Origin of the sequence: Streptomyces sp. NRRL S-920, from assembly GCF_000717945.1 — a bacterium.
Classification (GTDB): domain Bacteria; phylum Actinomycetota; class Actinomycetes; order Streptomycetales; family Streptomycetaceae; genus Streptomyces; species Streptomyces alboniger.
Genome location: NZ_JODF01000015.1, coordinates 112,306 through 169,856, shown reverse-complemented (window position 1 = coordinate 169,856; position 57,551 = coordinate 112,306). Strand labels below are relative to the sequence as shown.

The following is a 57,551-nucleotide window of genomic DNA, read 5'->3' as shown; positions in this document are numbered from 1 at the left end:
CAGATCAGGTAGCGCTTGCCCGTTCCGTTCCCCTCGATGTCGGCGACGACCCGCTCGACGGCGCGCAACTGGTGGAAGCGCGGGAAGATCAGATGCCCGTCCTTCTTCCCGCGCTTGCCAGGCTCAAACAGCGCGAAGTCCTTGAGGATTCGCATAAACATGGGTCGGGCGAGGATCTCGCGCCACAGGTAGTTCGTCGAGGAGCCGGTACCCGACGGCGGGTTGCCCTCGTGACCCTCGTTGCCCTGGTTGAAGGGCAGGAACACCGTGTCCCCGCCCTCGAGCTTCGTGGTCATGTAGACGAGGTCGTTGGACACCGCGAAGTGCACGAGGGCTCGGCCGGGCGCGAGGAGCGGCCGGTTCTTCCCTGGCTTGCGGTCCTCCTTGTACTGCCGGATCGCGTGGTTAACCGTCTGTGTGTTGTCGGTCTTCAGCTCCAGCGTCACGATGGGGAGGCCGTTGGCGGTGAGCACGACGTCGATCGTCTCGTTGGTCGTGGTGTCGAAGCGGACCTGGCGAAGGATCCGCAGGCGCACGGCAGCAGCGGCTTCGATGACCTCGGTGAGGTTGGGGTTCGCCGGCGGGAACGCCATCATCGGTCCGAACTTCGCAGCGGGCCGGCCGACCTGGGCGTAGGTGAAGCCCTTGCGCAATACGCCGAGCAGCCCGCCGACCGGATGCCCCGTGGTCGGGTCCATCCTCGTGGCCTTGGCGAGCTCCTTGGTGATGTGCAGGAGCAGCTTGCGCTCGGCGTCGGCTTTCTGACCGTCGACCAGGTCGCCGGGAACTGCCTTCTCGTACTCGTCCGGGTACTGGGTGCTGAGCCAATGCAGCACGTCGCGGGGAATCATCGCGAGACCGACGTCCCATCCGGTCGGCTTGCCGTCGCTCTCGTACAGCCAGCCGCGCTCGGCGAGCTCCGCGCAGAGATTGCCCTCGAACTCCAGCTCCATCAGCTGCGCGTGGCTCATGCGACTTCCTTCCGGCCAGCGACCACGTCGGCGATGAACGCAGACGATCGCTCGATGAGTGACTCCCTGAGTTCGGCCACATTCGCCAGCATGGTGTCGATCTTGGCGGTGACCTCGTCGAGGTGGCTCGTTACACGAGACAGCTCGTCCGGTGATGGGAGGGGGACAGAGAGCGCGAACAGGTCGCGGACGTTCAGTCGGGGCGTGCGAACGTTCCCCTGCTTGGCAGCGCCGATCCCTCTGACCCACTGGGCCATGGCCTCGATGAACTCAGGGGATCGCATCACGTATTCGGCCCAGTCCGCAGTAAGCCCCGCTTCCGGACGTAGCACGGCGTAGTCCGGGCTCACGAGGCCGTCGATGCGCGCTTGGCCCAAGCCACCTTGGAAGGCACGCATTCGGTTGAGCACGATGTCCCCCGATCGGGCGACCTTGTACTTGGACAGGTCGGTGCCTGCTTGCTGTCCCGAGGACGACTCTTCGCGCCGCTGGACGCCATGGTGAATCGACACCGACAGCAGGGGAAGATCCAGGTTCTCAGCCCCTGCCCGCTCATCCACCTCGCGCATGAGCCACTGGAGTCTGACGAGCTCGAAACCCATGGTGTGAACTGTCGACCATGTTGCGGCTCGTCGAACTCTAAGGTTCTCCGCGAGGTCGTCAAGCCTGCTGATCATCACCTCGACCTCGTCGAGATGGTCCGCGATCGCTCGCTGTATGCCTGGCGGCGGCAGCGGGATGCGAATGCGCGACATCCGCGTGAAGTTCGTCGACCACAGGTCATCGACGATCCCGGTGCCCCAACGGAAGAACTCCTCCTGGAACGCGATGCTGCGCAGGAGGTGGTGCCCGTACTCGGCGACCAGCAGGTCTGACTTCGGAGTCATGACCGAGTAGACGAGCGAGACGCTCCCGTCCTGCCGCGCCAGGCCGGACGCCCCGCGGCGGTCTGAGCGGGAGTTGATGACCAAGTCTCCGGCCCGCACGAGCTTGCGGTCACCCTCGGTTTGTGTCTTGGCGACTCCGTCGAGCTGCGGGGTAACCCCGCGCTTCCCGACGGACAACGCCGGAAAATCGGTCTCGCCAACCTTCTCATTGCGCTCGACGACCACTGAGCCGATGGGAGCCATCGGGAACACTGGACTCTCGAGTGAGGACTCGTGCACGACGAGACTGGTCATTCGTCGCTGACCTCCTTGAACATGTCCGCGAGCTCTCCCATGATCTTCTGCACTTTGGCGTCGATCTCGGCTAGCGGTCGCGGCTCCTTGGGGACGAAGAAGATCCGGGTGAACGGGATCTCGTTGCCGTGCTTGGCCTTGCTCTCGTCCCACTGAGCGTCCGGAGCGAACCGCAGCACGTCACGCTCCATGTGCTCGGTCACGTCCTGGCTCATTGCCACTCGCTCTGTCATCTTCCAGCCGTCGGTGGCGACCGGCTTGCCCTTGCGGTCGACTGCCAGCGGCGCAGACTCATCAGCGACCGCCATCGTTCTCATTACGGCGTCCAGGAGTCCGAGTGGAGCCTTGAGGCCTGCAGCCTTCGCGGCCTGCGGGAACGATTTCGGCAACTCGTTCCACGGCGTGCCGTCGAGCGACTTCAACACGGCGACGTGCTCCTCGGTGAAGTCGCGGCGGCTGCGGAGCTCCTCGACGGCATCTTCGCTAAACCGAGTCGCCAGCCTTGCCTGCTTGCTAACCGGAATGTCCCGGAACATCAGATCTTGAGGCGTCATCACGCGCGAGATCTCGAGGTTGGCGTCTTCGAACGCCTTGTATGCCTCCAGCACCGTCTCTCGGTTGGCCCGGCTCATCTCGCGCCGCTTCTCGCCCATCGGCTTACGCAGCAACCGCGACTGGCCGGTGCCGTCAATGAGCTGGATCTTGCCCCGACGCTCGGGGTCCTTGTTGGTGTCGAGGAACCATACGTACGTCGGGATGCCTGTGCCGTAGAACATGTCGGTCGGAAGCGCGACGATTGCATCGACGAGGTCCTCTTCGAGCAGCCACTGGCGGATCGCACTGGGGCCCTTGTCGCCCGTGAAAAGCGGGGAGGCGTTGGAGACCACCGCCGCCCGCCCCCCCTGGCCGTTCTGCGCTGCAGGACTGAGCTTTGAAGCGCAGTGCGCCAGGAAGAGCATCTGGCCGTCGCTGATGCTCGGCAGGCCGTGGCTGAACCGCGATCCGTGCTTCTTGGCCTGCTCACGCACGGACTTCTCGTCGGCCGACCAGTCCTTGCCGAACGGTGGATTGGAGAGCACGTAGTCGAAGGTCTGGCCCTCGTAGAGGTCCTCGACGAGGGTGTTGCCCTGCTTGATCGCGTCCGGGCGGCCGCCCTGGATGAGCAGGTCGGCTTTGCCGAGCGCGAACGCCGACGGCATCAGCTCCTGACCGTAGAGCGTGACGTCGATCTTCTCATTCATCCGCCTCAGGGCGTCCTGGGCGACGAGCAGCATGCCGCCGGAACCGGCGGTCGGGTCGTAGATTGACCGCAGCGCGCTGTCGCTGGCGAGAGTGTCGTCGTCATTGGCGATCAGGATGTCGACCATGAGCTTGATCGCGTCGCGCGGGGTGTAGAAGGCGCCCGCGGCCTTCCCCTTCTTGTTGAAGGCCCGGTACATGACGTCCTCGAAGACGTCCCCCATCGCGGTGTTCTCGAGCTTGCCGGGGGCGAGGTCGATCGTCGAGAAGTGCTTGACGACCGAGTGCAGGCGGTTGGCGTCGGCAAGGATCTTCGCCCGTCGGGCGAACTCGAAGGAGACCCAGATGTCCTCGATGTTGTGGGAAAAGCCAGCAATGTAATTCTGGAGCGACTTCTCAACATTGTCATCGACTGACGCGATGGTGGCGAGGTCGAGCGGCGAGACGTTGTAGAAGCTCAGCCCGAACTTGTCCTTGACCGCGATGTCGATCAGATGCGGAGGCAGTGAGCCGAGCGAGGCGACGAACTGAGTCACCTGCCCCTTCGAGTCGGCCAGCATGCACTCCAAGCGGCGGAGCACGGTGAACGGCAGGATGAAATCCCCGTAGTCCTCGGGCTCCACGATGTCCCTGAGGAACTTGTCCGCTGTGTCCCAGACGATTCGTGCGGTTGTGGCGCTCGTGGATGACGTCTTGTGTTCTGCCATGCTCACTCGTCCCTGCTCGTTCCCCACCGTTCGATGTATCAGAAACATTACACGAGTCCTGTATCAGGAACGTGCCATTCTCGCTGGTTTCTGAGGCACGATGGTCCGCTCGACCGAGCGCGCCCTAGACGCCAATGACGCGGCTGACACTCCCGGGCCGGAGTCCTTCACACTGCACTGCACGGCGACGGTCAGCGCCTACGGCACCCCACAGATGCCCGACATGATCGACCAGAGCAAGGCGCGGCTGTACCTGCTCCGCGTCACCGCCACGGCGAAACTCCCGGACGCCGGCGTAGACCTCGACGCGGGGCCTGCTTTGCCCGGATCACCGCGATCCTTGACCACCGCCTCGCCGACCTCGAACAGCGCCTGTCCGACAGCATCTTCAAGACCGTCGCCCGGCGCGTCGCCACCACCCTGGACACCCTCACCACCGCACAGCCGCCCCGCACGTCCGCTGCGGCCCACTGCCCGGCATCCCCAGATCGCGCTCACGCATGAACAGATCGCCGCGCTGGCCGGGACCTCGCGCGAGACCTGCACCAAGACCCTGCGTGATTTCGCCGAGCGCGGCTTGCTTCGCCTCGCCCGTGGCCGCATCACCGTGCTCGACGCAGCGCGCCTTCGGGACGAGGCCGGTAACTCCGCGACCCGCTAGCCCCAGCCGTTGAGGGACACCTCTGGGCCATTGGTGAGGTAGCGGTGCAGGGCGCTGGCGGTGGTGTCCACGAACTCCTCGGGGATGGCATCGGCGTGGACCCAGCAGACCTGGGCGTGCTTGCGGGGTTCGCGGTTCTCGGGTTCGCCGGTCCATTGGTGGGCTGCGAAGACGACGGTGAGGAAGCCATTGGGGGCTTCGACGCCCCAAGCGCCGTGGATGATGTGCGCGACTTTGAGGGCTTCCGGCTTCACCGTCAGGCCGGTCTCCTCGTACAGCTCACGGACCGCGGTCTCGGTGATCGGCTCGCCGGGCTCGCTCTTGCCGACGGGCAGATCCCACATGCCCTGGGCGAACTTGGCTTTCTCGCTGCGCTGGAGGAGGAGGACGCGGTCGGTGGCCTTGTCGTGGACGATGACGGCGGCGACCAGCAGAGTCATGGATTCGAGGGCGGGCTTGAGGGCTTTGGGCTGGTCGTCGGTGGTCGGCTGAGCCACGGTTGCGTCCCTTCATCGGCCGGGAATGGGGTCTCCCCTGCTCGAGCGAAGCCGAGAGCTTGGGGAAGGGCAGCTTAGGCGAGTGCTTCGCGGGCGCGGCGGGCGAGTTCAGCGGCTCCGGGTACCTTGCGGCGCTGGTAGATCGCGAGAGTGGACCGAAGCGACGTGATCGCTTTGCGGGTGCGGTCGGAGGTCATACCCTCCATAAGCGTCAGAGCTTGCGACCATGCGGCGACGGCCTCGTCGGCGCGGGCCTGGGCGGCGAGGCTGTCACCCAGGTCGGCGTAGGTCAGGGCGTGGACTCGCTTGTACTTGATGGGGTCCCAGCGGACCAGGGCATCGCGATGCTGTTGCTCAGTACCGACGTGGTCGGCGAGGTCGGTCAAGGTACGGGCGGTGTGGCTGGCCACGGTGCCGACGGCCGGGCCGCTGACGCGGGAGTAGCTGGGCTGAGGGCCGTCGTCGCACAGGAGGGCGTCTTCAGCCGCGAGCAGGGCGCGTGCGGCAGCGGGCTTCTCGTCAGTAGCCGCGTAGGCGCGGGCGTGAGTGATGTGCAGCAGGGCCTCAGTCTGGCCGTCGACGTGGCCGATGCCCTGCGCGAGGGCGGCTTCGGCGAGGTCGACGCAGTGATGGGGCTGCTTGAGGCTGAGGGCCTGGTGGGCGAGGGCACGCATCATCCAGGCGGCGTGGCCGTGCGGGTCGGCCTCGCAGGCGAGCTGGTAGCCGACTCGGTAGTAGCGCTGGGCGGCGCCTTCCTGGCCGAGGTCGTGGTGTTTCCAACCCGCCAGATAGGCAAGTTCGGCGACCGCGCCGAAGGCCGCCCGGCGTAAGGGCTCGCTGGTGAAGCGTCCGCGGAGCATGGGGGCGGCGGTGTCTGCGAGGTAAGCAGTGACGGTGGTCAGGCCGTGGCCGCCGCCGAGACGTTCGTCGGCTGCGCTGAAGGCAGCGGTGATCTGGCGTACGACGTCCACGTCTTCCTCGCCGACCAGCATGGTGCCGGTACGGGCGCGGAGCATGCGAGCGGTGGCCTCGTGGTCGTAGCCCAGCGGCATGGCGACGGCGGAGGTGGTAAAGGCGGCGATCGCGAGGTAGTGGTGGTGCTCGACGTCGGCGCGGCCCAGATCGGTCACGGCCAGGACCGGGTCGGATTCGTCCGCGCCCTCGCTCTCACGCGCACGTAAGGCGATCTCGGCCAGCGTGATGATGCGGCCTGCTCGGCGAGAGAGCGCCTCAGCGAGGTACTGCGCGGTCCGGCCGCTGGGCTGGCGGGTGCCGTTCACCCAGTGCGAGATGGCCGACTTGTTGGTCTGGATGATCTCGCCGTTCTCAGCAGCGATGCGCCGTACGTCCTTGGCAAGCGCCTCGTACGTGCAGCCGATCGCGTCGATGACCTCGCGCAGACGGGAGTTGGGTGCTCTCTGCGCTGCCACGACCGCCTCCGATCCGGAGCTGTAAACCGCGTATACCGCTTCGCCCGCCCCTCACCGTACCCACGGTGCGTGACGAACGGTTCACTTAATCGCAGCCGCCCGGCACGGTTCCAGATTCCCACCGTGATCCAGGCTCCCTCTTGGTCCGGGCGGCACCCCGAAGTTCCGTACACCCGCAGGGGGTTCGGGCATTCCTATGCCCGTTGCCTGCCCATCAGAGACGGAGACACGGTGACCACCATCGACACCACGGCCATCATGGTCGAGCTGCCCGAGGCGTTCGACGCGCGCTGGAGCCGCCTGCCCGGCATCCAGGTCGACGGGCGACGCATCATCATCGACCCGGCCGAGTACTTCTTCCGCTTCGAGTCCCACACCTGGCTCGTCGCCGACTGGGAACTGGTCAAGTCCCAGCTCCTGGACGTGGACGAGACGACCGAGAGTGCGGTCGAGCAGCTCACGCTCGACTTCATCAAGCAACACGGCCAGTCCACCTCCGATGCGGCCCGGGTGCTGTCCATCGCGTACGAGGTGTACGCCTACCTGTTCCGCGACGAGCACCTCACGAGCCTCGGTCTGCCGCAGATCACCGCCGAGCACCTGCGGATGCTGCGTGAGGCGGCCACGCTGATGGCGCTGAACAAGGTGGAGCTGGACGGGCACATCTCCAACGTCGGCCCGTGCTGGTTCTTCCCCGCCGCCACCTCCGTCGTCTTCGACCTGGACGAGGAGATGGGCGGCATGATCGACGAGGTGTACCACGGCGGCTGGTTCAACGAGCACCGCCGCATCGAGTCCATCAGGGCCCATGCCGCCCTCGGCGGACGCCTCGTGCACGGCTGCCAGTCCGTGCCAGACCAGTCCGGCGGGGTCGTCGCGCCCTACGGTGCCTCGATGACCACCTTCCGCGAGGATCTCGCGGCCTTCAAGGCCGGATGGATCAAGCAGGTCTACGCCCATCGGGTGAGTCCCGCCGCATAGCCCGTACGCCCGGCTCCGGGGTGGGCTGGCACCTTCGCCCGCCCCGGACGCCACCCATCGCACTGGAGCCCCCTGATGGACGCAAACCTCAACACCGAACTCCTGGACAACGTGCTGACCGCCGCCGGCCAGACGGCCGCCGTAGCGCGCGAAGAGGTGCGCGTGTGGTCGATGTCCGGCGTCGAACGCCTGATGTTCCCCGATGGCTCCACCGCCATCTTCAAGTACGCCAAGGAGCCTTTCGACAGCGAGGACCAAGCCCTCCGCCTGGCTCACACCCTTGGCGCCCCGGTCCCGAAGGTCCACACCTCTGCGGTACTGGAGGGGTGGCTGGGGATGCTGTTGGAAGACCTCGGCGCCCCCATCCGCGACGCCGACGACCTCGACGGCGCCGCCGCGGCCGTGGTGCTGCACCGCACTCGCACCGCCGCCGCCCTGCCCGTCCTCGACCATGAGGGCCTACGCGCGCTGCCCAACCGAGCACTGGAGCACCTCGACCAGCTCCGCAAGGCCGAGCGGTGGCAGGACGCCGACGACATCGAGGGCGCACTCGACCGGATCGCCCAAGCCGCTGAAGCACGCTCGGCCGGGGCAACGACGGCGCCGTTCGGCTGGGTGCACTCCGAGTTCCACCCCACCAGCCTCCACATCGGCCAACGCGGCTGGCGTCTCCTGGACTTCGCCCGCGCCTTCACCGGTCCTGGCCTGCTCGACCTCGCCAGCTGGCACGGCACCCTCGACGACCCCGATCCCGTACGCCTGCGCGTCTTCCTGGAGACCTACGTCACCGAAGGCGGCACCCCCGACGCCGTGGCCGAGCGCGGCGGGCTCGCTGCCGAGAAGTGGGCGCTGGGCTGGCACCGGGTGTGGGCGGTGGAGTGGTTCATGGAGCAGTCCATCCGCTGGATCAACGACCGGGCCACCGACCCCGCGTACATCAAGGTCGTGCGCCGCCACCTCGCAGATGTCCTCCGGCTCCTGGAGGTCTAGATGCTGGCCCAGGCTTCCCCCTGGTACGCCCACGCTCTCCAGCGCACCGCGGCCGGGCCCGCCGAGCCGCTGAACGTGCCCGCGCGGATGGAGTGGACTACCCGGCCAGGCAGCGGCCCCGGCGCCGAGATCCTCCATCTGGGCCCTCTCCGGAAGAGAGCGCTGGAGCTTGGCTGCGGCCCCGGCCACAACGCCGCCCACCTCGCCACTCGGCACGCAGCCCAGGTCACCGGCGTCGACCTGGTCGGCCTGCAGGTCCGCCGTGCCCGGTCGCACTACGGACGGTTGAAGAACCTCGACTTCGTCGCCGGCCACGCTCTGCACTACCTGCAGGCAACCGACGAACGGTTCGACGCGATCTACTCCGTCTTCGGCGCCGTCGGCCTTGTCGCCCCGCAGGTCCTGCTCCCTGCTATTGCCCAGCGCCTCAACCCCGGACGCATCCTCGCCTTCTCCGTGCCCCATCCACAACGCAGCGGCAGGCCGCCGTCCATCGACGACCGCCCCCGACGCGACTTCGTCGCTCTTCCCGACCGCACCCGATTGCCCATAGTCCGCTGGGACTTCGACAGCAGCCGCTGGGAGACACACCTCGACCGCGCGGGCCTCTGGCTCACCTCGGCTCAGGAGTTCCACGACGCCCGCCACGGCCGCTGGCCCACCACGTTGCTGATCACCGCCCGCAAGCTCTGACTCTCGCTCCAGCCCTCTGGAGGAACCGATGCGCCAGCCCTACCTGCTCCTCGACATCGACGGCGTCCTCATACCGTTCCCGGACGACGACGGGGCCACCCCGGCCACTCATGTCCGGCACGATGTCGTCCCCACCGGCCGCAGCGCCGACGATCCCGTCGCCATCTGGCTCAACCCCGCCCACGGTTCCCTGCTCATGGACGTGATCCGTACCGGCCTGGTCACCCCGGTCTGGTGCACCAGCTGGCGCCAGGACGCCACCACCCTGGTCGGTCCACTCCTCGGCCTCCCGCCCTTGCCGTATGTCGATCTCCCACGCCCACAGATCACCACCAGCCATCCCAACGGCTACCTCTGGAAACGCGACTACGTCGACACCTGGCTCGGCGACGCGCCCGCCGTCTGGATCGACGACGACTTCACCAGCCTCGACCACGACTGGGGAGCCCGGCGTACCGCCGCCGGGAAGCCCACTTTGCTCATCCAGCCGGAGGCGCACAGGGGCTTGCTTCCCGAGCATCTACGGACAGTGGTGAGCTGGTCCGCCGACCTCACCGGGTCGACGAACGGGGCAGCCGCTGCGTGAGGTTCTTGGCTACCGCCGAGGTCGGTTGTCCCGTCCTGGAGCAGGGGACGGGACAGTCGGCTGCTGCACCGACGCCGCCACACTGCCGTCAACCGGGGGCCACTGTTTCGAGCGTTGGCGAGCTGCCGCGGCGCGGCGGTTGGGTATGGGGTTGCGGCTGGTGTGCTGGATGCGGGTGATCAGGACACGGGCAGGCTGGCGGGCGGTGGCCAGTTCCCGTTGAGCAGCGGCTTCCTTGAGGAGCTGGTGGGGTTGGTGGCCGCCGGCCTCGGCGTCGGCCAGGACGGTGGCGAGGGCTGGCCAGCTCGGATCGGCCAGGATCCGCTCGGCGTGGTCGGGAACGGCAGCGCGGACGTCGCTGGCCAGGGTCTGGCTGGCGTCGTCCTTCGGCCTGCGGCGCTCCAGTTCGGCGAGCGCGGGGAGGAGAGCCTGGTCGGCAGCGACCTGGAGGTGCTGGAGGGTCTGGCGGGCCGCGTCGGCCTGGTGGGCGTGCTCCTTCGCCTCGTGCCAGCGTCCGGCCAGGATGGTCGCCCAGACGAGGGCGGCGAGCAGTGCGGCCAGCGCGCTGCCCTCCGGACCGGTAGCGGTGTTGACGATGTCACGGGCGGCGACGCGTACGGCGTCGGCGGCGCGGTCCTCTGCCTGGATCTGGGAGCGCTGGGCGCGGAAGAACGCCTTGGATGCGGCGTCGAGTTCGGCACGGAGGGGCGCTGGTGACTTCTGTGCGGTGGCCTCGATCAGTTCGCCGAGGGCGGTGACGTGGGCCTGGGCCCGCGCGTCTGCTCCGTCGCCCGTGCTGGTCTCGGTGAGCTGGATGTGGAGGATGTCGAGGGCGTCGGTGGCCTGGTGCCAGGGGGTGGTGGGCCGGGTGCGGCGGGCGGTGGGGTGCTCCTCTGGCGTACTGGTTTCCAGGCGGGCCTGCAGCTTGGGCAGGGAGAGGTCGGGGGCGACCTTCCCGCCCGCCTTGAAGATCTGCTCGTGCTTCTTGTTGAGGTCGCCGGGGCGGCCGACGGCGTAGCCGAGGAGGTCCCCGGAGGGGCCGCGCTTGGCCTTGACCAGGACGCCGTCGGCTTCGAGGTAGGTGAGCAGTTCCTCGGTGTCGGTGACGTGCGGGATGGCGGCGCGGATGCGTTCTTCGAGCCACTGCTGGCTGGTCTGTTCCCAGCCGAGACGTTCGGCCTTGTGCATCTCGGCCTGGGTGGGGCGGCGGGTGGCTGTGCCGTCGCCCTTCTTCAGCTGGCGTAGCCCGTAGTCCTTCTCGATCTCGCGGCACTCGTCGCCGACGCGTTTGCCACTGTTGTGGAGCTTGGGGCGGCGGCCGTCTTCGCGGACGGTGGTGGCGAGGATGTGGATGTGGTCGTCCGCGTGGCGTACGGCGATCCAGCGGCAGGCCAGGTCGTCGCCTTCGGATGCGATGCCGGCGGCGTGCACGATGCGTCGGGCGATCTCGCCCCACTCGGCGTCGGAGAGGTGGCGGTCTTCGGGGGCAGCGCGGACGGGGCAGTGCCAGACGTGGTCGGTGACCGGCTTGCCGAACTCGCTGTTGCGCAGCCGTACTGGCTCGTCGAGGTAGTGGCCGAGCTCGGTCAGGGTGGCGTTCTCGTCGCGGCCGGGGTCGGGCATGGCGAGCATCGCGAAGGCGGCGACGATGTGCGGATCGAAGTGTTCGTCGTGGGTTCCGCGGCCGTAGAGGTAGGCGAGCAGCCCGCGAGTGTTGGACCCGGGGTCCTTGATGGCGGCAATCATTCCGGTCAGACCTCCGTCGGGTCGGCGGGCTCGCGCAGGGATTCGGCGATCAGTTCCAGCAGGTGCTGCAGTTCATCGAGGTGCTGGCGTATGTCGGGTGGGGTGTAGTCGCTGTTGAGGGCGCGGGCGATCTGGTTGATGTTGACGCCGATCCGGTTGAGCTGGCGCAGGACCTGGGCGCGGAACATGTGGGTGCGGCGGCGGTCCTCGGACAGCGGCAGATTGGCGGTGAACCGGCCGGTGGCGAAGGCGAGGACGACGTCGGCGGCGAAGCCGGAGTCGCCCTTGTAGCCGTGCTCGGCAGCGGTCTTCTGGACGTCCACCAGCTCGTCGGAGGTGAAGCGCAGAGGGCCGACGCGTTCTGCTCGCTTGTCGCCGGTGAAGCGGCGGATCGTGGGCTGGGCGCTCTTCACGGCGGGCTCGCCGGCGGCGGGCTCGGCGGCGTGGGCGGGGCGCAGGATCTCGCGCTGGGCGGCGTGGAGTTCGTCCGGGTCGGGGCCGCCCTCGGCCACGGCCTCCTGGTCCGGCGCCCCCTGGCGCTGGGCCGTCTCCGCCACCCCCGGGGCGGAGATCCCCGAAGGCCGGCCTTGAGTCGGACTCGGGGTACTACTGGCTCCGCCAGGGGCCGTCCGTCCGAACGCGTGCCGCAGACGTGCCAGCAGCGTAGGAGACTGCGGCGAGTCAGGTGGCTCAGAGTGGGTGTCCTCAGGCAGGCGCTGATTGTGCGTCAAGGGAGATGCTCCATGTACGCCTGGGCGTGCGGGGTGGCGATGCTTGCGCGGCGTGGTCGTCGCGTTGTCCACAGGTGTGGAAAGCTGCGGGCCGGTTGGCCGATGCTCGGGTGACCGGAGGGGTTCCGGTCACCCGAGCAGGCCGGGGTCAGCGCCTGGAGACCTCTATGCCAGCTGCTTCGAGTTCCGGCCGAAGTAGTTCCATCACCTCGGTCTGCCGCTCACTGCCGATCGTCAGGTCTCGGTCCTTCACTGCCGCTCGAAGCAGGCCGCGCGTGAGCTTGCCGTGCTGATGACCGGTCGTCCGTCCGATGTTCGCCAGCTCCGCGATGGTCGCTTTCGGCGGACGACCACCGCTCGACTTGCTCTCCGGAACCTGGGGCGCAGGTTCCGTCCGCTCGTCACCGGAGACCGGCGAACTATCAGGAGCGGCGTCTGGCCGGTGGCTGTGGTTGATGTCGCCGACCGATCGTTCCTGCGCCTTTACGGAACCCCTGTCCGAGGAGTCGCCGGGCGGTGCGACGAGCTGGTGGATCTGTCGCATCAGGACGCCGAAGGCGACCATCGCGGCGGCCGGAGGAACGGCTGCGACCACGTAGTCGAGGAGCGGGACGCTGCGCGCGTTGTCCGTTCCGCTGACCCCGGCGACGTTCAACGCGATGGAGCCGACTGATCCGGCAACGGTCACGGCGATTGCCCAGGGGTCGGTTATGCGGCGCAGCGCTGCGCGCAGCATGAGCAGTTCGCCCGCGACGATGAACGCGTCCAGGGTGGCGGGCCAGGCCCAGCGGCGGATGGGGGTTGCTCCGAGCCCGTGTTGGCCGGCGACGTCGGCGAGGTGCGCGTAGGAGAGCCAGAACGCTCCGGCTGTCAGGGCGACGATGACGAGGCCAGCCGCGCCGAGCACGAGTTGCTCGGCGTCAACCCGCTTCGTCGGCTGCCTTTCGCTGCGGACGTCGGCTCGCGGCTGGGGTGCTTGCGTGGTGAGGTGCGGGGCGGTCAAGCGGGAAACTCCTGGGGGTGGTGGTGTGGGGCGTCTTTGCCGTCTCAGCCGTTGCAGGTGCAGGTCAGCGCGGGACGGCAGCGCTCCGGACGTGCCGTCCTGGCGGGCAGCGCCAGCGTCTTGTCCCGATTCGGGACAGGGAGGCGGCGGCTTCGGTTCGGGCTCCGCCTTGGGACGGCTTGGCCCTCACCGGGACGGTTGCGTTATGGCAGCCGTCCCGGCAAGCAGGACTGTGACCTGCGGCGATACGGCGAGGACGCCTGGGACGGGGCAAGACGGATCCGGACGCCGTCCCCTGCGGGCTGCACGTTCTCAGGCGCGTGCGCTGCCGTCTTGCCCTCGGCTGCCGTCTTGCTGGCGTGCGCCCTGACCTGCACGATCACGGCAGGGACGGCAAGTACGGCAACCAGGGAGGTGAGGGTCAGGCTTCGCCGCGACGAGCGTCGACGGGGTGGACGGTCGGGCAGTACCGCCGCCAGGCGTCGAGGAACTTGTTGCGCATGTAGCCCTTGCGCTGCGTCCGATCGGCCATGCGTACATTGCCGGGCCGGATGTCGTAGTCCCGCAGCATCCCGCTGAGCTCCCGCGAGGTCAGCCCGAAGCGTCCACGCTCTCCCCACGGGGCTTCGGCGTCCGCGTTCAGGTGGTGCAGGAGGTCTTCGGTGGAGAGGCTGTCCGCCTCCCGCTGCGCGAAGAAGACCCGTCGGATGTCAGCGAGGATCCGCGCCCCGCTCGGGTGGTCCTCCTCGGCCGCCACTTCGGCGGCGACCATTCGTGCGCACGCGATCCGCGCGAGCCGGGGCCAGCGACCGCCGGCCAGGTCGGCGACGATCACCAGGGGCTCCCAGGTGTCGGCGGCTCGGTCCTCGACCGGCATCTCCGGCTCCAGGCTCGCAGCGTCCTCCAGCAGCGGGAGGGCCCAGGCACGGATGCGGTCGCGTAGTTCGTGCAGAGCGGGGATGTCGCGTCGCGAGCGGAAGGGTTTGACCTTCTCGCCCTCGGCCCTGCGGCGCATGCGGATGACGACCGATCGATCCATGACGGTGTCCGGCAGGTCACCGATACCTGCGATGGCCGCCATCGCGAAGGTGGCGAACTTGTGCGGGGTGTGGTCGTTGCCGACGACCCGGGTGACGTAACGGCCGCGCTGATGACCGGCGTTGAGCAGACCGCGTGTTTCCTCGTTCTTCTCCGCGACCTTGGGGCCGAAGATGGTGTCGGCCTCGTCCACCAGCAGCGTCGGCGGCTCCTCCTCGTTGATCGAGCGGAAGATGGCCGCTGGTGTGGTGTTGATGGTGAGCATCGGCTCGTGGACCGTCTCGGTCAGCACGTCCAGGAGTCGCGACTTCCCGCACCGCTTCGCAGGTCCCACCACCGCCAGCCGTGGGGCGTGCTGCCACGCGGGCTGGAGCTGCGTCGCCGCCACCCACAGGGTGATCGCGTCCAGCGCCTCGGAAGAGGGTGGGATCACGAACTGGGCTATCTGGGAACGCAGTTCATCCAGTAGCTCCGAGCCCGGCGTCGGCTCCGCGTCGGGGATGGTCTCCAGGCCCCTTGCCGGGTCCGCCTCGCTGCTGCCGTCGGCCGGACCGTCGTACGCGTCCGCTGTGGCACCGTCGGCCTGGGCGGGGCGCAGGTGGGCGCCGGGCTGGCCGGGGATGGCTGTGGCGGGCCAGGCCGCTCGGGCGGAGGCGGAATAGGAGTCGGGGTTCTCGGGTTGCACTGGGCGGCTCCTCGTCTGGCGGTGTCGGGCTTGCACGCCCCTGCCGCCGGGTCGGATCTCACGGGATTGCTGGGGAGTCTCGGGGCCTCCGGCGTTGCACCGCCGGAGGCTCTCCCTTTGCTCGCGGGGGTTTCGGTACCGCGAGCGACCACGGACAGTACGTCCACGCCATGCCACAGTCCAGCGTTTCTGTGTCAGCTCAGCGCAGAATGGCCTATGGCGCATCAGGCGCCTCACGCGGCCAGCCCCAGCAAGGCCAACAGGTCTGCGGTCACCACCCGGTAGGCGTTCCCGAGCCTGAGCACCTTGCACGGGTACTGGCCGCGCTTGGCCAGCTCGTAGCCCTTGCTCCGGCCGAGCCCCAACGCCCGGTTACCCGTCTCCAGGTCAACGGCCGCCGGGAGCCCCAGAAGCTCCTCACGACTCATCCCCTTCGCCCATCCGGCGTCTTCGTTCTCGCGCATGCGCACTCCATCCATGACTGAGCCCACGGCGAACGCGGCCTCTGCGTCCGTCTCCAGGTCTTGGAATCAACGCTAAGCGAGCTAATGTGTCTCCATGACACAACACCGTAGCCATCCTAGAGAGAACAAGGCCGATGACGGGGACGACGTCCCGGAGTGGGTGGACCAGGTCATGGCCACCGTGGCCGCCGAGGTCCGCAGACGACGGAAGGAACTGGGTTGGAGCGCACAGGACTTGGCCGACAAGTGCGAGGAGATCGGTCATCCGATCCCTCGCAACGTCATCGCCAACATGGAGTCCGGGCGCCGCTCCAACCTGCCCTTGGTCGACGTCATGGTGCTGGCCGAGGCGCTGAACACCCCGCCCATCTGCCTGCTCTATCCCGTTGGCTACGTCGAAGACGTACAACGCCTTCCTCTCCAACACCCGACCACGTCGCTGGACGCGCTGCGCTGGTTCACCGGGGAGGAGACCGACCTCGGCGCGGACGACGACATGCTCCGCTACTTCCGCGCCCACCACGCCGCGCAGGAGCAGATGCGCCGCGCACAGCAAGACGAGGAGCACGCCCGCTACCAGGCCAAGACCGCCCACAACGCGGATCGAAAGGCCAAGGCCCTGCGAGCCCAGGCGCAGGCCGCCGTAGCCGCCGAGAAGGCCAAGACACGCCTGTACCGGGTCCGCGCCTTTATCGAGGAAGAGGGCGTCACACCCCCACACCTGTGGCCCGACGTCATCAGCGCCATCGAATCGACCGGCACCAACCCCGACACCACCGAGGAGAATGATCTTTGAAGGGCTCCACCTACCGCCGCTGCTCCTGCCGCGACCCGAAGACCGGCAAGGAACTCGGCACCTCCTGCCCCAAGCGCAACAGCAGGAACCACTGCACCTACTCCGTACGCCAGGAGCTCTCACCCCGCGAGGACGGCAGCCGACGCTCCTTCGCCCGTGGCGGGTATGGCAGCCTCAAGGCAGCCCAAGCCGCCCTCGACCACGTACGGGCCCTGCTTGGGCTCGCCGACTCGGACGATCCGGAGGGCACCGAACTCATCGCCGAGATGCTGGCCGAGGTCAGCCGCGAGCGCTCGCCCCTGCCCGAGGTAGAGGGGACCCGGCGGCGTCTCAACTCCGGCCAAGACCTCATCGGCAGCCTGACCGTCGCCGAATGGCTCGACCGCTGGCTGACCGGCAAGCGCATACGCAAGTCCGGCCTCAATCGCTACGAGACAGACATCCGCGTCCACCTGAAGCCGCGCATCGGCAACCGGCGTCTGGACCGGCTACGCGTCAGCCATCTGAGCGAGATGTTCACGGACATCCGCGACGCCAACGCCCAGATCCTGGAGGACAACGCCCAGCGGCGAGCCGCGATCGACGAGTTGGCGACCGTGCCGTGGAAGGGCACCGATAACCGAGCCCGACGCAAGGCGATGAAGGCCGCAATAGACGAGATGCCGCCCTTCCGCCGTATCACCGGCCCCGCCACTCGTCAGCACGTCAAGGCAACCCTCCGCGCGGCGCTGAATGACGCGATCGGCCAGCAGATAATCACGTTCAACCCCGCCGCCCACGTGGAGATCGACCCCGTGTGCAAGCCGAAGGCGCTCGTGTGGACGGACGAGCGGGTCGCCAAGTGGGAGCAGACGGGCGAGAAGCCGTCGCCTGTGATGGTCTGGACGCCTCAACAGACTGGCTCCTTCCTCGACTTCGTAGCCGAGGACCGGTTGTACGCGATGTGGCACCTGATCGCCTTCCGCGGCCTACGCCGAGGCGAGGCATGCGGGCAGCCCTGGTCGGAGACGAACCTCGACACACACTCCCTCACCGTCTCCTCCCAACTCGTGCAGGACGGCTGGGAGATCGAGGCGTCCGACCCCAAGACGGACAGCGGCTATCGCGTGGTCGCACTCGACGACGACACCGTCGACGTCCTGAAGGGCCACCGCGAGCGGCAGGACAAGGCCCGCGAGAAGTGGGGCACGGCCTGGGTCGACACCGGCCACGTCTTCACCCAGGAAGACGGCTCCTGGCTCCACCCCGGCAAGGTGACGGACCTCTTCGAACGGCTCGTCGCCGCCTCCGGCCTCCCGCCGATCCGGTTGCACGACCTGCGCCACGGCGCGGCCACCCTCATGCTCGCCGCCGACATCGACATCAAGATCGTGTCGGACACTCTCGGGCACAGCGACACCCGCATCACGCGGGACATCTACCAGAGCGTCCTGCCCCAGGTCGGCAGGAGCGCCGCCGAGGCGACCGCGAAGCTCGTCCCTCTCCAGCGCAAGGCCGAGGCCGAGAAAGCGGCACGCAAGGCCGCGAAGAAGGAGAAGGCCAAGAACGCCGGCAAGGCAAGGTGCGGCAAGCCGAAGGACAAGGCGAAAGCCCAGGCCAAGGCGGGCAAGAAGGCCAAGCGCCGGAAGCCCAAGAAGTAGGTCCCAGAGCGGTTCCGCTCACGCATCGCTCACGCAAGCACTTCCACGGCATCCCCGTCATGCGGCTCGGCCGGCCCCAGGCATGAAAAAACCCCAGGTCACGGCGAGTGAGTCCTGGGGTAATTCCGAGCCGCCTTCGGGATTCGAACCCGAGACCTACGCATTACGAGTGCGTTGCTCTGGCCATCTGAGCTAAGGCGGCGCGCCGTCCGCACCATCGTGCGATCAGCAACGCGGCCAAGTCTACACAGTTTCCGGGGGTGCTCCGCACACCCCTCCCGGAGCGGCCCTCCCGCCCTACGAACAGCGCTTTCCCGCCGCCGGGACCTTGCCCTCCAGGAGGTACGCGTTGATCGTCGAGTCGACGCACTCGCCGCCCCTGCCGTACGCCGTGTGGCCGTCGCCCTCGTATGTGAGGAGGCGGCCCGAGGAGAGCTGGGAGGCCAGGGCCTGGGCCCAGTGGTAGGGCGTGGCGGGGTCGCGGGTCGTGCCGGCGACGACGATGGGCGCCGCGCCCTTCGCCTCGATGCGGTGCGGCTCGCCCGTGGCCTTGACCGGCCAGTACGCGCAGTTCAGGGAGGCCCAGGCGAGGCCCTCGCCGAAGACGGGGGAGGCCTTCTCGAAGTCCGGGAGGGCCTTCTTGACCTGGGCCGGGGTGGTGAAGGCGGGCGGCAGGTCCAGGCAGTTCACGGCGGCGTTGGCGAACATGAGGTTCGCGTACGTGCCGTCGCCGTCACGCTCGTAGTAGCTGTCGGAGAGCGCCAGCAGTGCCGCCCCGTCCTTGTTCTTGATCGCCGAGCCGAGCGCGTCACGCAGCTGCGGCCAGGCGCCCTCGTCGTACATCGCGGCGATCACGCCCGTCGTGGCGAGGGCCTCGCCGAGTTTGCGGCCCGAGGAGTCACCGGCGGGCAGGGGCATCCGGTCCACCTCGTCGAAGAAGGCCTTGAGGCGCTTGCCCGCCTCGTCGGGGCTCCCGGAGCCGAGCGGGCACTCCGCGCCGAGCGCCACGCAGTCCTTCGCGAACGACTGGAACGCCGTCTCGAAGCCCGCGGTCTGGTCGCGGTTCATCCGGCGCGCGGGCAGGGAGGGGTCCATCGCGCCGTCCAGGACGAGACGCCCCACGCGCTTCGGAAAGAGACCGGCGTACGTCGCGCCGAGGAACGTCCCGTACGAGGCTCCGACGTACGACAGCCGCTCGTCGCCCAGCGCCGACCTGAGGACGTCCATATCGCGCGCCGCCTCCACGGTGGAGACATGCGGCAGGATCTTCGCCGACCGCTCCTTGCAGCCCTCCGCGAACTCCTCGAAGGAAGTGCGCAGCTCATCGGTCTCGCGCTGGTCGTCGGGGGTCATGTCGGTCTGCGTGTACGCGTCCATGTCCTCGCCGTCGAGGCAGGTGACGGGCTCGCTGCGGGCCACCCCGCGCGGGTCGACGGCGACCATGTCGTAGCGGGAGCGGACCTCTTCGGGATAGCCGAGCGCCGCGTACGCCTGGAGGTAGCCGACCGCCGAGCCGCCGGGCCCGCCCGGGTTGACCAGGAGCGAACCGAGCCGCGCCCGCCGCTCGGTGGCCTTCTTGCGGGCCACCGCCAACTTGATGTCACCCGCCGCGGGCTTGTCGTAGTCGAGCGGGACCTTCATCGTGGCGCACTCGAAACCGGTGACACCGCACTCGCGCCAGCGGAGCTTCTGGTCGTAGTACGAGGCCAGATCCGCCGGTGTCGAGCTGGGCAGCGCGACCATGGAGGCGTCCGCCCGCGAACTCCCCGACGAGCAGCCCGAGATGAGCAGCCCCGCGGTCACGAGCAGCGTGCCGCACGTGCGGAAGGGGAGGTGACGGCTGCGGCTGCGACGGTTGCGACGGCTGATGTCCATCACGCGAGCCTAACTCTCCGCGCATGCCTGAACACATAACGTACTCGCGCGTTACTCGTACGGGTGACGCTGTCAACCAGTCCGCCACGCGCGGCGGTTCACCACCGCTCCCACCACCGCTCCCCCTACGTGTCCGGCCGCGCGTCCGGCCGCCTCACCCGGCCCGCAACGCCACCGTCATCGCCTCCACCGCCAGCAGCGGCGCCACATTCCGATCGAGGGCCGTGCGGCAGGCGCCGATCGCCTCGATGCGGCGCAGCGTGGACTCGGGGGAGGTGGCCAGGGCCATGCGCTCCAGCATGTCCTGCACCTCCGTGTTGGCGATGGCGACGCGGGAGCCCAACTGAAGAGCGAGGACGTCGCGGTAGACGCCGGTCAGGTCGATGAGCGCGAGGTCGAGGCTGTCGCGCTGCGTACGGGTCTTGCGGCGCTTCTGGCGGTCCTCCAGCTCCTTCATGATGCCCGCGGTGCCGCGCGGCATCCGGCTGCCCTGCGCCCCGCCGAGCGCCGCCTTCATCTCCTCGGTCTCCTTGGTGTCGACGTCCTCGGCGACCTGCTTCGCGTCGTCGGTCGCCGTGTCGATCAGCTCCTGCGCCGCCTTCAGACAGCCGCCGATCTCCTGCACCCGCAGGGGCAGCTTCAGGACGGCGGCCCTGCGCTCGCGCGCGCGGGGGTCGGTGGCGAGCCGCCGGGCGCGGCCGATGTGCCCCTGCGTGGCGCGCGCCACCGACGCGGCGACATCGGGCGCGATGCCGTCTCTCCGTACGAGCACGTCGGCGACGGCATCCACAGGAGGCGTACGCAGGGTCAGGTGCCGGCAGCGGGAGCGGATGGTCGGCAGCACGTCCTCCAGGGAGGGCGCGCAGAGCAGCCACACGGTACGGGGAGCGGGCTCTTCGACGGCTTTCAGCAGGACGTTCCCCGCGCCCTCGGTGAGGCGGTCGGCGTCCTCCAGGACGATGACCTGCCAGCGCCCGACCGCGGGCGAGAGCTGGGCCCGCCGGACCAGCTCGCGGGTCTCCTTCACGCCGATGGACAACAGGTCCGTACGCACCACTTCCACGTCGGCGTGCGTACCGACGAGGCTGGTGTGGCAGCCGTCGCAGAACCCGCAGCCGGGAACGCCGCCCAGGGCGCGGTCCGGGCTGGTGCACTGGAGGGCGGCGGCGAAGGCGCGCGCCGCCGTGGACCGTCCGGAGCCGGGCGGGCCCGTGAACAGCCAGGCGTGCGTCATCCTCGACGAATCCGGCACGGGTGTGTCGGCGGCGACCGCGGTCACCAGCGCGTCGGCGTCCCGGGCGGCGGCGCTCAGCTGCGCGCTCACCCGGTCCTGGCCCACCAGGTCGTCCCACACGCTCACGACGTCACCGCCACGTCGTCCCACACGCTCATGGGGGTCACCGCCTTACGCTGCGCACTGCTCTTGCCGGACTGCCCATTGTGGAACACGCCACTGACAATCCGGGCCGCCCGGCTCCCGGACGGCCCCCGGCCCGCCTTCGGGCCGGCGCCCGCGATCAACGCCGACGGCCGCCGCGGCGCCCCCGCCCGCTCTTGCCATCGGCGCCATTCGCCTCGTCTGGGCCGTCGGCACCGTCCTCGTGCGAGCCGAGCAGTTCGTCCGCCAGCGTCGGCAGATCGTCCACCGGCGCCTCCTCGGCCCATCCGGGACCGGAGCGCCGGGGCGTGCCCTGCTCGTCGATCTGGGGCAGCTCGCGGGTGCGTTCGTTGGCCCCCTCGGGGGCCGAGGGACGCTCGTCGCGGAAGTAGCCAGGCGGCACCTTGTCCTCGGAGACGACCGGCAGCACCGCCGTCTCGTCCGCGGCCCCCGGAGCCGGCGGCTGAGGCAGCACCTCGGTGTCCTCAGGGCCCGGCCCGTCGGGCCGTACCGCCGGCAGGACGGCGGTCTCGTCGGCCGCTCCGGCCGGCGGCGGCGCCACCACGGGGGTGGACACGGTGGTCTCGTTGTCCGGCACGGACGGGGTGGCCGGTGCGGCCGGGGCGGCTGGTGCTGCCGGGACGTCTGAGGCAGCCGGTGCGTCTGAGGCACCCGGCGCAGAACCAGAAGCAGAAGCCGTGGACGCGGAGGCCGTGGACGCCGATGCCGTGGGCGCCGATGCCGTGGGCGCCGATGCCGTGGAGGCCGAAGCCGCCTCAGCCGCCGCCGCAGCCGCAGCCGCGGACGCCGCGGCCATCCGCCGCGCCTCCTCCGCCCGCAGCAACGCCTCCTCCGCCTTGCGCTGCTTCTCGCGCCGGCGCTCCTCCGCCTCGGCCCGCAGCCGCGCCTCTTCCTCGGCCTCCGCGCGGCGCCGCGCCTCCTCGGCCTCCCTGAGCTTCTCCTCGGCGAGCAGCCTGGCCTTCTCCTCCTCGGCCTTGCGCCGCGCCTCCTCGGCCCGCTTCCTGGCCTCTTCGGCCTGCCGCTCGGCCTCGCGGCGCTGGGCCTCCTCCAGCTCGCGCCGCTTGCGCTCCTCCTCCTCGGCGCGCAGCTTGGCGAGCTGCTCCTGGCGCTCGCGCTCCAGGCGCTCCTCCTCGGCCTTGCGGGCGGCCTCTTCCTCGGCCTTGCGCCGCGCCTCCTCCTCGGCGGCCTTGCGGGCCTCTTCCTGGGCCTTCACCTCGGCCTCGGAGAGCGGAAGGACCACGTCGAGGCGGTGCCGGATCACGGTCGTGACCGCCTCCGGCTCCTGGGCGGCGTCGACGACGAGGTAGCGGCCGGGGTCGGCGGCGGCGAGGGTGAGGAAACCGGACCGCACGCGCGCGTGGAACTCGGCGGGCTCCGACTCGAGCCGGTCGGGCGCCTCCGTGAACCGCTCGCGGGCCGCCTCGGGCGACACGTCGAGCAGGCACGTCAGGTTCGGTACGAGCCCACCGGTCGCCCAGCGGTTGATGCGGGCGACCTCGGTCGGCGAGAGGTCGCGTCCGGCGCCCTGGTAGGCGACGGACGAGTCGATGTACCGGTCGGAGATGACGACGGCGCCGCGCTCCAGGGCGGGCCGTACGACGGTGTCGACGTGCTCGGCGCGGTCGGCGGCGTACAGCAGGGCCTCCGCGCGGTGCGAGAGACCGGCCGAGGACACGTCCAGCAGGATCGACCGCAGCCGCTTGCCGACGGGCGTGGCGCCCGGCTCGCGCGTGACGACGACTTCATGGCCCTTGGCGCGGATCCACTCGGCGAGCGCCTCGGCCTGCGTCGACTTACCGGCGCCGTCGCCGCCCTCCAGGGCGATGAAGAAGCCGGTGGCGCAGGGAGCCTGCGCCGGGTCGTCGCCGCCGCGCAGCGCGTCGAGCAGGTCGTGCCGCAGCGGTACGCCCTGCCGGTCGTCGGCCTTGGCGAGGACCAGCGCGGCCACCGGCAGGAGCAGCGCGCCGACCAGCATCAGCGTGAAGGCGGCGCCTCCGTGGTCGAAGACGAACTTGCCGTTGACCATGCGGTGCGGCCCGATCGCGGCGGCGACCACGGGGGCCACCAGCGCGCCGAGCGCGACGCTCAGCCGGACGACGGCCTGGAGGTGTTCGGTGGTGCGGGCCCTGCGGTAGTCCTCGACCTCCTGGTCGAGCAGCGCGTGCCCGGTGTTCGCGGCGACGCCCGCGCTGACGCCGGTGAGGGCCAGGAGCAGCAGGACGGTCGTCACGTCGGGCACGAGGCCCGCGGCGAGCAGTGCGAGGCCGGTGAGGGCGATCGCGAGAGCGAGCAGCCGGCGGCGGGAGAGCGAGGTCAGCAGGGAGGGCGCGGTACGGATGCCGACGACGGTGCCGCCGGTGAGCGCGAGGACGATCAGGCCGTACGTGACGGGGCCACCGCCCAGGTCCTTGGCGTGCAGCAAGGCGACGGCGACGGCCGCGGCGACGGCCGTGGCGACGGCGGCACAGGCGACGACGAGCAGCGGGATGGCACCCGTACGCCCCTTGTCGGTCCCGGTGCCCGTACGCGGCCTGCGGAGCCCTTCGAGGGGGCTACGCGCGCGTGGCGTCTGCGTACCGGGAAGGCGCAGGAAGTAGACGATGGACAGCGAACCGGCGAACAGCCCGGCCGCGAGGAACGAGGCGAGCCCCGCCTGGTGCAGTGCGAACCAGTCGAGCCCGGCGCCCAGGAGGTTGCCGATGAGCGTGATGGCGACCAGCGCGGCGGCCGCGAGGGGCATCGCCACGAATCCCGTACGCAGCGACAGGCGCCGCAGCGCGTCCATGTGGTCCGGCAGCGGCCGTACCGTCGCGCCCTCCAGGGGCGGCGCGGGCAGCAGCGCGGGCGCCACGCTCTCCCTGGCGACCGTCCAGAACCGCTCGGCGACCCCGACCACGAAGGAGGTCACCAGGATCACCGCGAGGGCGTTGTCCGGCGTCCAGTCGATCCACAGCGGCGCGACGATCAGCAGCGCCGCGCGCACGCCGTCGGCGCCGACCATGGTCCAGCGCCGGTCGAGCGGGCCACCCGGTGAGGTGAGGGAGGTGAGCGGTCCGAGGAGCACCGCTCCGAAGAGCAGCGTCGCGAGGACACGCGCTCCGAAGACCGCGGTGATGGCGAGGGCCACGCCACGGTAGCCGCCGCCGAAGGCACCTTCCGCGATGGCCGACTGGAGCGCGAGAATCACCAGGACGAGCAGGGCGAGCGCGTCGCCGACACTGCCGACGAGATGAGCGCTCCACAACCGCTTCAGCTGGGGTACGCGCAGCAGAGCGCGGACCGCACGCTCTCGGGAATCTGCGACCAGGGCGTCGTCGGGGGCCGGGATTCCGGCCGTTGGCTGCTCGGCACGCGTCATCCGTCCAGCCTATCTGGACGCGCCGCTTCCCCGAGGGCCCACCCGAACTAACGCCCGGTCGCCCCGCTGCGTCAGTCCTCCGAAGAGGCAGCCTTACTCGAAGCCGCCGCCTTCTTGGCAGTGGTCTTCTTAGCGGCGGTCTTCTTAGCGGTCGTCTTCTTAGCTGCGGCAGTCTTCGTGGCGGCGGCCTTCTTGGCGGGCGCCTTCTTGGCAGGTGCCTTCTTGGCGGCCTTCTTCGCCGTCTTCTTGGCGGGCCCCTTCGCCCGCTTCTCAGCGAGCAGCTCGTAGCCGCGCTCCGGGGTGATGTCCTCGACCGAGTCCGCCGCCCGCAGCGTCGCGTTGGTCTCGCCGTCGGTCACGTACGCGCCGAAGCGGCCGTCCTTGACCACGACGGGCTTCCCGCTGACCGGGTCCTGGCCCAGCTCCTTCAGCGGCGGCTTCGCGGCCGCGCGCCCCCGCTGCTTCGGCTTGGAGTAGATCTCCAGGGCTTCTTCGAGCGTGATGGTGAAGAGCTGCTCCTCACTCTCGATGGAGCGCGAGTCGGTGCCCTTCTTCAGATACGGGCCGTACCGGCCGTTCTGCGCGGTGATCTCGACGCCCTCGGCGTCGGTGCCGACCACGCGCGGCAGCGACATCAGCTTCAGCGCGTCCTCAAGGGTGACCGTGTCCAGCGACATGGTCTTGAAGAGCGAGGCCGTGCGCGGCTTGACCGCGTTCTTGCCGGTCTTCGGCGTGCCCTCGGGAAGGATCTCCGTCACATACGGGCCGTAACGCCCGTCCTTGGCGACGATCTGGTGGCCCGACGCGGGGTCCGCACCCAGTTCGAAGTCCCCGCTCGGCTTGGCGAGCAGCTCCTCCGCGTACTCGACCGTCAGCTCGTCGGGCGCCAGGTCCTCGGGGACGTCGGCCCGCTGGTGCTCCTCGGAGTCGCGCTCGCCGCGCTCGATGTAGGGGCCGTAGCGGCCCACGCGCAGCATGATGCCGTCACCGACGGGGAAGGACGACACCTCGCGGGCGTCGATCGCGCCGAGGTCGGTGACGAGTTCCTTGAGACCGCCGAGGTGGTCGCCGTCGCCGTTGCCCGCGTCGGCCGCGCCGCCGGAGGGCTCGCCCTCACCGAAGTAGAAGCGCCGCAGCCACGGCACGGCCTGCGCCTCGCCCCGCGCGATGCGGTCGAGGTCGTCCTCCATCTTGGCGGTGAAGTCGTAGTCGACGAGCCGCCCGAAGTGCTTCTCCAGCAGATTGACGACGGCGAACGACAGGAACGAGGGGACGAGCGCCGTCCCCTTCTTGAAGACGTATCCGCGGTCGAGGATGGTGCCGAGGATCGACGCGTACGTCGACGGGCGGCCGATCTCGCGCTCTTCCAGCTCCTTGACCAGCGAGGCCTCGGTGTAGCGGGCCGGGGGCTTGGTCGCGTGCCCGTCGACCGAGATCTCCTCGGCGGAGAGCGCGTCTCCCTCGTTGACCTGCGGAAGCCTGCGCTCGCGGTCGTCCAGCTCGGCGTTCGGGTCGTCGGCGCCCTCGACGTACGCCTTGAGGAAGCCGTGGAAGGTGATGGTCTTGCCGGACGCGCTGAACTCGGCGTCGCGGCCGTCGGAGGCACGGCCACCGATCTTGACCGTGACGGAGTTCCCGGTCGCGTCCTTCATCTGGGAGGCGACGGTCCGCTTCCAGATCAGCTCGTAGAGCCGGAACTGGTCGCCGGTCAGGCCGGTCTCGGCGGGCGTGCGGAAACGATCACCCGAGGGACGGATCGCCTCGTGCGCCTCCTGCGCGTTCTTGACCTTCCCGGCGTACGTACGCGGCTTGTCCGGCAGGTAGTCGCTGCCGTAGAGCTGCGTGACCTGAGCGCGAGCGGCGGAGACCGCCGTGTCGGACAGGGTCGTGGAGTCCGTACGCATATAGGTGATGAAGCCGTTCTCGTACAGCTTCTGGGCCACCTGCATCGTGGCCTTCGCGCCGAAGCCCAGCTTGCGCGAGGCCTCCTGCTGCATCGTCGTCGTACGGAACGGGGCGTACGGGGAGCGGCGGTACGGCTTGGACTCGACGGACCGTACGGAGAAGTTCGTGTCCTGGAGCGCGGCGGCCAGCGCACGTGCGTTCGCCTCGTCCAGGTGCAGGGTGTCGGATTTGAGCTGCCCGACGGAGTTGAAGTCACGGCCCTGGGCGATGCGCTTGCCGTCGACCGAGGTGAGGCGGGCGACGAGCTGCGACGGGTCGGAGGCGTCACCGGCGCGGCCGGTGCCGAAGGTGCCGGTCAGGTCCCAGTACTCGGCGGAGCGGAAGGCGATGCGCTCGCGCTCCCGTTCGACGACGAGGCGGGTGGCCACGGACTGGACGCGGCCCGCCGACAGGCGCGGCATGACCTTCTTCCACAGGACCGGCGAGACCTCGTAGCCGTAGAGGCGGTCGAGGATGCGGCGGGTCTCCTGCGCGTCGACCATGCGCTTGTTCAGCTCGCGCGGGTTGGCGACGGCGCTGCGGATCGCGTCCTTGGTGATCTCGTGGAAGACCATCCGGTGGACGGGGACCTTGGGCTTCAGGACCTCGAGGAGGTGCCACGCGATGGCTTCGCCCTCGCGGTCCTCATCGGTGGCGAGGAAGAGTTCGTCGGAGTCCTTCAGCAGGTCCTTGAGCTTCTTGACCTGCGCCTTCTTGTCGGCGTTGACGACATAGATGGGCGCGAAGTCATGCTCGACGTCCACGCCGAGGCGGCGCACCTCGCCGGTGTACTTCTCGGGCACCTCCGCGGCGCCGTTGGGGAGGTCGCGGATGTGCCCGACGCTGGCCTCGACTACGTAGCCGGGGCCGAGGTAGCTCTTGATCGTCTTCGCCTTGGCAGGCGACTCGACGATGACGAGTCGGCGGCCGCCCTGTGCGGTCTCGCTGGTCGGGGACAACTTCGCTCTTCTCTCCGGTCGACGCTCGGTGGCAGTGCGCGGTGGCAATGCTCGTAGCAGTGCTCCTGGCAGTGCGGTGGCAGTGCTCGCATGGCTTGCGTTGCGCTGACGCTGCGGAGTGTGACGGTACATCCCGCCCCCGTGTCAAACGGTAAAAGCCCGCAACGGCCACTCGAACGGTAACCCGACTACCGCCATTCCTGCCGCCCGGAGTGGCGACCTGCCGTTTCGGCGACCCGCCGGGGCAGCGGCCCCGCCGCACCTGCGCGATCACCTGGAGCCGTCCGCTCCCCGGTACCTGAGGAGTCCCCGTATCGCCCCGGACCAGTCCCCTCCCCGGCATCGGAACGAGCCTGCCCGCCGTGCCGAAACGCGACACCGTCCCCGGGAAGCGCGACCCCACTCCCTACGGGAGTACCACCCGCCGCACCACCGGGACAGCCCCGCCCGCGTCCTCGGCGTACGGCCGCCCGTCGACCGGAACACGGCGCTCCGCCGCAGCCGAAATACGACGCTCCACCGTCACCGGAAGGTGGCGGTCCGCCGCTGTCGGCGCCTGCTGTCGGCGCCCGGATTCACAGCCGAGTGAAACACCACACTCCGAGAAGCAGCGCCCCGAAACCGGCGAGCGCGGAGAGCGTCGCCGATGCGACAGGCTTCACACCGTGGGCGACGGGCTCGCGGTGCGCGACCCGCGCACCGGTCCACAGCAGCAGTCCGGCACCGAACAGCGCGAACACCGTTCCGGCGAAGATCGCGGGTGCGCTCTCCATGGCCCTTGCCTCCCCGTGGCAGCTCTTCTCGGCGGTCCGCCAGGAGGCTGGCACAGCCGGGAATCGGGAGCGCGAAATCCGGGTGAACGACGGACGGCGCCCGCAACCCCGCACCCCGCGGAACCCGCCGTACGCCCCGGCATTCGCCGTACGCCCCGGAACCCGCCGTACGCGCCCGAATCGCCGGATGCGTACGGGATGTTGGCCGATTTCACCACCCCGGGCACCGCCCCGGGCGCCGCCGCACGGGCCAGGCCCTACGCCCGGACCGGCAGCAGGAAGCCCTGCTCCACCAGGAGCCTGATCTGCGCGGGCGTCCGGTCCCGCAGCAACACCGGGTCCTCCCCGACCAGTTGGGCGATGGCGTCCAGGATCCGCCCGGCGCTCAGCGAGCCGTCGCACACACCCGCGAATCCGGCGCCCACGGTGTCCACCTTGGTGGCCCGACGCATCCCTCGGTGCTGGCGCAGCACGACGTGCTCCGGGTCCTCGGCGCCCGGCAGCCCGACCTGCTCCTGCATGACCTCGTCGGCGAGCTTGAAGTGCCCGGCGAGCAGCGCCGCGTCGTCGTGCGTACGCAGGTACTCCTGGCGGTCGAAGAACTCCCGCACCGTCTCGCCGAGCGGCTGCTCGACGGGGTGCGGCCACTCCTCGACGGTCACGGTCGGCTCGGCGGCCCCGGACTTGCGCAGGGTGATCCAGCCGAACCCGACGGCCCGCGTCCGGCGCGCCTCGAACTCGTCCAGCCACGCCTCGTACCGCTGCGCGTACGCCGCGGGGTCCTGGCGGTGGTCCCCCGCGTCCCGCAGCCACAGCTCGGCGTACTGCGTGATGTCCTGGACCTCGCGCTGCACGATCCAGGCGTCACAGCCGCGCGGCACCCAGGAGCGCAGGCGGTCCTGCCACTCCTCGCCGTCCACGTGCTGCCAGTTGGCCAGGAAGTGCGCGTACCCCCCTTCGTTCAACCGCTCCCCCGCCTCCTGAACGAGCGACCGGCACAGATCGTCCCCGCCCATCCCGCCGTCGCGGTAGGTGAGCCGGGCCCCCGGCGAGATCACGAAGGGCGGGTTCGACACGATCAGGTCGTACGTCTCCTCGCCCACCGGCTCGAAGAGGGAGCCCTCGCGCAGGTCCGCCTCCGGGGCGCCGGACAGCGCGAGCGTGAGCCGGGTGAACTCCAGCGCCCGGGGGTTGAGGTCGGTCGCCGTCACGCGCGTGGCGTGCTGTGCGGCGTGCAGGGCCTGGATTCCGGAGCCGGTGCCGAGGTCGAGCGCGCTGTCGACCGGGGTCCGCACGGTGATCCCGGCGAGTGTCGTGGACGCCCCGCCGACGCCGAGGACGACACCTTCGTCATGGCTGCCGATGCCGCCCGCGCCGCCGACAGCGCAGCCCAGGTCGGAGACGATGAACCAGTCCTCGCCGTCCGGTCCGCCATAGGGGCGCACATCCACGGTCGCCCGCAGCTCGTCCCCCTGGCCGGCCAGCCAGCGGCTCTCCAGGAGAGCGTCGACGGGCAGAACGTCCGCCACGCGCGCGTGGGGGACGGTTTCCTGGAGCAGGAAGAGGCGTACGAGGGCCGCGAGGGCGCCGTCCCCGCGGGTGGCCCGCAGCGCGGGCACGGTCTCACTGCGCGCGAGCGCGGCGTACGCGGGCGCCCCGAGCAGTTCGAGCAGCCCGTCGGCGGTGAAGTCGGCGGCGAGCAGAGCCTCTCGCAGGGAGGCGGCTACGTCGGCGCGGTCGGACGAGGGCAGGGGGAGGCTGGGGTTACTCACACCCCCATTGTGGCCCGCGGACAACGCCGACGCCCTCGGCGCCGCCGTGGGTACCGAGGGCGTGGAAGACGTATCGCCGCCAAAAGGCCGGCCCCTACGCAAGGGGCCAGTCCTGTGCGAGGGGGCTACTCCTTGGCGGACGGTGTGGCGGACGCGCTCTTACAGCTGTCCTGCTTGCCCATCGCCTTGCCGACCTCCCCCTCCTGCAACTTCTCCAGCGCCTCGTTGCCGCTCTTGCTCAGCTTGTCCAGCTCGCCCGCGACGTCCTTGAGGCCGTCCGCGAAGTCCGCCTGGTTCTTGGTGTTCAATCCGTCGACCTGCTTCTTCAGGTCCGCGTACGACTTGGAGATGCCGTTCAGTTCCTTGACGGCGTCGTCCGTCTTCTTCTGACCGTCGTCGACCGGCGGCGCGCCCGCGTCCTTCACGGAGGAGCCCATCGCCTTGTAGGCGTCGGACATGTCCTGGAACGCCTTGGAGTCGGTCTTCTGGACGTCGGCGGGCGAGCTGTTGTCGGAGGTCTCCTTCTGGATCGCCGCGTTGGCGTCCGCGATCTTCTTCGACTGCGGCTGGACGGAGTCACAGACCTTCTTGGCCCAGTCGTCCAGTTCCTTGTTGCCGTCGTCGCTGCTGCACCCGGACAGAGTGAGTACCAGTACCGCACCGCCGGACAGTGCGGCTGCAAGCTTCTTGTTCACCGGATTGGTCCCTTCCATGGCTCTCGGCCCCGGAACTTACACGCCAATCGAGCGACAATCGCATGTCGTGGGTCCGGTACAACCGCTATTGCAGCCATTTGCACCAAGCAGATGGCGGGGAGCGCGAGACGAGACTCACGAGTCGTCAGAGAGACACACTCGCAAGCCTCAGAGACCTACTCACGTGCCGTCAGAGACCTGGCGCCCGTGGGCGTGCCCACACGCGGACGGGCGGACGGCGCGTCAAAACGCGCCGTCCGCCCGCCCCTTGGACGCGTGCCGCTCCTGCTACGAAACGACCGCCGGATCGGCCGACTTGGCCGCCCGCCCGGCGTTGCCCTCGTCCCCGACGGCGATGCCCCGCCGCTTGGAGACGTAGACGGCGCCGATGATGACCGCGATGGAGGCCACCGCGATGAGGACCCGCATGCCGACGCTGGCGTCGTCCCCGTAGCTGAACTGGATCACCGCGGGCGCGATGAGCAGCGCCACGAGGTTCATCACCTTCAGCAGGGGGTTGATCGCCGGGCCCGCCGTGTCCTTGAACGGGTCGCCCACGGTGTCGCCGATGACCACCGCGGCGTGGGCCTCACTGCCCTTGCCGCCGTGATGGCCGTCCTCGACGAGCTTCTTCGCGTTGTCCCAGGCACCACCGGAGTTGGCGAGGAACACCGCCATCAGCGTGCCGGTGCCGATCGCGCCCGCCAGGAACGAGCCGAGCGCGCCGACGCCGAGCGAGAAGCCGACCGCGATCGGCGTGAGCACGGCGAGCAGACCCGGAGTGGCCAGCTCGCGCAGCGCGTCCTTGGTGCAGATGTCGACGACGCGCCCGTACTCCGGCTGCTCGCTGTAGTCCATGATCCCGGGGTGCTCGCGGAACTGCCGCCGCACCTCGTAGACCACGGCCCCGGCCGATCGCGACACCGCGTTGATCGCGAGCCCCGAGAAGAGGAAGACGACCGCGGCGCCGAGGATCAGGCCCACCAGGTTGTTGGGCTGTGAGATGTCCATCACCAGGTTCATCGGGGCGCCGTCGCCGAGTTTCTCGCCGACGTCCTTGGCCGCTGTCGCGATGGCGTCGCGGTACGACCCGAAGAGCGCCGACGCCGCGAGGACCGCGGTCGCGATGGCGATGCCCTTGGTGATGGCCTTGGTGGTGTTGCCGACGGCGTCCAGGTCGGTGAGCACCTGCGCGCCCGCGCCCTCGACGTCACCGGACATCTCGGCGATGCCCTGGGCGTTGTCGGAGACGGGGCCGAAGGTGTCCATGGCGACGATGACACCGACGGTGGTCAGCAGCCCCGTACCGGCGAGGGCGACGGCGAAGAGGGCGAGCATGATCGACGTACCGCCGAGCAGGAACGCCCCGTACACGCCGAGCCCGATCAGCAGCGCGGTGTAGACGGCCGATTCGAGGCCGATCGAGATGCCCGCCAGTACGACGGTGGCCGGACCGGTCAGCGAGGTCTTGCCGATGTCCCTGACGGGACGCCGGTTGGTCTCGGTGAAGTAGCCGGTGAGCTGCTGGATCAGGGCGGCCATCACGATGCCGATGGCCACGGCGATGAGCGCGAGGACCCGGGGGTCGCCGTTGTGGCCCGCGATCGCCGCGTCCGTGACGCCGTCCAGCTTCGCGTACGAGGACGGAAGGTAGATGTAGACGGCGCCGGCCACGAGCGCCAGCGAGACGACCGCGGAGATGAAGAAGCCGCGGTTGATGGCGCTCATGCCGCTGCGGTCGGCACGCCGCGGCGCCACCGCGAAGATGCCGATCATCGCCGTCACGACACCGATGGCCGGAACGATCAGCGGGAAGGCGAGCCCGGCGTCGCCGAACGCCACCTTGCCGAGGATCAGCGCGGCGACGAGCGTGACGGCGTACGACTCGAAGAGGTCGGCGGCCATACCGGCGCAGTCGCCGACGTTGTCGCCCACGTTGTCGGCGATGGTCGCGGCATTGCGCGGATCGTCCTCCGGAATGCCCTGCTCGACCTTGCCGACCAGGTCGGCGCCGACGTCGGCGGCCTTGGTGAAGATGCCGCCGCCGACACGCATGAACATCGCGATCAGCGCGGCTCCGAGCCCGAATCCTTCGAGCACCTTCGGTGCGTCGGCCGCGTAGACGAGCACCACACAGGAGGCGCCCAGCAGACCGAGCCCCACCGTGAACATGCCGACGACGCCGCCCGTACGGAAAGCGATCTTCATGGCTTTGTGCGAGACGGCGGTGAGATCCTTTTCGGGTTCTCCTTCCGCCGGGGTGGCCTCCCGGGCGGCGGCCGCGACGCGCACATTGCTGCGCACGGCGAGCCACATACCGATATAGCCGGTGGTAGCCGAGAACGCCGCGCCGATCAAGAAGAAGATCGATCGTCCGGCGCGCTGATTCCAGTCGTCCGCGGGCAGCAGCATGAGCAGGAAGAACACCACGACGGCGAATACGCCGAGCGTGCGCAGCTGCCGGCCCAGATAGGCATTAGCGCCTTCCTGGATGGCCCGCGCGATCTTCTTCATGCTGTCGGTGCCCTCGCCGGCCGCGAGCACCTGGCGCACCAGGACACCGGCGACGACGAGCGCGGCGAGCGCGACGGCCGCGATGACCATCACGATAAGCCGATTGTCGTCCGTCAGGACTGCGGCTGCGAAGGTTGATGGGTGGTCAAACTCATGAGGGGTAGAAAGCCCCGCCATTCGTCCTCCTTGACGCTTGGGCTGAGCTCAAGATGTGGACGGATTGTAGGGAGCGGAACCTGATCAAAACAGAGCGCCACTAACGCAATTGACCTGAGATTGCTTCTCAGCAAATGATCGCGGCCACGGATTGGCCCCGAAAGCGGTAATGCCTCAAAACCGTTGACGAGAGATCGTCGATCTAGATAATGAGGTGATCAGAATAAGAAAAGGCCCTGTTCACCGTGGTGGTGACAGGGCCTGTCGGGGCGAGAGGGGCGTCGGGTTCCGGAGCCTCGACGCGAGCGCTCCGGACCGGGGCCATCGGGAACGGCCAGCACGGAAACCGGGAGCGGAAGCGGAGCCGATCAGGGCAGAAGTGGCGCGAGATCAGGGCCGAAGTGGCGTGGATCAGGGCAGGAGCGCCGCGGACCGGGGCAGGACCGGCGTGGATCAGGGCCGAATGCGTGGATCAGGGCACAAGCGGCGCGGGGGTCGTCGGCCACCTCATGCGGATCAGGCCACCGGACTCGCCGGCGGTGACCTCGACGTCGTCCACGAGACCGCTGATGACGGCGAGACCCATCTCGTCCTCGCCCTCGGCCTCCAGCTCGTCGCGCGCGCCGGGCACCCGGTCACCGGGCGCCGAACGGGGTGCCTCGTCGCCGACCTCGATGGAGAACATTTTCTCGTCCTCGATCAGCGCGACCCGCACCGGCGCGTCCACGCCGTTGCTCTGGTGCAGCCCGACGGCACGCGTGCAGGCCTCGCCGACGGCGAGCCTGACCTCGTCGAGGACGGCCTCGTCCACCCCGGCCCTGCGCGCGACCGCGGCCGCCACGAGGCGGGCGGTCCTGACGTGCTCGGGCAGCGCGCTGAAGTGGAGTTCAACGGTGGCCATGCATCCCCCTCGGACGTACGCGCGTGCTGTCAGGGGGCCGGGCCGCAGGCCCGGTCCCCTGCTGTACTGCCACTCCGGGCCTCAGTCGGTGGCAGCGACTGCTTCCTCGACCGAGGTGTGAATGGGGAACACCTTGGTCAGGCCGGTAATGCGGAAGATCTTGAGAATGCGCTCCTGGTTGCAGACCAGGCGCAGCGAGCCCTCATGGGCACGCACACGCTTCAGGCCGCCGACCAGCACGCCGAGCCCGGTGGAGTCGAGGAAGTCCACGCCCTCCATGTCGACGACCAGATGAAAACTGCCGTCGTTCACCAGCTCGACCAACTGCTCGCGCAGCTTGGGCGCGGTATAAACATCGATTTCGCCACCGACCTCGACGACCGTACGATCGCCGACGGTACGGGTCGACAGGGACAGGTCCACGGATCCTCCAGCACCTTGCTATCGAGCGGTCATCCCTCGGGACACCTCGGCAGAGCCCCCAGGACGGATCGCCAGCCGCGATGGCATTCAATCACTTACCGGCAGGCGTGCACGACGCCTTGGGACCATTGTCCATCCCGCCAGTGACACACTCGATGCCGATGGCCAAAATTTCTCCTACCGGAGGACCCTCTGCGGGCGCCCCGGCACAGACGTCCCCGCAGGCGGTCCTCGACCGCCTCAGCGCTGGGCCGAGCCGTGCATCGCGCGTCACTCATACGGAGCACTTGCCCCCACGTGCGGCTCGGTATGCAGTCTGGCCGGACCGCATCCGCCCCGAAGTCATATCCGCCGTCCGGGCGGCGGGCATCGAGCAGCCCTGGGCCCACCAGGCCCTGGCGGCCGAGCACGCCCTCGACGGGGAATCCGTGGTCGTGGCCACCGGCACCGCCTCCGGCAAGTCGCTCGCCTATCTCACGCCCGTCCTCTCCGCCCTCCTCGACGGCTCCGAGGCACCCAACGGGCGCGGCGCCACCGCCCTGTACCTGGCCCCCACCAAGGCCCTGGCCGCCGATCAGCGCCGGGCCGTCCGCGAACTCGCCGCCCCTCTCGGCAACGCCGTACGCCCCGCCGTGTACGACGGCGACACCCCCTTCGAGGAACGCGAATGGGTACGCCAGTACGCCAACTACGTGCTGACCAACCCCGACATGCTGCACCGCGGGATCCTGCCCTCCCACCCCCGCTGGGCCTCCTTCCTGCGCGCGCTGCGCTATGTCGTCATCGACGAGTGCCACACCTACCGCGGCGTCTTCGGCTCCCACGTCGCCCAGGTCCTGCGCCGCCTGCGCCGCCTCTGCGCCCGCTACGGCTCCGAGCCCGTCTTCCTGCTGGCCTCCGCCACCTCCGCCGACCCCGCCGTCTCCGCGGAGCGCCTCATCGGCCTGCCCGTGAAGGAGGTCGCCGACGACGCCTCGCCCCGCGGCGAACTCGTCTTCGCCCTGTGGGAGCCCCCGCTCACCGAGCTGCACGGCGAGAAGGGCGCCCCCGTGCGCCGCACCGCCACCGCCGAGACCGCGGACCTCCTCACCGACCTCGCCGTCCAGGGCGTGCGCTCGGTGGCCTTCGTACGCTCCCGGCGCGGCGCCGAGCTGATCGCGGTGATCGCCCAGGAACGCCTCGCCGAGGTCGACCGCTCCCTCGCCCGCCGCGTCGCCGCCTACCGGGGCGGTTACCTCCCCGAGGAGCGACGCGCCCTGGAACGCGCCCTGCACTCCGGCGAACTCCTCGGCCTCGCCGCCACCACCGCCCTCGAACTCGGCGTGGACGTCTCGGGCCTGGACGCCGTCCTCATCGCGGGCTACCCCGGCACGCGCGCCTCCCTCTGGCAGCAGGCGGGCCGGGCGGGCCGCTCCGGGCAGGGGGCTTTGGCCGTGCTGGTCGCCCGGGACGACCCCCTGGACACGTATCTCGTCCACCACCCCGAAGCGCTCTTCCGGCAGCCCGTCGAGTCCACCGTCCTCGACCCCGACAATCCGTACGTCCTCGCGCCCCACCTGTGCGCCGCCGCCGCGGAACTCCCCCTCGTCGACGAGGACTTCGCCCTCTTCGGTCCGGCCGCCGCGGAACTGCTTCCGCAGCTGGAGGCCGCGAAGCTGCTGCGCCGCCGCACCAGGGCCTGGCACTGGACCCGCCGGGAGCGGGCCGCCGATCTCACCGACATCCGCGGCGAGGGCGGCAGGCCCGTCCAGATCGTCGAGGAGGGCACGGGGCGGCTGCTCGGCACCGTCGACGCGTCCGCGGCGCACGCCACCGTGCACGAGGGCGCGGTCCACCTCCACCAAGGCCGTACGTATCTCGTGCGCCGACTCGACCTTGAGGACTCGGTGGCGCTGGTCGAGGAGGCCGTGCCGCCGTACTCGACGACCGCGCGCGATACCACCGCGATCGCCATCCTGGAGACGGATGTCGAGGTGCCCTGGGGCGAGGGCCGTCTGTGCTACGGCTCCGTCGAAGTGACCAACCAGGTCGTCTCCTTCCTGCGCAGGAAACTCATCACGGGCGAGGTCCTCGGCGAGACCAAGCTGGAGCTGCCTCCTCGTACGCTGCGCACGCGCGCCGTCTGGTGGACGGTCACCGAGGACCAACTGGACGCCGCCCGCGTCCATCCCGAGATCCTCGGCGGCGCCCTGCACGCCGCCGAGCACGCCTCCATCGGCATGCTGCCGCTGTTCGCCACGTGCGACCGCTGGGACATCGGCGGCGTCTCCGTGCCGCTGCATCCGGACACGCTCCTTCCCACGGTGTTCGTGTACGACGGCCATCCTGGCGGGGCCGGATTCGCCGAGCGGGCCTTCCACACGGCGCGGGAGTGGCTGACGGCCACGCGACAGGCGATCGCGGCCTGTGAGTGCGAGGCGGGCTGCCCTTCGTGCATCCAGTCCCCCAAGTGCGGCAACGGCAACGATCCGTTGCACAAGCGGGGGGCTGTGCGGTTGCTTTCGGTGTTGTTGCGGGACGCGGAGGGGACGGGCGGGTGAGGTGCCTGGCGGGGGCGCCTTCGCTGGCGGGGCACCTTCTCTGGCGGGGGCGCCTTCGGCGGGGTTTCGCCTCGGGTTCGTCTTTGGGGCGGGGCCGTGGGGGTATGTACGTGCTCGCCATCTTGGCGCGGGAGTCTGTTGGTTGTTGGGCTCGGGTAGTTGGATCCACTGTGCTCCGCGCGCACATACCCCCACGTCCCCTTCGGTGCGTTTGCGGCTGACGGCCGGTGGGGGGTGGCCCCGGGCGGGGCCAAGGCCCCCACGGCACGTCGTTTGAAGCGGTTCGACGGGTGGGTGGGCGGCATCCGGCACGGCGGAGCGGCGGGGCAGGCCCCATGGCCGTGAGGGAGAGGCCGCTGGGCCCGCCCGCGCTCGGGCCTTGGCGGAGAAGGTGCCTACGGAGGCAGAGGCCGTGACGTCGGCCACGTCCCTCCGCACCGCGCAGTGCAGAAGCCACGCCCCTTGCTCCCGCGCCACCCGGCCAGCCCCCGCACAGGCCGCCGATTCACCCGTCGCCCAGCGGTCCGCCGCGGCCAGTGCCGCCAAGTCCGCCGCGCCGCCCGCCCGATGCCGGGCCACGATGGCCTGCCCCATCGCCAGCACCGCCCCGCAGACCACGCAGAGCACCGCCATCACCACCGCCACCCACACCGTGGCCGCCCCCCGGTCCCTGTCCGGGCCGCTCCACATGCCGCCCCTCATACGCCCACCCCCACCGTCTCCTCCGCCGACGCCACCGCCTCCGACCGCAGCCGCAGGCCGAGACCCAGGGCCCTCGGGCCGGGTGCCTCCGCGACCACCTCGACCCGCACCAGGTCACCGTCCCGCCGCACGGACACACGCGCTCCACGCGGCGCCGCCTGCCGTGCCGCCGCCACGGCCACCGCCTCCGGGTCCTGCCGCGCCGCCGCGCGAGCCCCTGCCCTGGCCGCGTCCACGCACTGGATCTGCGCGCACGCGGCCAGCAACGTCCAGACGAGTGCCATGGCGAACAGGACCAGCGTCGGCAGCACCACGGCCGACTCCGCCGTCACGAACCCCCGGTCCCCCGCGTGCGCCCTCGGGCCGCGATCAGAAGGGCGCATGGAGTGCCTTCTCCACCAGTGCCTGCAAAGCCGCCCTGACCTGGCCGCTCGTCACCACCTTGTAGAGCAGTCCGGCGAACCCCACCGCCGCGATCAGCCCCATCGCGTACTCGGACGTGACCATCCCCGCGTCCCTGCCCTTCGCGCGAGTCCGCCGAAGCAGCGCTCGGGTGAATTTGCTCAGTTGCATGTCAACCCCCGTGGTTTCTGCGTGCGTTGTGTGCGCGACCCTGTTGGCCGCAGCCGTGTCCGGCTCGACTTCAGTCCGTACTCAGCAGGCCTTCCGCCAGCCCGATCAGCACCGGCAGGACCCCGACCGCGACGAATGCCGGAAGGAAGCACAGGCCCACCGGCGCGGTCATCAAGACCGCCGCCCTTCTCGCCTTGGCCGTGGCCGCCCGGGCCCGCGCGGAACGGGCGTCCGCGGCGAGGCGGGCCACCGGTTCCGCGGCGGGGGCTCCGGAGTCGCCCGCGCGCTCCAGGAGCCTGGCCAGCGGGGCAGCGGCCGGTATCGCCGCCAACTGCCGCCACGCTTCAGCTGGTTCGCTGCCCAGCCGCACTTCCGCCGCTCCTCGCGCGAGGCTCTCGCCCACCGGGCCGCGCAGCGACTCCCCGACAGCTCGGGCCGCTGCGACAGGCGCCGCCCCAGCAGTCACGCAGGCCGCCAAGAGGTCTGCGGCTAGCGGGAGTTGTCGCATGCCGTCCGCCTCCTCGCTAGCTGCCTCCGGTGTGCGGGGCGGTGCGTGGGTGCGCCGCCAGTGCCATGTGCCGTAGCCGACCACCGCCCCCGCCGCGAGCCCGGGGACGCCGCCCACCAGGGCGTAAGCCGCGCTCGCCACCCCTGCGACCGGTAACCAGGCGCGCGCCCTGTCACGCAGGCCCGACCACCGCTCCCCGCACCGCACGACCGGCCGCTCCACGGCCAGCAGCTGTCCGGCCCTCCGCCGCAGCGCCCTCTCGCGCCGCGCGGCCTGCACGACCAGCGCCAGCCAGAGCACGGCCGCGACTCCCCACACGGCCACCCCCAGCCTGTGGACAGAACTCATCGCCCCTCCGCTCCTCGAACGATCCGCAGCGCCCACCACACCCCGACGCCCTCAAGCACCCCGCCCGCCGCCAAGCAGCCGAGACCCGCTCCCGTGTGCAGCAGCACCCGCAACGGCTCCGCTCCCAGCGCGCCGCCCATCAGCAGCCCCAGCACCGGAAGCCCCGCGAGCATCACGGCGGTCGACCGGGCGCCCGCCAACTGGGCCCGCAGATCCGCCCGCTGGTCGCGCTCCGAGCGCAACGCGCCCTCCAGCCGCTCAAGGCCCGCCGCCAGACCCGCACCGCGGTCCACCGCCACCCGCCAGCACGCGGCCAGCCCCAAAAGCCCCTCCGCCCCCGGCTCCCGCGCCGCCTCACCGAACGCCCCCGGCACATCCCCGCCGAACCGCGCCGCCGCCAGCACGGCATTCCGGCCCTCACCGGCCCCGTCACCCCCGGCCCCGTCTCCCCCGCGGGTGCCGCCATCGAGGGCCAACCGCAGCGCCTCCCCCGGCTGCCGCCCCGCCCGCACCTCGCCCGCGAGCGCCCCGCACAGCGCGATCACCGCGTCACCGCGCCGCTCGCGCTCCCTGCGCGCGTCCCTGGCCCGCCGCACACGCCCCGCCAACGGCACTCCCGCCGCGCCCGCGACCAGCGGCAGCGGCGACTCCCCGAGGAGCGCCACCACCACCCCTGCCGCCAGGCACCACCACTCATGCCGCACCCGAGCGCGCCCAGCGGCCACTGCCCGCCGCCAGAAGCGGCCACCCGCCTTCTCGGGCACCCCGGCCCCGAGCACCGACCGGACCCGCCGGGCCGTGCGGTCACGACCGTCCATCAGCCAGGCCGCGCTCCCCGCGCACACGGCCGCCGCCCACATCGCCGTACTCACACCGCACCACCCCGGGCCCCGCCCTCCAGAAGCGCGCTCAGCCGCCCCCACCCGGGCCCCTCGGTGAAGGCCTCCTTGCCCCACCGCAGTGCGGGCACCGTCACCACCAGACCCGACGCTGCGCGCTCCAGCACATGCACCTCGGCGATGCGGCGGCGGCCCGCCCGATCTCGTACGAGATGGATCACCACGGACAGCGCGGCCGCCAACTGGCTGTGCAGGGCGGCCCGGTCGAGCCCGGCGGCCGTGCCCAGGGCCTCCAGGCGGGCGGGCACGTCCCCTGCGGCATTGGCATGCACCGTGCCGCAACCCCCCGAGTGCCTGACCTAACCGTGCAAAGCGATTCGCAACGGTCCAGGTCTTCACACACGCGCTCGAAGGTATGTATGAGCCAGAAGACCGTAGTCATCTACGACCGCCTGTCCCGCCTCTTCGCTGAGGAAGCACCCGACCACCGCATTGCCGCCTGCAAGGCATACGCCGCTCAGCGCGGGTGGAAGGTTGTGCACGTCGCCACCGACACCAACGTCAGCGGAGCGAGCCGACTGGAAGACCGACCCGGTATGCGGGAGGTTCTGGCATGGCTGCCCCGCGTGGACTACGTGCTTGCCGCGAAGCTCGACCGGTACGCGCGCAGCGTCTTGGAGTTCTCGCGACTGCTGGACGCCGCTAAGGCGACAACCACGGTGGTCGTCACCGCCGACGGGATGGTCAACCCGGAGAACGGCTCGTTCCTCGCGAACCTGCTCGCCAGCTTCGCCGAGTACGAGCGAGACATGATCAAGGCCCGCATCACAGCGAGCAAGGAGCACTTCCGCTCGCGCGGCAATCACCTTGGCGGACTCGCCCCGTACGGCTACGTGTCCACGGGCCCGGTCAATGACAAGCGCTGGGCCATCGACGAGACGGCCGCCTCCATCATCCGCGAGTGCGCCGACAAGATCCTTCACCACGGCGCATCCGTCGCGGGGCTTGCACGGGAACTCACCGCGCGCGGCGTCCCTTCCCCGGCAGACCATGCCCGACAGCGCGACGGCCGCAAGGTACGCGGCACCAAGTGGCACACGACGACGCTGCGGGACGTGCTCTACACCCCCGCTCTTCGCGGGTGGCTCGTACAGGCCAAGCCAGGCAGCAAGCGGGGAGCACTGACCCACCAAGCCGTACTCGACGCGGAAGGGCGTCCGGTCTCCCCCGGGCCCGCAATCCTGGACGCACAGACGTGGACCAACGTCCGCGCAGCGCTCGACAGCAAGGCCAAGGGTCGGGGCGTGGACCGACCGAGCCGGGGCAAGGCTCTACTCCTCCACATCGCGCGCTGTGCTGAGTGCAACGGGCCCATGTACAAGCAGCGCCGTTCCGTGAACGGGAAGGACTACAGCACCTACGTATGCCCGAAGGGCGTTGGCAAGGCAGGCATCCATCGGCCGAACGTCGTTCTCGCGTCAGCCGTGGACGAGCTGGTCACTCGCCGCTACCTGACCGTGTTCGGTGGCTCCTACCTCAAGCGGTGGGCCGAGCCGGACGGCAGCGCTGTGCTCCAGCTCTCCGAGGTTCGGACGCAGATTGACCGCTTGGCAGGAAGCCTTGCCCAGTTGGACCCGAGCGGCCGAGCGGGTCAGCTCGTGATTCAGCAGATCACCGCCCTTGAACAGCGCGAGATCGAGTTGCGCAAGGAAGCCGACCACGCCGAGGGGCGATGGGTGGACGCAGGGGGCCCGGTCTCCGTCGAGTGGGAGCGGCGCGACGACGAGGGGCGGCGGGCGCTGCTCGCGGATATGGGAACACATGCCGAGATCCGACCGGCCACGCCCGGCGCACCGAAGCGGTTCGACGCATCGCGGGTGGCCGTGCGCTTCGACGGACCAGCATGGGTCCGGGAAACCGACCCGGCTACCGCTGAACTGGTCGCCATAGCTTTGGATGAGGCGGAAGCGTAAGACAGCAGCACGCGCGGGCCCCGTTCCTGAATCACCAGGGAGCGGGGCCCTTTGCTATGCCTCCAGAAGGCCACAGACAGCCCGAGGGACGTCGTTTGCCCGGTGGACGGCACCGAAGGGTAGCGGCGCGCCCCAACCCCGTCTGACGGCCGCCGAGAGGCCCCGGCCCCAAATGCCGGCCCAGGGTCCGACCCGCCCTCGCATCCGCCATACGCGAGGCCCTTCGGCTGCAAGGCAATCCGGGCCCGCTGCGCTTCGCGTCGGTCCGCCGGACAACCCACGCACTCGTAGGAGTCAGAGGGCAGCGAGACCGGCGCTTTACCGGCGCACTCTCTCAACCACGTAGGCACCTTCCGCCGTGAGGGTGCCTTTTCTCTGGCCCCGATTAAGACGCGTCTTAAGGAGAACAACCATGCGCGCCAAGTGCGAATGCGGGCAGCCACTCAAGACCTATTGCGGAACGGGCGAGCGCCCCAAGTGGTGCAGCCGTTCATGCCGGAACCGCGCCTACTACCAGCGCAAGACCTACGGCACCACCCGCTAACCAACCGAAAGGAACCACCGACCGTGAACGGAAACCAGCACTACCAGCGCGCCGAGGAACTACTAACGCAGGCATTCGTAAAGGGCTTGGCCAGTTACAAGGAATCTGACGAGGATCGGGCAATCCTCGTTCAGGCAGCGCACGCCCACGCACTACTTGCCAGCGCCGCCGCTACCGCTGACACGAAGCGATTCCAGGCCGCCTATTACGAGGGCAACGGCGAGGAACCCCCGACAAGCGCGGCACGTACCAGCCGCACCGAGTCCAATAACGCAGCCGCCCGCGCCTTTCTGGAGAGTGACAAGTGAACTTCGACGCCACCTATTGGACCCGACAGCGTGAACTCCTCGGCATTGACCCCGAGGTGCGACACGTACACTTCGCGCGATTCGTCGCCGACCAGTGCGGCCACGAATTGCGGCACGTTCAGCACGTCGGCTGGTACCGCTGGAACGGCCGAGTCTGGGAAGCAACCGGCGACGACGGCGCGGCAATGCAGGCAGTCACCGATGCTGCCCGCGCCCTCATGCGTCACGGGGCCGAGAACAGCGGCGACATGAATTGGGCGGCAGCCGCCGCTAACAAGATGCTCGTAAATCACCAGCGGCGCGCGATGGTTGCTGAGATGACCGTGCTGCCGCAGCTCCGCGCGACCGTTGATGAACTCGACGCACAGCGGCACCTGTTGACCTTCCGCAATGGCACCGTGGATCTCCGCACTGGGGAACTCCGACCACACGAGCCGGCCGACATGCTCACACAGTGCGCGAACGTCGATTACGTGCCCAATGCCGAATGCCCGCGCTGGCTGCGGTTCGTTGAGGAAGTGTTCCCCGATGACCCGGACATGCAGCGGTATTATCAGACCTTCCTTGGCATGGCAATTTCCGGCGAGGTGCGCGAGCACGCGCTAGGCGTTTGGTACGGCGAGCACGGCCGGAACGGTAAAGGCACCACCATTCGCACCATGCAAAAGGTGTTCGGGCATGACGTAGTGCATGAGGTGCCATTCACCATCTTTGAGAACGTGCGCGGTCAGGCTGTCCACACTGAACAGATAGCAGCACTGCGAGGAAAGCGACTCGTCGTCGCACAGGAAGGTAACCAAGGGGTGCCCATGAATACGGCACTCCTTAAGAACCTGAGCGGCGGGGACCGAGTCAGTACCCGACACCTTCACGGAAAGGTGTTCTCTTTCGACCCCACCTTTACGATCGTGCTCGCCACCAACTATCTGCCGGAATTCGGCTCGGGTGGTGCTGCGCTGTGGGCCCGCACCAAGGCAATGCTGTTCGGCGTCTCGTTTGCCGACCGGCGCGACCCCGACCTAGAGCCGACCATTCAGGGGCCCGAGCGAGAGGGCGTCGCCGCATGGGTGGTGCGCGGTGCCGTCCGCTACTACAGCGAGGGGCTGCGCGACCCGCTCAGCGTCATTGCAGCGACCGAGCATCACAAGGATGAGGTGGACCCGCTAAAGCCTCTTGTGGGCGAGGTATTCGAGTACGACACTGACAGCGAGGTAAAGCGCTCCGACTTCAATCGCGAGTTGAAGCAGTGGCGCGAGGACAACGGCGATAAGTCGGCCAAGTTCGCCCCGAGCAACGTCAAGAATCACCTAAAGACGAACGGGGTAACCGAAGTTCAGCGCAAGGGTAAAGGGTGGATGTATCGGGGGATTTACCTGCTGTCCGAGCCGCCCGCGCACCTGGCAGAGGCGTTCGGACCGGGGATTCTTGACCAGACGCAGCGCTGACAGCGAAAGGCTCACTTTAGCGGGAGGGCGGTAACAGAAAAGCTGTGACCTGTACCTAGATCCCATACATGTATGAGGAGAAGGTACGGGTAACAAGAAATCTGTTACCGGCCCCCACGCTTTGGCGACATTCTCGCTGTTTGGGCGCGATTTCCCCTCTTTCGATTCGCGTCGGTGTTATGGGCCATCCACACACTCTCTTAGTAGTAGACGGGGCTGGTTCTCCCCTCTCGGTTGGCGTTGCCTTTCACTCGCTCGGTGACCGGTCGGGCCCCACTCCTGGCCGGTCACCTAGCAACGTCGCTAGCTGCTCGTACACACATTCGAACCAATGCGGGTGCTGCCGCAATCCTCCTAATTCTTCGGTGAGTTGGTCTCACGCGCGCATAAGCGGCGGAGCGCTCACCGGTGGGCCCCCTTGCCCGCTGTGGTCTCAGCACAAGACCCGGCGAGTAAGGGGGCCTTTTTGTATATCCGAGAGGAAACCGATGACCTTCTATGCCCGCGATGGGCGGCCTATTTCCCAAAGCCACGCCATGACGACCGCCGGCCAGGGGTCCAATTCGCGGCTCAACACTGCGCGAATGCAGGGGAATTCGACCGAGAACGCCGATCGTCTTATTCGGGAGCGCCGGGACGCTGCCGCCGCCTCGGTCAGTCATAACGACAAGGTGCAGCAGCATTACGCGGAAAGCGCCGCAGAGCATGAAGCTGGGCAGCGCGAGCTTGAACGCTGGAAGGCCGAGCAAAAGGCGGACACCGAGTCTCGAAAGCGCCGCGAGTTGGGCGAGCGCTGGCAGGCAGAGACCGACATTACCGTTAGCCGGTCTTCCGACCACTCGGAGGATCTGGCCGCAGCGCGGGAGAGTTTCAACAACTTCACGCAGCGCGCCGAGGGCGAGGAACTAGCCGCCCGCATCTTCAACCGCATTCACGCCCCCTGGCTCTAAGGAGACATGCCATGACCGAGGAAATCACCCCCGAGGACCTGATCACCGATAACCATGAATTCATGATGCATAACGTGCGTCATGGTTCTCTCGCACCGAAGACGGCCGAGGAGCGATGGCAGGAACTACAGGCCGTTGTCGGCCAGATTGAGCGACTGACTGACCTTTATTACGAGCGAGCCGAGGCCGCTTCCAATGCCCGCGCAGATGCACGCGCGGCACACGCCCGATCCGCTGAGACTGGTAAGGCTGCTCCTGCCGGTATTGGCGCAAAGGTTCTCGATGCCGAACTAGCCGTAGACGGCACGCTATCCGCTGTTCGTGGCGCGCTGGACCGGCTCCCGATTGTCCGTAAGGCGTATGACGCGCTATTCGAGGACGACGCATTCGTTACCGAGTACCGCAAGGCCGTGTCGGCTGAATTCCTTAAGCGCCGGGATGTCGCGATCAAGGCGTTTCAGGTGCTAGAGGCGCAGGTTCCCGCGCTGGCTGAGCTGTATACGACCCTCGGGGAATTCACGCTCGATCACCTGCTGTGGGACACCGTCTCTGATATTGAGTTCAACGGCGAGAAGCTGTCGAACGGTGGGGTGTTCACCAAGTCTGAATGCAGTTGGGCAGCCCCCAAGCTAGCTACGGCCATCAGCGAGGCCCGCCGGATCATTCTGAGCGACGATCCGGTAACCGGCGGAACGCTACTTACCGAGAATCTGAACACTATTGCCGCTGCACTGCCCGAGCTTGCGGAGCAGCGATACGAGGAGTGGCAGGAGGCACTAGCCGCCGAGCGAATGCAGATGCGCAACGCGGGGCCGTACGGCGCGTTCTCCCACTAGGAAGTTCTCAGCGGGTCAGCCCGTTGCTTCCCTGGTCTCTCGCTGTCCCTGGCGTTGGCCGTCGCATTCGCTGTGAGTGCTCGGCGCGTGATTCGCTGATTCGCTCGCTGAATTTCACGGAATGTGACGGCCGGCTGGGGCTACGGAATGTGATCGAAGGGGTGGGGGGTGACCCCCTTTCGGGTCCTTTCCCAACCGCAAGCGTGTAGCACCTCGCTCCCTGTACGGGTTATGGGGTCGCCGAACGCTCCGCCGCATACAGTGCGTGACGCTGCCCCCTGCGCCATTCGCCCTCGCTGATTACACAGAGCGGCGAATATCTATCGCCGACGAGAGGTGAATTCATGAACGCCAACAATGTGAAGCGCTGCCCTCGTTGCCAGCGCCATATCAGCGCGAGCCGGTCTAGTGGCCTATGTGCCTCGTGCACGTCCAAGGAAATGCGTGCCGCCCCGGCTATATGTCGATGGCGTACCTGCGCAGCGCGGGGATTCCCCAGCCTGCGCGGTTACTGCTCACGCATTCACCTGCTGGCGGGTGAGGGCGAGTGACCCCCGTCCGCGTGGTGCTGACCCCGGATGGTTGGGAGCCCTCGGACGACCCGGCCCCGCCCGGCACGGTGGCGTGGCGCTTCCCTCGCTCGCTGCCGATCCGTCCCGCCCGCGTCCCGCGTCCCCGCCCGCTGGCACCCCGTCCCGTGATCCGTGAGGGTCGCCGCCGCCATGGCTGGACCCGATGACTTGGCCCCCGCTGCCTGCCCCTCGCTGGGGTGGTTGTCGGGGGCCTTTGGGCTGCCCTCTTGCGTCGATCATGCGTAGGGGTGAGGCTCGTGCACGTCCGTGCAATCGACTCGGTACAGGAGTGCCCAATGGCCCTAAAGTTCCTGGGGATTTGGCCCAACACCCCCGACGACGGATCGCCCACGATCTGGCTGGACGACACGACCGGTGATCTGATCATCCAGTCGTGGAAGGCGGACGAGGAGACGATCCGGCAGGCGCAGGAAGTCGGCTCGGTGCCGGGCCACTCGACGGACGTTCCGGCGCACGAGACCGTGATCCGGCTACCTGCCAACATGCTCCAATTCATCCCCCGCCCGGACAGTGAGGACGACGGTGGCAACAGCGGTACGTGAATGCCTCGCAAAGGCGCAGCGCTCAGCGATGCACCTTGAGATGCGGGACAGCTACATGCGGGATGACCCGGAGTTCATCCGCTGGCAGGAGGGACACCGGTACGACCCGGCCGACCGTGAGTCGTGGTGGCGCTCGTGGCTGGACGTGGTGGCGGAGACGACCGGCCGGGGTGTCACCATGCGCCGTCTGCGCGTCGTCTCCGAGCCGCTGAGCGACTACGTCCGATACGAGTACGACGGCACCTTTACGAACGTCGCGGCCGGTGAGGACGTGCGCTGGCTGCCCCGTTCCCGGGCGCGTGATCTACTGCTCCCCGCGCTGGACGGGTGGGTCATGGACGAGGAGACCGTGATCCTTCACCACTTCAGCGGCGAGGGTCAGTGGACAGGGCCGCGCATGGAAGTCGTGCACGACCCGGTATTGGCCGCTCAGTACGTCCAGGCGTACGAGGCAGCGTGGGAGCGGGCGATTCCCCACGCGGAGTACCGGCCCGACTGATCACGCACCCATGGCTGTCTCTGCATCTTCCAGTGCCCAGCAGGCCCGGCAGGCTCTCGCGGAACGTCTCGCGGATCTCTGCCGGGATGCCGGGCTAACCGGTCTCGACCTAGCCGAGCGCTGCGGGTGGAGCCGGTCCAAGTCGTCCCGGATCATGAACGCCAAGACACCCCCGTCCGCTGACGACATCCGGGCGTGGTGTCAGGCGTGCGGTGCCGAGGACCAGACCGAGGACCTGATTGCCTCGCTGCGGACCGCCGAGGGCATGTGGGTGAACTGGCGGCGCATGGAGCGGGCCGGGCTCAGACAGGCGCAGGAGGCCCGCCTACCGCTGTACCAGCGGACCCGCCGTTTCCGGTCCTACTCGTCGTGGCTCGTACCGGGCATGATCCAGACACAGCCGTACACGACAGCCGCCCTCCAGGCGATCCAGCGACGGCGCGGCCTGGTGGACGACGTGGCCGACGCTGTGGCCGCCCGCATGGAACGTCAGCGGGTGCTCTACGAGGGTGACCGGCGGTTCGCGTTCCTCGTTGAAGAGTCCGTGTTGCGGGCCGGAATCGGTGGCGCTGAGGTCATGTCCGGGCAACTTGGCCACCTGATCTCCATTGCCTCACTTCCCAACGTCAGCTTGGGAGTTGTGCCCATGAGGCCCGACCGGGAGCGCTGGCCGGCTGAGGGGTTCTGGATCTATGACACCGCCCAAGTCAACGTCGAATTGATCTCCGGCTACCTCACGCTTACGCAGCCCAGCGAGGTAGGCATGTACGCCGAGACGTTCGCGGAACTGGCGGCGCTGGCCGTCTACGGGGCCCCCGCTCGTGCGCTGATCACATCAGCCTTGGATGCCCTCGGGTAACTCGCGTGCAACCTCGTGCAATCGCCTGTGAGTTGAGGTTCCGCCGTCCCTAGCTTGTTCGTCATCGGACCACGCGAGGGGACGGCGACGATGGCGAGCACGACGCAACACCCGGAGACCGACGCGAGCCAGCGGGAGTACACGACCTACGCCCCGCCCGGGGAGACGTGCCCCGCGTGCCGGAAGCCGATCAAGAGCCTTGAGCGCTGCCGCCGGGGCGAGGTCGAACGGCAATCCGCCAGCCCGGCAGTGGTCTACCGACACATCGACTGCAACGACCCGAGGGAGACCAAGCGCGGGTCGGCGCAGTGACGGCCCCCGCGAGGCGCGTGAGGGCCCGCCTGAACGCCCTACCGGCCCCGAAGCTGGTCAGCCTCATAGACGACCCTGACGGGCCGTACAGGGACTCTCCCGAGGGTTGGTGGACCGAGCGGGGCGGAGCGCTGGACGTGCGGTCCGGGGTCGTCTACTTCCCGCCCGGCAGCAACCCGCCCCCGTCCCCCTTCCGCGACGAGGAGACGTGAGGGCCGCGCGCGGCCTGGTGGTGGGTCTCGCTGCCGCAGCGTGGGTCTACGTCGTCGCCGTAATCGTGGCCCGAGGCTGGGCCGCCTGAATCTCCGTCCCTGCCGGACACGTATCCGCAGAGGTGTTCCCCCACCAGGAAACCCGGCAGGGGCGGCGCAATGCACCGTGCTCCACTTCGACAAGGAGGAACACAGGAATGACCGCCGTATCGAATGACCTCAAGACCGGCCGCTCCCTGGTGAGCGTCGACCTGTTCGACAGCATCGCCGAGTTCACCGTGACCCACTTCGGCTACGACCGCGACAAGGCGGAGCGGGCCACGGATCAGGCGCTCGCGTTCCTCGCCACGGTCGGCACGGCCACTGTGAAGATGGTCCCGAGTGACGACGTGGACGGCGCGCTGCACGCGTTCATCCTGCACACCGCCGACTACCGCGAGTTCTGCGAGACGCACGCGGGCCGGTTCCTGGAGCACAACCCGCGCCCCGGTGGTGGCGGCCGGGTCCTGGAGGAGGTGCAGGCGACGGCGCACGCGATCAAGTCCAACGGGTTCATGGTGCTGGACGCGCTGTGGACCGTGAACGGCGAGAACGCGGCGCAGTGCGACTCTGACTGCGGGCGCGACTACCGGGCCGCCTGACGGCCGGCTGACCCGTACTGGTGAAGGTGGGGCCGGTTCTCAACTTCGGGAACCGGCCTCGCTGTTGGAAGGTGAAGCATGATTTTCGATGGCCCGTACAGCCCGCCGGACGGGGCGCTGCAACTCCTCAATCCCGGCCCCGCCGAACTGGTCCTCAACCGGCGCGGGTCGTCCGTGTGGAAGGTCAAGACCGAGGCCGGTCCCTACGCGGTAAAGGTCGGCTACCCGAGTCGGACGCACGCATGGACCGCGCTGGCCCCTGCCCGTGAAGCCGCCGTTCTGCGACAGCTCAGCCATGAGCGGATCTTCAGCGGGGAGTGGGAGCACGGCACGTGGGGCGCTCAGCCGTGGCGGCGAGGAGACAGCCTCTATGACCGGTGGGCACCCTGCCGGGACGGGAAGGCTGAGCCGAACCTCGGAGAGGCCCTGTCGTGCGCTGTGGCCCTGTCGGGGCTGCACGGGATGGGATGGGTGCACGGGGATGTGCAGCCCGCGCATTTCCTTCTGGGGGAGTCGGCCGGGGCCTTCCTGATCGACCTGGCGCTGTCCAGCGGGGGGCGGATTCCCCGCGCCTATGACTTCCCGTACCGGGGCTGTCTCGTCCACTACGAAGCGCCGGAAATCTCGGCCAGCGTGTTGGAGTCGGGAGCGGCGACGCCGACACAGGAAGCGGACGTGTATGCGCTGGGAGCGGCACTGTTCATCAGCGCGACAGGGTGGCGGCACGTGGCCTACCCGGACGACGCTCCCCGGGAGGTTCAGCGGCAAGCCATCGTGGCGGGCCCTCACCGGCCCGTGGACGTGCCGGGAGTGCTCGGCGGTCTAATCCCCCACATGCTCAGCCGTACGCCCGCTGACCGGCCTACTAGCGCCGAGGTCTGCGAGAGGTTGAGCGCGGCCCTGTAGGGCTGAGCCTAGCCCCGTCTGTGCGCATCCCCCCATGGCGCATGGGCGGGGCTTTCCGCTGTGTGCGCCGCAGGTTCTATGTATGGTTTGGGCAGGCATTCACCCTCATGGCCCGTGTTCAGCGCCGCCAGCAGATGGATCACCTCGGCTCCCCGCACCTCGCCGACGACCAGCCGATCGGGACGCATCCGCAATGCCTGGCGCACCAGGTCGTCCAGGCCGACGAGGCCCTGGTTAGGAACAGTTCAGGTGTCTCAGTCGATGTCCTGTCTCATCCTCGGCGCATCTCCTCGCGGGTTGAACCTCACTCTGGGAGGCCGAGGGCTGTATCAGCATGGCGGCGATTCTTTGCAGTTCCTTGACCCCATCGCCACCTTGGGAAATCGCATGTGCCTCTGCGGGATCGGCCATAGAGTCATTTGCGTGATCGTCGTAGACAGCAACCAACTGTTTCAGGTGCAACCCAACGGTCCTGTCTGGATGCTGCTCAAGGCCGTGGGCAAGCAGACGGGACACTCCTTGGCGATCAGTGAGGTCTCGCTCTGGGAGGCCGTGAACAAGGCCCGGGAACTACTCGAAGCCGACGAGAAGGCGGCCGTGAGTGCCGCGCGAAAGCTTTCAGGTCGGCTTGCCGCTTATGGCGACGAGGCAGGGCCCCGGGCCGTTCCTTCAGGGCGCGTTGATGCAGTGGTGCGCAAGTACGAGTCCAAGCTCCGTGACACGTTCCGGGTAATCAAGACCGCTCCGGAGCACGGCGTAGAGGCCCTCCGCAGGGAAGCTCTCCGTCTCCCGCCTTGCAAGCCATCTGGCGAAGGTGGCCGAGACACCGCGATATGGCTGTCAGCTGCGGCGGCGGCTGCGGTCGAACAGGAGGCTGCGAACACAGAGCTGCCCCTGCTGTTCGTCTCGAGCGACAAGGGCTTCGCGGATCCCGCCGACAAGCTCCAACTGCACCCTGCCTTGCTCGCCGACCTCCCTGGCAACCTGACCGCGAAACTCTGTCGGAGCATCTCCGAGGTTGTTGCCGAGATCAGCACACCCGCTGGAGTCGACTACTTGGTGCTCAAACCGGAGAGCCAGGAGGTGACGGAGGCCATCATCACAACCGTCGTCGAGTGGAACTTCCCCGACCTGCCGGGCGCCTTGGAGGCGAGGGACGGCGACGGGATCCATCAGATCTTCACTGTTGGTGAACTCCTCAAGGGCAGCCGCATCCGGTGCGAGGGATTCCATGAGCCGCCTGCGATCACCACGTCCGGCTCCCGGTCAGTGGTGATGGGCAGTTGCTCCTGGGTATTCGCGTGTCCACCGTGGGAGGGTGGCGACCGCTTCGATTCAGCTCGAAGCTATGCCTTCAATGAGCTGGTCGGGCGCCCACTCCAAGTCACGGCGACGTTGGCGTGGACGCTGGACGCGGAGAGCAAGCTTGAACACTGGGAGATCGTCCAATGGGCAGCTGACCGGCCTCTTCAGGTTCCCGCTGTCCATATGACCGTCCTCGACGACATCATCAGTGCTCAGCGTGCGGAGAAGCAGCCAGCGGGTGATGCATGGATGTTCCTCACCCGGCAGTCGGACAACAGCTGGCCAGTGCCTTAGCCCGGCCTTAGCCCCCGAACCGGAGGGGCCGGGGGCTGTAGATGGCGCGCCGGTCCTCTCAGATGCGGCCGAGTGTTCGGGTGATCCAGCCGGCTTCGCGCCACTGGTCGGTGTTGAGGGTGCCGCGAGCGTCGATGACCTTGGGGCTGGTGGTGCGGGTGGCGAGCCGCTTGGGGTCGATGTGGGTGAACTGGTGCCACTCGGTCAGGTGCAGCAGCAGGTCCGCGTCATCGACGGCGGCGATCGGGTCCTCGACGTAGTCGAGTTCGGGGTGCAATTTGCGAGCGTTGTCGAGGGCCTTGGGGTCGGTGACGGTGACGGTGGCTCCGAGTTCGTGGAGTTTCTGGGCGACGGCGAGGGCGGGTGAGTCGCGAATGTCGTCGGTCTCAGGCTTGAAGGCGGCGCCCCAGACGGTGATCCGCTTGCCGCGCAGGTCGGTGCCGAGTTCCTCGCGGGCGAGGTCGATGACGCGCTGGCGACGGCGGGCGTTGACGGCGGCAGCTTCGCGGAGGATGCCAGCGGCTTCGTCGGCGCCGAGGTCGTCGGCTCGGGTGATAAAGCCTCCGAGGTCCTTGGGCAGGCAGCCGCCTCCGAACCCGAGGCCGGGCCGCATCCCGCGCCGGCCGATGCGCACGTCGTGACCGAGGATGTCGGCGAGCTCGGCGACGTTGGCGCCGGACTTCTCGCAGACCTCGGCCATCGCATTGATGAAGGAGATCTTGGTGGCGAGGAAGGCATTCGCGGCGCCCTTGGCGAGCTCGGCCGTGGCCCAGTCGGTGACGATCGCCGGCGTCCCCGACTCGATGATCTTGTCGAAGCACTGCCGCAGTACGGCCTCGGCCCAGGAGTGCTCGGTCTCGAAGCCGAGGACCAGCCGGTCGGGGCGGAGGGTGTCCTCGATGGCGAACGACTCGCGCAGGAACTCCGGGTTCCAGGCCACCTCGATGCGGTCGCCGGCCGGGGCGAACTCGTGGAAGATGTCGCGGACTCGAGGTGCGGTGCCGACCGGGACGGTGGACTTCACCGCGACGACGGCCGGGCCCTTGAGACGGGGTGCGAGCTGGCGGACGGCCGCGAACAGGTGGGAGAGGTCGTAGGCGTTCTCGCCGGGCTGCTGCGGGGTGCCGACCCCGATGAAGTGCAGGTCGCCGAAAGCGGCGGCCTCCGCGTAGGAGGCGGTGAAGCTCAGTTTGCCGCTGGCGGTGTGCTTGGCGATGAGATCGTCGAGGTCACGTTCATGGATCGGGGCTTTGCCAGAGTTGAGGACCGCGACCTTGTCCATGTCGGAGTCCATGCCGAGGACGTCGTGGCCGAGTTCGGCCATGCAGGCCGCGTGGGTCGCGCCGAGGTAGCCGCAGCCGATGACGGTGAGCTTCATGAGCGGGGTGTCCTTCCAGAGGTGCGGTGGGGGCCGCCGCAGGCGGCCCCCACCCGTCACCGGGGAAGGCGCCGCTTGGGCGGAAGGCTGGTCAGGTAGCGGTTGATGCCGTCCCGGATGAAGAACGGGATCTTGAGGTCGTCCAGGAACTCGGGCGCGAAGAACTGGAGCTTGACGCCCTCGGCCAGCGGGAGCTGGGTCTCGTCGCCGTCCCAGTGGGCGGAGAAGAAGCTGATCAGCTGCCCGGAGCCGTGCTCGTCACGGATCTCGCAGCGTTTGATCAGGCTGTCGACCTCGTCGCCCAGTCCGGCTTCTTCGTCCAGCTCGCGGCAGATCGCGTCGACGTCGTCCTCGCCCGGATCGCAGCCGCCGCCCAGCAGGCTCCAGCAGCCGGGCCAGGCGATGCCGTCGATGTCATCACGCAGGTGGAGGAGGAGTTCGCCGCGGCTGTTGACGATGATCGCGACCGCTCCGCGGGCGGTGGCCGGGAGACCGGCAGTGGTGTCCTGGTGCATCCGGACACCGTAGTGATGTGCGCGATCGTCATGCCGCAGCCCTCACCGTCTGGTCGCAAAACCAAGCGGCTGCCATCAGGGCCTGCATCCGGGTGCGGTCGAACCGGCCGCCCGGCTTGAGGCCGCCTTCCAGCAGCGGCCGCATCGCGGCCGGGGCCTCGGTGAGGGCAGTGCGGATCTGGGCGTCGGCCCAGCCGGCGAGCTTGCCGTTCAGCCAGGCGGGGACCGGGGAGGCGAAACCGAGCTTGTCCCGGCTGCCCCAGACCTCCCGCGGCAGGCCGAGGGCCTTCGCCGCATCCCGGAGGATCCGCTTGCCCTCGGCCGGGTGACAGATTTTGTGCCCCTGGGGCAGCCGGTAGGACAACTCGACCAGGTCGCGGGCCAGGAACGGGGACCGGCGTTCGATCGCGTAGGCGGAGGCGAGCTTGTCGCTGGTCATCACCAGCGGCCGCCAGGCCGTCGCCAGGTCGGCGAGGGTGAGGGCTCGGGCCAGGTCCCCGCCGGCCTTCTGCATCGCGGTGGCGATGAGGTCGCGGATGCAGGCCTCGGGGTCGGGACCGCGCAGGATGAGCCGGGTGACCGCCTCCACCGGATCCAGGTCCTCACCGGCTGTGTGCATCAGCTTGGCGGCCAGCGGCCGGTAGGCGTCCATCCCGGCCGCCAGGACAGTATCCGAGCCGAACAGGACCAGGGAGTGACGGACGTATCCCATCAGGAACTCGTCCGGCCCCAGGCCTCCGACGGCGACCTTCAGCCCGAGGTCGGCGATCTTCCGGTAGGCCATGTACTCCGAGAACGTGGACGCGTTGCCCATCGGGTAGTCCAGCGCGGCCATCATGTGCGGCAGCACCTTGGTGAAGTCGATCGGGTCCGGCTCGACCACGATCAGTTCGGCGCCGATGTCGGCGGCGATCCGAGCCGCGACCTTCGACTCGTCCAGGCGGTCCTGTCCGGGGTAGCGGACGGTGACGCATACCGGTGGCCGCAGCAGGTAGGCCAGCACCGAGGAGTCCAGTCCGCCCGAGAGCAAGAGGGCGAAGTCGCAGGCCGGGGCTCGCAGCGGGACCTGATCTGCCAGGACCACGGAGTACTTCGCCAGCGCCTCGCGGTAGGTGCCGGTGAACGGCTGCCGGTCCTCAAGGCGCCAGTAGACGTGCTGGTCGAGCGAGCCGGTCACGACGTCGAAGGACAGCAACGTCGCTGGGGCCAGCAGCTGGATGCCCTGGAAGGGAGTGTCGACGCCGACCGGGGTCTCGATGGCGAGGACCTCGGGCCGCAGGACCAGGGGTGCGGGTCCGTAGCCGGCCAGGGTGGTGACCTCGGAGGCGAAGGCGAGCCGGCTGCCGTCCAGACGCCAGTAGAGCGGCTTCTCGCCCAGCCGGTCCCGGGCCAGGAACAGCTTCCCGATGCGCGCGTCATAGACGGCGAGGGCGAACATGCCGTCCAGTCCGTCCAGGCAGGACGGTCCGATCTTCGCCCAGGCCCGCAGGAGGAAGTGCGCGTCCGTCTCCCGGGCGTCGCGCGGGATGCCCCAGACAGCGGCCTGGGCCCGGTAGTTGTAGATCTCGCCGTTGAAGGACAGCAGAATCCCGGTCTCGCGATCGAGGTAGGGGCCGGGCTCGGCCTGCGGGTCGACGATCAGCAGCGTGTTCATGGCCAGCACCGCCCGCCCGTCCATCGCGGCGGCGTGCAGGGTGCCGTCCGGGCCGCGATGCGACTGCGAGGCGCCCATCGCGCCGACCGTGTGCTTGTGGCGGACGGCGTCTCCTCCGGCCAGTCCTGCGATTCCGCACATATCTGGTTCACCCCCGGGTGTGGTGGTGCCTGCGGCGGCCGCCGCCGGAAGGAGATCTGTTCCGGTTCCGGCGGCGGCCTGGACTCACATCACAGCCGCCCGCAAAGAGCGGGGGGAGGGCTCGCAGGGGGGCTCACAACTCGCAAAGACGGTTCGCGGCCGGTGGCGGAGGAATATCGTCAGAGACCCAACACGCGGAACGCGTACGACTCTTCGTCCCCCGTCGAGTACGGGTCTCTCGTGCTCCACCAAGTACAGACATACGTACTCAACCGTCTGTTCGAGCCGTGCGTAGTCCGGTCACCGGCAAAAGGGGAGAGTCATGGCATCGACCACCCGCCGGACCCGTCCGCCCAACGCGGACCTGGCCCGGCTCATCGAAGCCAGCGGCGCGAGCCACAAGTCCCTGGCTCTGCGCATCAACCAGCTCGCCCACGCTGCCGGGATAGAGACCGACTACTCACACACGTCCGTGGCGAACTGGTGCCGCCGCGGGATGACGCCGAAATGGCCGGTCCCCAAGCTGTTGTCGCAGGCCATCAGCGAACGGCTCGGGCGACCCGTCAACCTCGGCGAGATCGGTATGGGCGAGGCGGAGACAATCGACGCCGATGTGGGGTTGGATTTCCCGCGAGACCCCGCCGACGCCGTCCGCGTCGCCACTTCGTTCTGGAGCTCCGTGAACCGCCGCGACTTCCTCACCGGCACCGGATCCGGCTTCGCCGCGTCCGCCTTCACCACCCCCGTCACCCGCTGGCTCGTCACCCCCGCCGACGAGACTGCCGACCATGCTGGCGGGCAGCAGGTCGGGCGGGCCGACCTGGACGAGCTGCGCGAGGCCGCCGAGGAAGCCAGGCGGTGGGACTCGAAGTATGGCGGCGGGAACTGGAAGGCCAACTCCGTCACCGACTGCCTCGACCACCGGGCCGCCCCGCTGCTGGAGGGATCCTTCTCCGATGACATCGGCCGCGAACTCTTCTCTGTGACCGCCGAGCTGTCGAGACTCGCCGGGTGGACGGCGTTCGACGTCGGTGAGCATGATGCCGCCCAGCGCCACTTCATCCAGGCCCTCCGACTCGCCCGCGCCGGCGGCGACGTCCAGCTCGGCTGCTATGTCCTGACCACCATGGCCATGCAGACCCTGATGCGCGGGTTCGCGTCCGAAGCCGTCGACATGGCCCAAGGCGCCTTCAACCGGGCCAAGGGCCAGGCCGTCCCGAGGGTGCTGGCGTTCACCAAGCTGATCGAAGCCCGAGCCCATGCCCGCGAGAACGACCCCAGGGCCGCCTCGCGGGCCCTGAAAGCCTCCGAAGACCTGCTGGGACA

Annotated in this window: 48 protein-coding genes, 1 tRNA gene and 3 pseudogenes (2 of these 52 only partly in view); 21 read left to right on the top strand and 31 right to left on the bottom strand. The window is 69.1% G+C overall.

The genetic code is table 11. The annotated features are described in order from the left end of the window. The 3 genes in view from IG54_RS0113810 to IG54_RS0113800 are tightly spaced (each overlapping or abutting the next) and all read right to left on the bottom strand, a layout consistent with a single transcriptional unit that may run on beyond the window. On the bottom strand, positions 1–971 hold the 5' end (the start) of the coding sequence (locus IG54_RS0113810; protein WP_030782262.1) for a type I restriction endonuclease subunit R. 2,152 nt of this gene lie to the left of the window's left edge; only the first 971 of its 3,123 coding nucleotides appear in the window; its start codon is at positions 969–971; its stop codon lies off the left edge, out of view. After that, positions 968–2,152 carry a restriction endonuclease subunit S gene (locus tag IG54_RS0113805; RefSeq protein ID WP_051819496.1) on the bottom strand — a complete coding sequence of 395 codons (1,185 nt, stop codon included), beginning with the start codon at positions 2,150–2,152 and terminating at the stop codon, positions 968–970. The genes IG54_RS0113810 and IG54_RS0113805 overlap by 4 nt, the downstream gene beginning before the upstream one ends. Next, complete coding sequence (locus IG54_RS0113800) at positions 2,149–4,098, bottom strand: type I restriction-modification system subunit M (RefSeq protein ID WP_030782256.1); 1,950 nt, start codon at positions 4,096–4,098, stop codon at positions 2,149–2,151. Before IG54_RS0113800 ends, IG54_RS0113805 begins: the two co-directional genes overlap by 4 nt. Before the next feature lie 223 nt (positions 4,099–4,321). Here IG54_RS0113800 and IG54_RS43770 point away from each other — a divergent pair, with 223 nt between their 5' ends. Continuing rightward, entirely contained in the window at positions 4,322–4,759 is a 438-nt protein-coding gene (locus IG54_RS43770) for a Crp/Fnr family transcriptional regulator (RefSeq protein WP_408061014.1), read from the top strand. Here the strand turns inward: IG54_RS43770 and IG54_RS0113790 are convergent. Both IG54_RS0113790 and IG54_RS0113785 read right to left on the bottom strand, forming a co-directional pair. Beyond that, the gene (locus IG54_RS0113790; protein ID WP_030782245.1) at positions 4,756–5,256 is read right to left on the bottom strand and encodes an NUDIX domain-containing protein; all 501 of its coding nucleotides are present in this window, start codon (positions 5,254–5,256) and stop codon (positions 4,756–4,758) included. The two genes, IG54_RS43770 and IG54_RS0113790, sit on opposite strands and share 4 nt — an antisense overlap. Before the next feature lie 74 nt (positions 5,257–5,330). After that, the gene (locus IG54_RS0113785; RefSeq protein ID WP_030782242.1) at positions 5,331–6,686 is read right to left on the bottom strand and encodes a helix-turn-helix domain-containing protein; all 1,356 of its coding nucleotides are present in this window, start codon (positions 6,684–6,686) and stop codon (positions 5,331–5,333) included. A gap of 231 nt (positions 6,687–6,917) precedes the next feature. On the opposite strand from IG54_RS0113785, the gene IG54_RS0113780 reads away from it, so the two are divergent. The 4 genes from IG54_RS0113780 to IG54_RS0113765 all read left to right on the top strand — a co-directional run bounded on the left by IG54_RS0113780 (position 6,918) and on the right by IG54_RS0113765 (position 9,936). After that, positions 6,918–7,667: a hypothetical protein gene (locus tag IG54_RS0113780; protein WP_030782239.1), complete on the top strand. Its 750-nt coding sequence runs from the start codon at positions 6,918–6,920 to the stop codon at positions 7,665–7,667. A 75-nt stretch (positions 7,668–7,742) separates the two neighbouring features. Next, a complete protein-coding gene (locus IG54_RS0113775; RefSeq protein WP_030782236.1) occupies positions 7,743–8,657 on the top strand; it encodes an aminoglycoside phosphotransferase in 915 nt (304 codons plus the stop codon). Next, entirely contained in the window at positions 8,658–9,350 is a 693-nt protein-coding gene (locus IG54_RS0113770) for a class I SAM-dependent methyltransferase (RefSeq protein WP_030782233.1), read from the top strand. It abuts the gene before it with no gap. 28 nt (positions 9,351–9,378) lie between these two features. Beyond that, positions 9,379–9,936, top strand: coding sequence for a hypothetical protein (locus tag IG54_RS0113765; protein WP_030782230.1), 558 nt, complete (start codon positions 9,379–9,381; stop codon positions 9,934–9,936). 9 nt (positions 9,937–9,945) lie between these two features. Here IG54_RS0113765 and IG54_RS0113760 read toward each other — a convergent pair whose 3' ends face one another. From IG54_RS0113760 to IG54_RS0113740, 5 genes are all read right to left on the bottom strand, one after another. Further along, on the bottom strand, positions 9,946–11,682 hold the full coding sequence (locus IG54_RS0113760; RefSeq protein WP_030782227.1) for a relaxase/mobilization nuclease domain-containing protein: 1,737 nt from the start codon (positions 11,680–11,682) through the stop codon (positions 9,946–9,948). Positions 11,683–11,687: 5 nt separating this feature from the next. Beyond that, a complete protein-coding gene (locus IG54_RS0113755) occupies positions 11,688–12,239 on the bottom strand; it encodes a MobC family plasmid mobilization relaxosome protein (RefSeq protein WP_030782224.1) in 552 nt (183 codons plus the stop codon). Between the two features lie 322 nt (positions 12,240–12,561). Continuing rightward, the gene (locus IG54_RS0113750; RefSeq protein ID WP_030782221.1) at positions 12,562–13,416 is read right to left on the bottom strand and encodes a DUF2637 domain-containing protein; all 855 of its coding nucleotides are present in this window, start codon (positions 13,414–13,416) and stop codon (positions 12,562–12,564) included. A 421-nt stretch (positions 13,417–13,837) separates the two neighbouring features. Then, positions 13,838–15,139, bottom strand: coding sequence for a DUF3631 domain-containing protein (locus IG54_RS0113745; protein WP_030782219.1), 1,302 nt, complete (start codon positions 15,137–15,139; stop codon positions 13,838–13,840). Between the two features lie 233 nt (positions 15,140–15,372). Next, a complete protein-coding gene (locus tag IG54_RS0113740) occupies positions 15,373–15,603 on the bottom strand; it encodes a hypothetical protein (protein ID WP_030782216.1) in 231 nt (76 codons plus the stop codon). A gap of 94 nt (positions 15,604–15,697) precedes the next feature. On the opposite strand from IG54_RS0113740, the gene IG54_RS0113735 reads away from it, so the two are divergent. Further along, positions 15,698–16,399 carry a helix-turn-helix domain-containing protein gene (locus IG54_RS0113735; protein ID WP_030782213.1) on the top strand — a complete coding sequence of 234 codons (702 nt, stop codon included), beginning with the start codon at positions 15,698–15,700 and terminating at the stop codon, positions 16,397–16,399. Continuing rightward, entirely contained in the window at positions 16,396–18,039 is a 1,644-nt protein-coding gene (locus IG54_RS0113730; protein ID WP_030782209.1) for a tyrosine-type recombinase/integrase, read from the top strand. The genes IG54_RS0113735 and IG54_RS0113730 overlap by 4 nt, the downstream gene beginning before the upstream one ends. A 128-nt stretch (positions 18,040–18,167) precedes the next feature. Here the strand turns inward: IG54_RS0113730 and IG54_RS0113725 are convergent. The 11 genes from IG54_RS0113725 to bldG form a co-directional block, all read right to left on the bottom strand. After that, positions 18,168–18,241 (bottom strand) — tRNA-Thr (locus tag IG54_RS0113725). 95 nt (positions 18,242–18,336) lie between these two features. Continuing rightward, the gene (locus IG54_RS0113720; RefSeq protein ID WP_030782205.1) at positions 18,337–19,914 is read right to left on the bottom strand and encodes an alpha/beta hydrolase; all 1,578 of its coding nucleotides are present in this window, start codon (positions 19,912–19,914) and stop codon (positions 18,337–18,339) included. 154 nt (positions 19,915–20,068) lie between these two features. Continuing rightward, complete coding sequence (locus tag IG54_RS0113715; protein ID WP_030782203.1) at positions 20,069–21,274, bottom strand: DNA polymerase III subunit delta'; 1,206 nt, start codon at positions 21,272–21,274, stop codon at positions 20,069–20,071. A gap of 157 nt (positions 21,275–21,431) precedes the next feature. Further along, positions 21,432–24,671, bottom strand: a complete 3,240-nt coding sequence (tmk, locus tag IG54_RS0113710) for a dTMP kinase (RefSeq protein WP_030782200.1) — start codon at positions 24,669–24,671, stop codon at positions 21,432–21,434. Between the two features lie 71 nt (positions 24,672–24,742). Continuing rightward, entirely contained in the window at positions 24,743–27,574 is a 2,832-nt protein-coding gene (gene topA, locus IG54_RS0113705) for a type I DNA topoisomerase (protein WP_030782197.1), read from the bottom strand. A gap of 575 nt (positions 27,575–28,149) precedes the next feature. Then, positions 28,150–28,347 carry a hypothetical protein gene (locus IG54_RS0113700; RefSeq protein WP_030782195.1) on the bottom strand — a complete coding sequence of 66 codons (198 nt, stop codon included), beginning with the start codon at positions 28,345–28,347 and terminating at the stop codon, positions 28,150–28,152. Between the two features lie 257 nt (positions 28,348–28,604). Continuing rightward, positions 28,605–30,119: a DUF7059 domain-containing protein gene (locus IG54_RS0113695; protein ID WP_030782192.1), complete on the bottom strand. Its 1,515-nt coding sequence runs from the start codon at positions 30,117–30,119 to the stop codon at positions 28,605–28,607. A 125-nt stretch (positions 30,120–30,244) separates the two neighbouring features. Further along, complete coding sequence (locus IG54_RS0113690) at positions 30,245–30,832, bottom strand: hypothetical protein (protein ID WP_030782190.1); 588 nt, start codon at positions 30,830–30,832, stop codon at positions 30,245–30,247. 270 nt (positions 30,833–31,102) lie between these two features. Further along, positions 31,103–33,505 (bottom strand): sodium-translocating pyrophosphatase, encoded by a 2,403-nt coding sequence (locus IG54_RS0113685; protein ID WP_030782187.1) that lies wholly within the window; start codon positions 33,503–33,505, stop codon positions 31,103–31,105. A gap of 451 nt (positions 33,506–33,956) precedes the next feature. Beyond that, positions 33,957–34,385: an ATP-binding protein gene (locus tag IG54_RS0113680; protein ID WP_030782184.1), complete on the bottom strand. Its 429-nt coding sequence runs from the start codon at positions 34,383–34,385 to the stop codon at positions 33,957–33,959. A gap of 81 nt (positions 34,386–34,466) precedes the next feature. Then, entirely contained in the window at positions 34,467–34,808 is a 342-nt protein-coding gene (gene bldG / locus IG54_RS0113675; RefSeq protein WP_003975386.1) for an anti-sigma factor antagonist BldG, read from the bottom strand. Between the two features lie 80 nt (positions 34,809–34,888). On the opposite strand from bldG, the gene IG54_RS0113670 reads away from it, so the two are divergent. After that, the gene (locus IG54_RS0113670) at positions 34,889–37,348 is read left to right on the top strand and encodes a DEAD/DEAH box helicase (protein WP_037897047.1); all 2,460 of its coding nucleotides are present in this window, start codon (positions 34,889–34,891) and stop codon (positions 37,346–37,348) included. Positions 37,349–37,765: 417 nt separating this feature from the next. On the opposite strand, the pseudogene IG54_RS43575 reads toward IG54_RS0113670, so the two are convergent. From IG54_RS43575 to IG54_RS0113645, 6 genes and pseudogenes are all read right to left on the bottom strand, one after another. Then, positions 37,766–37,981: pseudogene (locus tag IG54_RS43575) on the bottom strand (Rv3654c family TadE-like protein); the annotation flags it as partial. 65 nt (positions 37,982–38,046) lie between these two features. Further along, positions 38,047–38,433: a TadE family type IV pilus minor pilin gene (locus IG54_RS0113665; protein ID WP_030782178.1), complete on the bottom strand. Its 387-nt coding sequence runs from the start codon at positions 38,431–38,433 to the stop codon at positions 38,047–38,049. Beyond that, a complete protein-coding gene (locus IG54_RS40220) occupies positions 38,420–38,623 on the bottom strand; it encodes a DUF4244 domain-containing protein (protein WP_078594061.1) in 204 nt (67 codons plus the stop codon). The genes IG54_RS0113665 and IG54_RS40220 overlap by 14 nt, the downstream gene beginning before the upstream one ends. Positions 38,624–38,693: 70 nt before the next feature. Next, a complete protein-coding gene (locus IG54_RS0113655; RefSeq protein WP_030782173.1) occupies positions 38,694–39,479 on the bottom strand; it encodes a type II secretion system F family protein in 786 nt (261 codons plus the stop codon). Next, the gene (locus IG54_RS0113650) at positions 39,476–40,339 is read right to left on the bottom strand and encodes a type II secretion system F family protein (protein ID WP_030782170.1); all 864 of its coding nucleotides are present in this window, start codon (positions 40,337–40,339) and stop codon (positions 39,476–39,478) included. Before IG54_RS0113650 ends, IG54_RS0113655 begins: the two co-directional genes overlap by 4 nt. An 8-nt stretch (positions 40,340–40,347) precedes the next feature. After that, positions 40,348–40,671, bottom strand: a pseudogene (locus IG54_RS0113645) (ATPase, T2SS/T4P/T4SS family); the annotation flags it as partial. Between the two features lie 66 nt (positions 40,672–40,737). Here IG54_RS0113645 and IG54_RS0113640 point away from each other — a divergent pair. The 11 genes from IG54_RS0113640 (at position 40,738) to IG54_RS0113590 (ending at position 50,938) form a co-directional block, all read left to right on the top strand. Next, a complete protein-coding gene (locus IG54_RS0113640) occupies positions 40,738–42,291 on the top strand; it encodes a recombinase family protein (RefSeq protein WP_030782164.1) in 1,554 nt (517 codons plus the stop codon). A 567-nt stretch (positions 42,292–42,858) separates the two neighbouring features. Continuing rightward, positions 42,859–43,143: a hypothetical protein gene (locus IG54_RS0113635; protein WP_030782162.1), complete on the top strand. Its 285-nt coding sequence runs from the start codon at positions 42,859–42,861 to the stop codon at positions 43,141–43,143. After that, complete coding sequence (locus tag IG54_RS39260) at positions 43,140–44,588, top strand: DNA primase family protein (RefSeq protein WP_030782159.1); 1,449 nt, start codon at positions 43,140–43,142, stop codon at positions 44,586–44,588. The genes IG54_RS0113635 and IG54_RS39260 overlap by 4 nt, the downstream gene beginning before the upstream one ends. 488 nt (positions 44,589–45,076) lie before the next feature. Continuing rightward, positions 45,077–45,538 (top strand): hypothetical protein, encoded by a 462-nt coding sequence (locus IG54_RS0113625; RefSeq protein WP_030782157.1) that lies wholly within the window; start codon positions 45,077–45,079, stop codon positions 45,536–45,538. 11 nt (positions 45,539–45,549) lie between these two features. Beyond that, positions 45,550–46,374, top strand: a complete 825-nt coding sequence (locus IG54_RS0113620; RefSeq protein ID WP_030782154.1) for a hypothetical protein — start codon at positions 45,550–45,552, stop codon at positions 46,372–46,374. Positions 46,375–47,242: 868 nt separating this feature from the next. Beyond that, positions 47,243–47,509, top strand: coding sequence for a hypothetical protein (locus IG54_RS0113615; protein ID WP_030782151.1), 267 nt, complete (start codon positions 47,243–47,245; stop codon positions 47,507–47,509). Next, positions 47,490–48,008 carry a DUF6879 family protein gene (locus IG54_RS0113610; RefSeq protein ID WP_420712249.1) on the top strand — a complete coding sequence of 173 codons (519 nt, stop codon included), beginning with the start codon at positions 47,490–47,492 and terminating at the stop codon, positions 48,006–48,008. Before IG54_RS0113615 ends, IG54_RS0113610 begins: the two co-directional genes overlap by 20 nt. 10 nt (positions 48,009–48,018) lie before the next feature. After that, a complete protein-coding gene (locus IG54_RS0113605; protein ID WP_030782145.1) occupies positions 48,019–48,867 on the top strand; it encodes a helix-turn-helix domain-containing protein in 849 nt (282 codons plus the stop codon). A gap of 90 nt (positions 48,868–48,957) precedes the next feature. After that, complete coding sequence (locus IG54_RS37935; protein ID WP_037897041.1) at positions 48,958–49,179, top strand: hypothetical protein; 222 nt, start codon at positions 48,958–48,960, stop codon at positions 49,177–49,179. 409 nt (positions 49,180–49,588) lie between these two features. Next, positions 49,589–50,032 carry a hypothetical protein gene (locus IG54_RS0113595; protein ID WP_030782142.1) on the top strand — a complete coding sequence of 148 codons (444 nt, stop codon included), beginning with the start codon at positions 49,589–49,591 and terminating at the stop codon, positions 50,030–50,032. 78 nt (positions 50,033–50,110) lie between these two features. Further along, entirely contained in the window at positions 50,111–50,938 is an 828-nt protein-coding gene (locus tag IG54_RS0113590; protein WP_030782139.1) for a protein kinase, read from the top strand. A 95-nt stretch (positions 50,939–51,033) separates the two neighbouring features. Here IG54_RS0113590 and IG54_RS42915 read toward each other — a convergent pair. Further along, positions 51,034–51,168: pseudogene (locus IG54_RS42915) on the bottom strand (ATPase, T2SS/T4P/T4SS family); the annotation flags it as partial. Positions 51,169–51,361: 193 nt separating this feature from the next. Here IG54_RS42915 and IG54_RS0113585 point away from each other — a divergent pair. Next, positions 51,362–52,537, top strand: a complete 1,176-nt coding sequence (locus IG54_RS0113585) for a PIN domain-containing protein (protein ID WP_158708870.1) — start codon at positions 51,362–51,364, stop codon at positions 52,535–52,537. Between the two features lie 58 nt (positions 52,538–52,595). Here the strand turns inward: IG54_RS0113585 and IG54_RS0113580 are convergent, their stop codons facing one another. The 3 genes from IG54_RS0113580 to IG54_RS0113570 are packed head-to-tail and all read right to left on the bottom strand — an operon-like array spanning position 52,596 to position 56,225. After that, positions 52,596–53,915, bottom strand: a complete 1,320-nt coding sequence (locus tag IG54_RS0113580) for a UDP-glucose dehydrogenase family protein (protein WP_030782135.1) — start codon at positions 53,913–53,915, stop codon at positions 52,596–52,598. A 56-nt stretch (positions 53,916–53,971) separates the two neighbouring features. Continuing rightward, positions 53,972–54,430, bottom strand: a complete 459-nt coding sequence (locus tag IG54_RS0113575) for an NUDIX domain-containing protein (RefSeq protein ID WP_037897036.1) — start codon at positions 54,428–54,430, stop codon at positions 53,972–53,974. A gap of 28 nt (positions 54,431–54,458) precedes the next feature. Then, the gene (locus IG54_RS0113570) at positions 54,459–56,225 is read right to left on the bottom strand and encodes an asparagine synthetase B family protein (RefSeq protein ID WP_030782132.1); all 1,767 of its coding nucleotides are present in this window, start codon (positions 56,223–56,225) and stop codon (positions 54,459–54,461) included. 322 nt (positions 56,226–56,547) lie between these two features. On the opposite strand from IG54_RS0113570, the gene IG54_RS0113565 reads away from it, so the two are divergent. Further along, positions 56,548–57,551, top strand: the 5' portion of a protein-coding gene (locus IG54_RS0113565) for a hypothetical protein (RefSeq protein ID WP_030782130.1). Its footprint extends 394 nt past the window's final position; 1,004 of the gene's 1,398 nt are visible here — the first part of the coding sequence; it begins with the start codon at positions 56,548–56,550; its stop codon lies beyond the right edge, outside the window.

Excerpts from the sequence above, each read along its gene's own strand:
- IG54_RS0113685 (WP_030782187.1), bottom strand. The coding sequence starts at position 33,505 with ATGGCGGGGCTTTCTACCCCTCATGAGTTTGACCACCCATCAACCTTC.
- IG54_RS0113760 (WP_030782227.1), bottom strand. The coding sequence starts at position 11,682 with ATGATTGCCGCCATCAAGGACCCCGGGTCCAACACTCGCGGGCTGCTC.
- IG54_RS0113580 (WP_030782135.1), bottom strand. The coding sequence starts at position 53,915 with ATGAAGCTCACCGTCATCGGCTGCGGCTACCTCGGCGCGACCCACGCG.
- IG54_RS37935 (WP_037897041.1), top strand. The coding sequence starts at position 48,958 with ATGGCGAGCACGACGCAACACCCGGAGACCGACGCGAGCCAGCGGGAG.
- IG54_RS0113805 (WP_051819496.1), bottom strand. The coding sequence starts at position 2,152 with ATGACCAGTCTCGTCGTGCACGAGTCCTCACTCGAGAGTCCAGTGTTC.
- IG54_RS0113700 (WP_030782195.1), bottom strand. The coding sequence starts at position 28,347 with ATGGAGAGCGCACCCGCGATCTTCGCCGGAACGGTGTTCGCGCTGTTC.
- IG54_RS0113605 (WP_030782145.1), top strand. The coding sequence starts at position 48,019 with ATGGCTGTCTCTGCATCTTCCAGTGCCCAGCAGGCCCGGCAGGCTCTC.
- IG54_RS0113590 (WP_030782139.1), top strand. The coding sequence starts at position 50,111 with ATGATTTTCGATGGCCCGTACAGCCCGCCGGACGGGGCGCTGCAACTC.
- IG54_RS0113670 (WP_037897047.1), top strand. The coding sequence starts at position 34,889 with ATGGCATTCAATCACTTACCGGCAGGCGTGCACGACGCCTTGGGACCA.
- IG54_RS0113800 (WP_030782256.1), bottom strand. The coding sequence starts at position 4,098 with ATGGCAGAACACAAGACGTCATCCACGAGCGCCACAACCGCACGAATC.
- IG54_RS0113595 (WP_030782142.1), top strand. The coding sequence starts at position 49,589 with ATGACCGCCGTATCGAATGACCTCAAGACCGGCCGCTCCCTGGTGAGC.
- tmk (WP_030782200.1), bottom strand. The coding sequence starts at position 24,671 with ATGACGCGTGCCGAGCAGCCAACGGCCGGAATCCCGGCCCCCGACGAC.
- IG54_RS0113625 (WP_030782157.1), top strand. The coding sequence starts at position 45,077 with ATGACCTTCTATGCCCGCGATGGGCGGCCTATTTCCCAAAGCCACGCC.
- IG54_RS0113615 (WP_030782151.1), top strand. The coding sequence starts at position 47,243 with ATGGCCCTAAAGTTCCTGGGGATTTGGCCCAACACCCCCGACGACGGA.
- IG54_RS0113770 (WP_030782233.1), top strand. The coding sequence starts at position 8,658 with ATGCTGGCCCAGGCTTCCCCCTGGTACGCCCACGCTCTCCAGCGCACC.
- IG54_RS0113680 (WP_030782184.1), bottom strand. The coding sequence starts at position 34,385 with ATGGCCACCGTTGAACTCCACTTCAGCGCGCTGCCCGAGCACGTCAGG.
- IG54_RS0113720 (WP_030782205.1), bottom strand. The coding sequence starts at position 19,914 with ATGGACATCAGCCGTCGCAACCGTCGCAGCCGCAGCCGTCACCTCCCC.
- IG54_RS0113740 (WP_030782216.1), bottom strand. The coding sequence starts at position 15,603 with ATGCGCGAGAACGAAGACGCCGGATGGGCGAAGGGGATGAGTCGTGAG.
- IG54_RS0113765 (WP_030782230.1), top strand. The coding sequence starts at position 9,379 with ATGCGCCAGCCCTACCTGCTCCTCGACATCGACGGCGTCCTCATACCG.
- IG54_RS40220 (WP_078594061.1), bottom strand. The coding sequence starts at position 38,623 with ATGCAACTGAGCAAATTCACCCGAGCGCTGCTTCGGCGGACTCGCGCG.
- IG54_RS0113735 (WP_030782213.1), top strand. The coding sequence starts at position 15,698 with ATGACACAACACCGTAGCCATCCTAGAGAGAACAAGGCCGATGACGGG.
- IG54_RS0113655 (WP_030782173.1), bottom strand. The coding sequence starts at position 39,479 with ATGAGTTCTGTCCACAGGCTGGGGGTGGCCGTGTGGGGAGTCGCGGCC.
- IG54_RS0113640 (WP_030782164.1), top strand. The coding sequence starts at position 40,738 with ATGAGCCAGAAGACCGTAGTCATCTACGACCGCCTGTCCCGCCTCTTC.
- IG54_RS43770 (WP_408061014.1), top strand. The coding sequence starts at position 4,322 with ATGATCGACCAGAGCAAGGCGCGGCTGTACCTGCTCCGCGTCACCGCC.
- IG54_RS0113620 (WP_030782154.1), top strand. The coding sequence starts at position 45,550 with ATGACCGAGGAAATCACCCCCGAGGACCTGATCACCGATAACCATGAA.
- IG54_RS0113570 (WP_030782132.1), bottom strand. The coding sequence starts at position 56,225 with ATGTGCGGAATCGCAGGACTGGCCGGAGGAGACGCCGTCCGCCACAAG.
- IG54_RS0113575 (WP_037897036.1), bottom strand. The coding sequence starts at position 54,430 with ATGCACCAGGACACCACTGCCGGTCTCCCGGCCACCGCCCGCGGAGCG.
- IG54_RS0113650 (WP_030782170.1), bottom strand. The coding sequence starts at position 40,339 with ATGTGGGCGGCGGCCGTGTGCGCGGGGAGCGCGGCCTGGCTGATGGAC.
- IG54_RS0113775 (WP_030782236.1), top strand. The coding sequence starts at position 7,743 with ATGGACGCAAACCTCAACACCGAACTCCTGGACAACGTGCTGACCGCC.
- IG54_RS0113665 (WP_030782178.1), bottom strand. The coding sequence starts at position 38,433 with ATGCGCCCTTCTGATCGCGGCCCGAGGGCGCACGCGGGGGACCGGGGG.
- IG54_RS0113690 (WP_030782190.1), bottom strand. The coding sequence starts at position 30,832 with ATGGAAGGGACCAATCCGGTGAACAAGAAGCTTGCAGCCGCACTGTCC.